The sequence below is a fragment of the Methanobrevibacter millerae genome (assembly GCF_900103415.1).
Taxonomy (GTDB): domain Archaea; phylum Methanobacteriota; class Methanobacteria; order Methanobacteriales; family Methanobacteriaceae; genus Methanocatella; species Methanocatella millerae.
The window spans coordinates 57,672-108,071 of sequence record NZ_FMXB01000010.1; the positions used below are offsets into that span (position 1 = coordinate 57,672).

The window sequence follows — 50,400 nt, forward strand, 5'->3', positions numbered from 1 at the left end:
AAAAATAATAAATTAATTAGACTTAATGTTGGAGTTAGTGGTGCTGGTGGAGGAGATATTCATGATAAGTTCTATGAAAATAATAAATGGTTGTTAACACATGGAAAAATATGTGAACATGCATTAGGTAAATTTAACGAAAATAAACCAATATTTTTTTGCGAAGATAGAATAATACTGTGCCACGACTGTTTTTACAAATCTAATTTCGATATTGCTGATCCAATATTAAAATTAAATGCAAATAAATTCATGTGGTTAATTCCATACACTTATGACCCTTACAATCTAAAATTTGATTTTACTTGCGACAATACTGGAATTAAAGGAAATTGTGTTAATTTGGATTTATCTATTGAAAATAATAGAAAATATCCAATAACGGACATATGTATTAAGATTGAAGCATTTGCACAAGATATTGAACATTACTGGGGAGAAGCAAATCCCACCAAATATTTAATTTTAAAAAAAATTCCTATTGAATCTATTAACCCTAAAGAAGAAATACATCTTCCGTTAGACTGTTATATTCCATTAGATGATGAAGTTAAAGAAAATGATTTTGTTGATTATCCATTTGAAGACGAATATTATGAATTTCAAGAACCTAATAAGAAATTAAAAGTACCAAATAATTTAAAAATATTTGTGCATTTTTCTTATAAATCATATTCTGGTTTCCAATATTATAGCTATGTTAAAAGTAAGGAAATTAAATTAAAATCCAAGAAAAGGTGAAATATTGAAAAGAACAAAACAACATAGAATTGATGCAACTGCAAAATCTATTCTCATGAAAATAAGTCCTAAAAATTGGTCTCTTTCAGAACTTAGCGAAGATTATGGTATTGATTATTTCGTACAAGTTTTTGATAGGGATACTGATGAGGCCACAAATATTTCATTTATAATTCAACTAAAAGGTACAGAAAAATATAAAAAACATGGAAATCATGTTAAGTTCCAAATAAGAACAGATTACTTGAAATATTACTATAACAAAGTGGACAAACCAGTGTTTTTAGTAGTTGTGGACGTTATTAATGAAGAATATTCTTGTTTATTTATTCAAAAATATATCAATGAAGAATTAAACATTAAAAGACCAAATTGGAAATCACAAGAAACTGTTACAGTAGACATACCAATTAAAAACACCTTTTCAAACTCTAAAATTATAGAGCAAGTTGCTGAAGAAGGTTCATCATATTGTAATTTATTAATAAATGGTATTCCAACTCAAGAACTTATGTGGAAAGTTAATAATATAACAAATGACCCTATAAAAAAATCTGAAGATTTGAAAAATAAATATTCTGAAATATATAGTGCTCAAACAAGGGTTGGTTTTGAATTTATACATAATCAAAATGATTCTATTAATGCTAAAAAATCTTTTCAATCTATTTATAATAAAACAAAAGATGATAAAGACAATATAATTCATCATTTAAATTCTATTGCTGCATTAATTTCATTTTGTGATTTGGAAAATAAAAAACAATTATTCCATTTTATCAATGAAGGATTAGAATTATCCATAGAAAATAATATTACATATTTTGAATACTATTTTAACGGTCTAAAACTAGAAAGCCAATCTTTAATTTTGCAAAATGAATTGCAAAAAAACTTATTAATACAGAAAATATCCGAAAATAACAACTCTTCTAATAAAATTAAGGAATACTTGAAAAAAAAGATATATATTGAAAATAACCAACTTTACACACTTTATGGAAATTTTATATTATATCTAATAAAAATTATGGATAATAAAGAATTATATATGTTTCTTGAATTAATGAGGATGTTGCTTGGTGTGTTAATTAATCATGTTTATATAACTTATGATTTTACAACAAAATATGTTTTAAATTTAATGTTGAACAGAATTGAACAATTAATAGTCATATTTTCTAAGATTATAGATGTTTCAACAGATTTTTCTCATTATAAATACGAATTTTATAAATACAAAATACTTTATCATTACCTTAAACAAGATTGTTATCCTACAAAATTACTGGAAGAATATGAAGAATTAGCCAAACAATATGATGTAAAGTACCATATTAACTTAATAAAAAGTTTAAAAGAACAAATATCCAAGCCAGTGCCAAATAAAGATTTTTCGGATATAACCTACAATGATTTACTTGAATTATATGAAAAATTATTATTAATTGAAGGAATTGATTTGAAGAACAATAATGATGAAACTATTAATTTAAAACAAGCAATCAAAGACCTTAATCCAAAAAGAATATTGGACAACTGCATACATTTAGAATTATGTTATGTTCCTAATGAGATTCCATCTAAGTTAAGATTATATTCTGAAGGACTAAAAATATTATATTGTAAATATGGAAAAATAAAATCAAATTGTAATTTAGATAAAGCTTTTGCTAGTTTCAATAATGAATTTTGTAGCAATTGCAAATACAAAACAACACAGGATATTGAGTGGAACCTTGAAAAGAAATCTTATGTGAAATCTAATGAATTTAAGAAAATTTTAAAAGATAAGTATTATTATGATTATCAAAAAGGAGAATATTAATGTTAAAATACTTCAAAAAAATTATAAATTTAGTTTTTGATAACCTTTTTGTATTCTTAATCTTTGTATATTTTTTCATGATTTTAGGAATATGCACAAAATATTATTTTAAATTGCCAAATTTTGATTATGGCATATTAATAGTATTATTCATTCCAGCAATATATAATCGAATTATTTATTCTTTAGAAACTCGAGATTTAAAGAGAATTGATAATGACAACAACTTAAATATTGAAGAAAAACAAAGGAAAAAATCAAAAATTGATTTAAAATATATGACTTCAAAATTTATAATATTAATAAGATTTTTTCTAATAATAATTGTTTCATTTAGTTTTGGGGTTTTAATTCATAGAAACTACAGTATAAGTATGATTCAATTTATTTCTACATTATTATATGGTTTTTTCATGTCCGTTTACTTAGGTTATACTTTTTTATATGAAGCTGATGATCGGAAAAGAGCAGAAAACTTCTTTAACATGAAAACATTACTGCCTCTTCTTGGGATTATACCAATTATATTTAATTTCATTTTTGAAGATATTATCAAAATTATTGCTAATTTATCAAAATACGATTATTCTATGTTTGCATTAACTTTCGCATTATTATGTGCAACATTATCTGTTTTATCATTTACATATGCAATGGCATTAAACTCAACTAACGAACAGGAAAAAGAAATTAAAAACAACATGCTAAAATCTGGCGAATATTATTTCATATCCACAATCTTCTGCCTGTTCTTTTTATCAAGTTTGTTTATCTTATCTTACATTTTGAATTCAGTGGATTTATCCTCATTAGACAATATAAATATATTTAACAGAGAATATTTCACAATTGCAAATTGTTGTGTATTAATGATTGTGTCTTTTTTTATTACATTTATTTATTCTATGAAATATTTATTAAAAGGCATTTACTTATCATTGAAAAATTTACCATTTGACTATGACTTGTTTAATAATTAAAATGATAAAAATAAGGTTATTTAAAAATAAAGAAGTTATTTTAGGCATTTATAATAATTTTTTCAAAGATAAACATATACTTTTTAAAGAGAAGAATATTTTTAGAACATTACTTTAGATAAATTCATTATAAAATTACTTAGAGAAAATATTTAATATTGAAAATAAAAATAAAACATGAAATATTGCTGGTTGAAACAATGTTAAATGAATATTCATCATAAAATTAATATTTCATTTTTTATTTTAAATGAAGATTCAATTAATTTTTCTAGTTTAAATATTTTTATTATATCTTCCATTTTAAATGTGGCCTTAATATTTAACATGAGGCCTAATCTATTATTAGTTCCATTATAAATTTTTAGAATTTCATTGAAATCAGAAATTAAATCATTTGTTAAAAAATAAGAATAATATCTATGGAAATTAGAAATATCTTCAAAAAAAAACTCATAGTTGTCTTGCAATTGTTTCTTTCCATAGTTGTGTGGTTACCATATTTCCGATATAACTCTCCTTATTAGTATCAATCAATTTAATTTTATTTACCATCATTGGCCATTTTCAAGATTGTATTCTAATCTTTTCATTTCATCATAAGTTACTGTAGATTTATACATCTCCTCCTATAAATTGATTTCTTTAGCTTTTAATGCATATTCTGAATAATTCATCTCCATTCTATATAACTTACAATTTTTTTCACAAGCAATATCTTTGAAATAATCAAGATATTCCTCATTAAATTTAACACCTAAATATATTTTAGAAGGTTTTAAAGGTAAAAACTTCTCATCAGATATTAATCTCCATTCTCTTTCATATCTCCAGTCTTTATATTTAATCAGCAAATTTAATTTTTTATCAGTTTTGTCAACCTTTATAAGTGGGAAAAATGTTTCATGATAGAAAACAGGAAATAACTGTTTTTTGATTTTTTCTTCAATTTCAGATGTGTCATATCCAATACAGAACCCTTGATGCTGATTTGCATAATGAGACCACATTAAAATTGAATCATGAATTTCACTTAAACAACTGACTTTAAATTTTATTCTATTTTTAACATAATAATCATAGAAAAATTGTTGATTTTCATCTAAAAAGCCATCCATTATACCCATATCAATATTTATGTCTTTATACATTATTTCTTTATTGGACACTATATTTGGGTCGATACCAGCTTTTCTAATTAGGGTGTCTGTGTATAGTTCAATAATTTTTTGTTCTAAACTTTTTTTGGTGTCCTCTTTGAATTTTTCAATATCTATGCTAAAAGCAGAATCATAAGGGTCGTTAAAGTTATAAGGGTTACTCAAATAAATTTTTTCATTTTTTAAGGCATCAACATGTTTATTGCATTTGATGTTTTCATTTTCATAGATGGAACGGTATTGATATAATTCTTTAGGGATATGTTTTTCCCTTTCATGTATGATTGAATAGATTTGATCTAACTGTAAATTAAGATTTTTTTTTAAAATAGTGTTCACTTCCTTTATTATCAATTTGTTTTGATGTCTTTTAAAATTTTAGCTTTTAAAATGTTGTCGTACTTTCATCTGACCTAACATAACCAAGGCTATCTTCATCAAAGCGATTTTAAAAATAACCCCAATAGTAAAATGTTATAATTCATATTTATCTCGTTTATAAATATCTTTACCATTCATAAGATATACTCCCAATTCACTTACATTACTCATGGAGTGTTTTGTATTAATTGGAGGTGGATTAAAGATTGTCATACCAATTATTTTATCCAATACCTTAAAAATATCTTTATCAAAAATGCTCCCATCCTTAGTTTCTTTATAATACTTGATGAGGTTTTTAAAAGCTTTTTTGTTAATTTGTATTTTGTTATTTTCAACAATATCTCCTAAACTTTTAAGTCCTTTCTTTTCACCATTTTGGGGGTGTTTATAAATATTTTTAATTTCTTCTAAGCTAAAATTAGTTTCACATACTTCATTTATGGCTTTTTGCAATTCTTCGGGAGTATAATTGTCTAATTCAAAATCATATTCCCAAACATGTGACCATTCCTTAATCATTTTTTCATATTTCTCTTTACCTGATTCTAGATGTTTTTTTTCAATTTCTTTAATGTTTCTTCCATCAAATTTTTCAAATAATTCTTTTAAATCAAAAACTCTCCCCTCAAGTACACGTTCCGTAAGTTTATTTTCTGCATCTCCTAGAAAATAGGGTAAAGCTTGCCATTTATGCAAATTATAATTAATCAAATGTTTATAACTAGTTACAATATTATCCATATATTTTCTGGTGTTTTCATCTTTAATTCGAATATTTTTTCCATAAAAGTTAGAAACACCTCCAATATTAATAATTTCAATTCCTAAATTATCACATGAGATTGCATAAAATTTTAAGAACATGGGAAGCATTATCTCTTCGGTTTTTCCTTCAACAAAAACAACAACTTTCGGATGATAATTAAGATCGAGATAATTTGCAAGATAAAATAATCTTTTTTGATGGTTGTTGAATTCATATTCTCCAGTGATTTCATTGGTAAAATCTTCATTTCTACATCCTCTGATGCTTCTTCCAGTTTCTTTTGAGGGAATATTATTTTTTATATCCTCAGGGGACATGTCTATTTCATCCACATCAAAAATTTCTCTTCCTAAATGATGCTGGATGCATTCTTTAAGCATTTCTCCCCATTGTAAGTATTCAATTCCTAATCTTGTTGGTCCTTTACAATCATCTTTTTTATCCCACGCAATATTTTTCCATAATTGTATTGCAAAACGGCTTCCTAACATGTATTCTAATTTATTGCAGATTTCAAAGTAAGTATTGTATAAATCATCTTCTTTAGCGCCAATAACATCTAATGCTTCGTTTAAATTATATTTTTTTATTTTTTCATGATAGGTATTTCCATAGTTTGGATAAAAATATATGCCATTTGATTTACCGTAGGGGGAGTAAATTTGAGTAGTAATTAATAAGTTGATGAATTTTTCGATATAAATTTGATAAGAGTCAAAAAAGATATTATTTTTATTTTTAGAATCATATTTTAATAATTCAATTACATGGCATATTTGAAAAGTTGAATAAAAGGATTCAAATTTTCTTTTCCTTGCTTTTTTATCAAAAAACTTAGAAAATTCCATAAAATCTTTTTCTTGAGGTAAAAAAATATATCCTTCATTAAGTAGCTTATTAAAATCATTGTGATGTTCGGGGTGGAAATCTAGAGATATGAAAATATTTCGAGGTTTGTTTTTGAAATCTTTAACTCTAAAAATTGGATAAAACCAACCATTTTTCTCAAATTTTTCTAATTTATCTTGTGTTAATTTAATCCCTCTTTTATCGCAGAATTCAATGAAATTTTTCATATTTAATGGAGGATTTTCTACATACAATTCTTTTTTAAAGTAGTATTTTAAAAATTCATAATTCATTTTTCATTTCCTTTTAAAGTCACTATTCGATTTTATGATAGTTTTTGTATATCATTATTTTTATTATTAAGTAATAATATAGATAATATAATTATTTATTATTTAAAGGAAAAAATAAGTTTTCTTAATTTGTAAGTTTTTATTCATAATTGTTAATGTGGGTTAATATGTGGTTAGATAATTTTTTTGAATTATTATATTCTAAAGGTGGTAAAAAAATTAAAGAAGCATATGAATTAAAAAATCAAAAAATGCCTGAATTTCTTTATAAATATAAGTCCATTGATGAACTGGGACATACTTTTGATTTATTGGAAAATGATTTGATATTTTTATCCAATGCTAATAATTTAAATGATTTGTATGAGGGTGAAATTTTTTATGATAACAAAGAACTACTTTATAATAGATTCAAATCTTATGTTTTACCTTATTTTATGACAATAACTAAATTTAACCATGATCAAAAGGAACAAATAAAAAACTCTGAAAATCCTTATTTAGAGACAATGAAGTTAATTTATGAAACAGATTCTACTATTAATCCAGAAATTTCATTTAATGAATTTAATGATAATCTATCTAATTTCTTTTTAGACATATCTGATGATACTTACAAAAAGAGAAATGATGCAAGTAAAGAAAACACTTATTTAACTTGTTTTTCTGAAAATCATGATATAAAATTAATGTGGGCTCATTATACTGATTATAACAAAGGAATTTGCATAAAATATAATATTAAAGATCATGAAAATTTAATGCATATCTGTTATCCAATTAAATATGAAGATGGATATGATTACACTGAAGAATTGTCTAATTTTAAAGAACATATGTTTAAACTTGCATTTGATCCATATTTAAAAAAGGAAACTGATTGGAGTTATGAAAAAGAGTGGAGAATATTATTCAATCATGAAATTTTTTTAAGAAGTGCATTAAAGATTGGTGAAAACTATTTTCTTAAATTACCAAAACCTTCTGCCATATATTTAGGTAAAAGAATAGACAGTGAAAATAAACGAAAAATCTTTGATATCTGTAAAAAAAGAGAAATCTCACTTTATCAAATGGAAAAAGATACATGTGAAGCTAAACTTTATGAAATTGAAATTTTAAAATATTCTGAAAAAAATTTCGAAGACAAAATGTTTATTGTGGAATCTATTAAAAATAAGGCATATAAATCACTGATTCATAATTATTTTTACTATCCAATTTTAAGAATGGAAGATATAGAAAAAAGGTTTTCAAAAATTATTGATTCCTTTAATAATTTAACAGATGATGAAATACAGTTCTTTTTAGATGAATTATTATTTAAAAATAACATTTTTCCAGTTTTATATCCCTATTACTCTAATGTATTATTATTTTTGATAAAATTATATGATAATAAATCATTTAATCATATAACAACAAGTGATGGATTATCTATTGAAAAAAACTTAGAAAAATGGATTGGATATTGTATTTCAAATTTTTATAATAAAAAAATTGTAAGATACATGATTTTCTTTGAAAAATTATTTATGAGATTTTATAATCGTTATGTAATTCTCTCTGATAAAGAAAAAGAGAGTTATGAACGAGAATTATTTAACTATAAGTTAAAAAATAAATACGTTAAAATGATTGAAGAAGACATTGCTGGTGAATCCAAATTAATCCATCCATTCACAAATAAAGATTACAAGGAACTAATTAGAAACAATATTTTAGATAATATTCAGAGAGTGCTTGATTTATTTTATATTAATGGCAAATTTGATGAAGAAAGTTGTTATGAAGAATATCTAAAATTAAAATTAATGGTAGCAAAAATAGAACATAATACTGAATTACATTATCAAGAAATTTTTTTAAATTCAGAAAGCCACTACATATTTGATTATGACAATTTATTCAATAAATCATATGATATTCAATTAGAAAAATCTGGACTTGCGCTAACAATAAACAAACATGATTTACAATTAGTGTCTAATGAAGATAAGGCATTATTTGAAAATTTAGGAAAAATTAATTATAAACAACAAATCTCAAATTTCATTTTTGAATGTTGTGATGAATTAAATTTAAATTATAAAAAAAATATCGAAATAAATGTGGATAAGAAGTATTTTAATCCTAAAACTAATCCATATACAATTTTAGATTAATAATAACATAAGTTAGCCTATGAAATTATAAATGTAAATATTATCGAAAACCCCCTATTTCACCAATATTTCATTATATTTCAAATATAATAGGCATATGGTCACTTAACTTAAGCCATTTTTCAGCATCACCAATTTCCAGGCTCTTTACCTTATCTTTTGCTGCAAAAACATGATCTAAATGAAACGGCTTATCCAAGTGCCTGTACATGTAAAATGTCGCCTGTGATTCCTCGCCTTCCTTTTCATTATTTATATGATGATATAAATCTGAAAGACCGCATTCAGCAAGCTTTTCAATCACTTCATTGACATTTTTGGCATGTAAACCCTTTATTCTTGCATCACAATTGAAATCACCGCATATAATCATGTCTTCATTAAAGAATTCTGAACCTTTGTGTTCTTCATAGTATTTTGTAATCTCTTTTGGATAATGAACCGTTTTTGTCCCATCCATATCCGGATTCGTCCAAACTCCTAAAAGGTTAAAGTCATCATTAACGTTAACGGGAATGAAATATCTAAGTCCCTTGGCGTCCAAATCAACCAATTCCAGTTTTACATCACTTTTAGCAAATATCCCAAGACCCTTAATCGGGTTTTCACCAACCCAGAAATAATTCGAAGCAAACTCCACATAATCATCCGAATCAATCGTTAATGGATTTTCGCATTCCTGAATTACATAAATATCAGCATCCTCTTCAAGGATTGCTGGAAACTTTTCTGAAAACCTGCCGTTGGCATTCCATGTAATTATTTTCATATATATCACTTATTCATAAAATGGCTGTGCTCCAATTTTCCAGACAGTAGTAAACTCATCTACCTCTTCAACAATTTCAAATTCTGTCAGAGGTGCAATAAAAGTATTAAATGAATCTTCACCCACAACACTTCCAACAAAAAGTATCCTTTTACCTTCAGGTATCAATAAAATATTAGTATATTTTAATTCCTTTTGAAAATCCGGATTTGTACTGGCTCTAAACGGAACATGAGGTACAAATATTCCGTTTACTGCCTGTTCTTTCATGAAGTTTTCGTCACTTCTAAAAACAAGTGAAATATTCTCTTCAAGTACAACGGAATGTTTTTCTAAAATAGCTAAAATATTTTTAATAACTTCCTCTTCCTCATCCGCACTTTCAAATAAATTCAAAAATGAATCAATTGGCATTCCGGCTTCAAGATTAGTTAATGGATTAATTGCAACAAGAGAATATTTATCTGTCTGCTTTAGCATATCAGCCAAATCCTCCATGTAAAATGCAATACAGGAACTTTGAAGACCTGTGCTTTCCATTAATTCAGTGCTTGTAAAAAGAGGAACCGCTCTTTTATCGCCTTCTAGTTTCAGGTAATTTATACTGAATCCTGCGTTTTCACCAACGGTTCTAGTTTCACCAGGTTTTGAATCTTCAATTCCTTTTAACCATTCATCACTTAATATAATCGGCATGAATAGCTGTGATTCTTTAAATAATTTCAAGAATTCTTCTTTTTTTGCAGGTTCTACCAATCCTGCATCCATTTCTTTTAGTAATTCTTCCAGTCTTGAATTATCGACTCCGCTTTCTTGTTTAATTTCATCTTTCATTTATATCACCATTCTTAAATAAAATCCCCTTTAGGCCGTGCTTCAATTCCAAGTTTCTTATACATTCTTCGAGTATTTGGATTGGATTCAATAGCTAAATACTTACTCATATCATCCCCATGCTTAGGAATAACCTCATTTTCCATCCAATACTTCTTAACTTGAGGAGGCTGAGCTCCAAAGTTCCAATAGGATTCATCTACACTAAAACCTGTCTTTTCCACAATGTCCCTTAAAATCTTATGAGAACGCTTATATGGACTTGCAGTAATCAAAATAACATAATTGTCCTTAATCAGTTCAATCAAATCCGTTTCATACCTTTGCGATTTGATTTTCTTCTCCAGAGGATAATTCCAAATCTCTTTAGAATTTGCAATTAAAGTATAGTTCAAATCCAAAAGGATAATCTTGTCCTTATCTATTTCCACCTTATCCTCATTAATAGGATCTTCTGAATCATCAGCTGAGAGTTTGATTCCGCAGTAATCACAGAATTCATTACCTCTTTTATTTAAAGCCCCACATACCCGACAATAGCTGATGTCCAAAACCAATGGCACATGATCAAATTCCGTTTGGTCCTTTATAATGTAGCAGTCATTGAGATTTTTTCCCAAAGCTTTTGAAACCAGAAAGTAATCAAGCCTTATGCCCCTATTCTCGGCTTTAAGCTTTTTATTCTTCCACCAAGTATAATTGTCACCTTCGGGATGGAACTTGCGAAATGCATCAATGTATTCTTTTAGGATTTCATTGAACCAATCCTGTTCTTCGGGCATGAATCCAGACTTGTTCTTCATAAGTTCCGGTCTTTTAGCATCAATTTCTGCTGCCATCCTGTTAAAGTCACCACAGACAATAACTGGCTTTTCAGAATTTCTGAAATATTCACTGAATTCATCATAGAATCTGTATTTGCGGTTTAATTTCTCTTTGGAACCTGCACCTGAAGGCGAATAAACATTAAAGAGGATGAAACCTTCAAACTCGAATCGGATAACTCTTCCTTCAGCGTCAAATTCCTCATCATCAAATCCCATTTTAACAGATAACGGCTCCGTTTTGCTATATATGGCGGTTCCATAAAAGTTTGAACTTTTAATGGCGGGATAACTGTAAAGGACATACCCGTCAAGATTTGGTACATTTTCAGTCTTAATTTCCTGAATGCATAATATATCAGGGTTTTCGCTTTTGATAAGTTCATTTAGGTTCCCGCTTTCATATACGGACTTTATTCCATTGACATTCCATGAGATAATTTTCATATGATACCTCCTAATTATCATTGATTATTTTTACAATATCGAATTCTATAGATGAGTATCGGCTTAAACAGAATAAATATTCACCCTGAATAACATTTGGAATTTTATCCTGCAGTTCGGATGCTGATGACGTCAATTCATGTTTCGTATAGTCATTGTTTGCCACATAACCAACTTTTTCATCACTGAGATATACGGCTATTGCATCATTATCATGTTCATTATCGGGTTCCTTAACAAGCTTTAACGGCATGCCTGGTTTAAGTTTTTTACTGTTTTCGTAAAATTTCGTTCCGGTGAGCGTAAATAATTCATTTTTATCGCTTGATTTTAAAATTTCAAGATTTTTCTGATATTCCTTTTCATAGCTGATATAATAGTTAATCTCATCCCTTTTATAAAGATACCTGTCAAGATTTTCCTTACTATTCTCGCCCGGAAGAGTATTAATTGCCTTTAAGATTTTATCCAGGGCTTTTCCTAACATATCCAATCCGTTCGGCAGTTTTTTTGATTCATCAAGCAGATCATTTGCCCATTTAAGAAGAGTTCTTGCCTTATTGTCATAAACGGCATTCTCCGGATGCAATTGCAGTGATTTATCATAACACCCCAGTGCTTCATCATATCTATTCAAATCCTCTAAAATAAGCCCTTTCAGGTTCCAGCTGCTTGAACTTCTGTCATACAAATCCAGAGATAAATCAATATAATGAAGAGCCTCTTCACTTTTAAAGTCATTATAATAATCCCATGCCATTTTTGAATATTCATCACTTCCGGAATTGCCTGATTCACTCTTTTCCTCTTCAACAACATGGTCTCCAGTCCAGTTTTGAGCATCCATCCACCCGTCACTGGTATAGTCAACCGGATCACCTATCTGCCATCTTCTACCCATATATTTATCCCCATTATTTTTTTAATTTAAAATTGGTTCCATCTGATGGTATCCATCATAAAACTCACCGTCACCGCCATAATGGTCTAATTTTCCCTGCAAAACGGACATTTCATATTTAAACACTCCTCAATACAAATCATATTCATCGCTCAGCTTCATGTTATCCACATCAAGGTCATATACCGCAAGCCCGCCGTCGCCGGTATCGAAACGCACATAAACTCTTATCTTGTCGGTGAATACAAAGTCATAGCGGTTGTCATCAAGGGCAATGTCGTATCCTCCGTCGGAGTTCCTGTATGTAAAGCCGGTTTTCATTTCGGTGTCTTTAACCAGTTTCTTGAAAGATTCTGCAGCATGAAGCTTTTCATGGTCATGGGTGACTTCAACGTCGTCAAAAATCCTGCCGCTTGCATACGGCGCATAGATGCATCTGTAAATCGTCTTGAAGTACTTATGTTCCTTTTCAAATATGAAATAGAGTTCCTCAAAGCCTCCTGAAATCTCTACAATCCTGGAGTCGTTTGATTTCATAAGATAAAGTGATCTTGAAGTCAGCTCTGCAATCTTTGCATCATCCAAAACGTATTTTCGAAGGATTGAGGGAATTTCCTCTGCAAGCTCTTCGGGGGATTTATTCGGTGTCTGATTAAGGTCCTTTCCGCATTCTGTGCAGTAGTCGTAATCTGAAGGATATGCCCGATTGCAATCCGCACATACTTTAATATTCATATTGAAGCGTTTGATTATTCCCAACGCATCATCAAAGTCATCGTCCAGCTGGTTCACTTTCCAGCAGCACAAATCAACCACAAAGTACTCATCGAAGCGATGTCTCGCCCAGGACCTTTCACGGCGATTCATTCTCGCATAATCCTTTAAAGCCAGCTTAAACGAATAGAATGCGTCGTCATAGTCTTCGTTTTTGTGTTTCCACATTGCCCGGTTCATGTCACCATTGAAATCGTCTATAACGTCATCTTCATCGTCTTCATCGTCATCCAGATAACGCATATATTTTAAATCCGGAACACCGATGTCGTTTCCGTCCCCTGCAGGGTCGCCTACTTGCCATTCTCTCATATTGAATATGTATATATTAACAAGTTAATAACAATTTCCATAATAAATTGCTTTTCAGATACATCACATTCCAAAATCAGATTAAATTTAGAAAAGCATTGAAGTTAACGTAAAAGTCAGATAATTAAAATCATGGTTATGAATCAAACTTTCCTTTAATCAAGGCTAAAGTCAAGCATCATACGAGAAATCAATTATCATTGCGGAGAGTTCACTCAGCATAAACATCTTCATTCCTGTTCTGGAAGAACTTAATGACTGCCGGCACAAGTAGAATCACGAAGAACGGAAACATGAAGAAATTCAAAAAGTTTGAAATCTGCGGTGTGAAAGCGCTTTTAATCAGTGGATATAAAATCTTCATAAGTATCAGATAGCCGATATAAGCTCCACCGACCCTTAAGATTCTGCGCCCAATCGGTCCTTCGCATGAAAAGTTAATAAATCTCCTCTCGATAACCCATGAAATCAGTATGCCCAAACAGAATCCGGCATCCTTATACCCCTCAACAGCCATTTTTACCGGATCAACTATCAGTTTACCTGCGGCATCATAATCCATCGGATATGACTTGAATGTGGCATAGACTATAAGCAAAACTGAAAATACTATTCCCCCAACCAGCAAAATCAAATCGAAATTTGGATTGTCCCCAAATCTGTCAAACAGCTTTGCGACAACAAGAAGTGCCACAAGGGCAACTATCAATCCAACAACTATATCCAATAAGGTGTGCACTCCAAGGTAGCAGCGGGAAAAACAAATCAGAAACAGACAGATTACTGATAAAACCTTAAACCATTTTGTGAAGTTTCCCTTCAGAGATATTCCAAGAAACAAAACTCCCGAAGAGGTTGCATGTCCGCTCGGCAACGAATATCCGGTCGCATCCTTTAAGGCTCCTTCGAAAGGATGAATTTTAGGATATTTCACCCACGGGCGATATACGCATGATGTAAGCTTGATGAAACTGTTTAAGATACGTGAAAATGCCAAGGATACCAGGAGGTATTCGCCGAATTTCTTGTCATAGACCCAGTAAATAATTCCTATTAAAAAGAGTATTATATGAATATTTCCAAATTCAGTACACTGCATGAAAAACTGGTCAAGAAAGCCTCCGGAGGCTTCACGCAATCCTTGAAGAAACAACAAAAAACCACTCGTAAACATCAAAACTCACCATCTTATACATATTATATGTCCATCATCTTTTAAAAAAGTTTGGCTTTGTATACTTGAACCTTCCCGACCTCTAAAAAGTAGGGGAGGTTCAACAATAGAATTATAAAAAAAGAGGCAATTTTTTGAAAAAATCAAGTATGATTATTCCATATTGTCCCTGACGCTTTCGCCCTTTTCGGTTAAGCGGTACAAACGGCCTTTTCTCATTTCCGGATTCATGCATTCAACCAGGTCATGCTTTTTCAATTGCTTTAGGGTTACGGATACGTGATTCGGTACGATATCCGCCTTTTTGGCAATCTCTGAAGGCATCCTGGGATATCCCTCAAGGGCCTCAAATACCTTCTTCCTGTACTTTGACTGATTCACGTATTTGATTTCGCTTTTCATTTCATTAAGTTCCATAATCAAAACACCTTATTTGAATTTCAAGTTGTCAACCGCATGGATAAGCTCCGCCATATGCAGGTCCTTGATTTTCTGGTCTATATAGCTGTTTTCCTCATAGTAAAATGCCGGAACCCCGTTCTGGTTCAGCGGGTCTGTCAGATAGGTTTCGCTTGTCGTGAAGTATGGATTGTAATAGGAAACGTTTTTAGTCATTGAAGACACGTTTCGCCCGTAGGACTCGCCAGGCATTCCGTCCAGCGCGCAGAAAACGAATGTATCATAAGCATACACTCCACCGTGGGCGTGAACGTCAACGCATAATTTATAGCTTCCGTTTACTACCTGAGGATAAACGTAGTTGTATGCAAGCTCCTGTCCTGCCTGCCTTCCCGGCTGGTCATCAGGTGATAATTGACCGTAGGCGCTGAAATCCTCGGAAACGTTGATGACGTAAATGTCATAGCAGTAGCTCAGGTTTTCCGTTTTCGGAAGCAGATTCAGCAGAGTCCGGTGCGTATCATTTTCCAGAGGATGCACTCCCACAACGTATGCTATCTTTTCGCCAGAGGTATTTCCTATGTTTTTGATAACCTCGACTGAGCCTGTGGAATCGTTTCCTACAAGCTCGCGCGTCACTGCCGTTGCGTTATCAACCGTTGCATCCTGGTGCACCACGACATTGAGATGGACAAAAAGCCCAACTCCAATGATAATCAATATGAAAACCAATTTATTTTTTCTTGAAAACATTAGTTTAATATTAATTCCTTTTAGTAAATAAACTTTTAATTATTTATCAGCTCCCCAAGACGGCAGACATTAAATATTACGATTGCACATATATTTACACGGAGGAGTTAAAGTGAACATCAAAACACCAATAATAATGGAAGCAGTATTTATTTTAATAGCTTTAGTAATCTATCTCGTCACTTCAAATACCTTTTTCATTTTCAATTTCCTCTATATAGGATCCGCCATTTCCATCGGACTCTATTTCATGGCCAAAAACAACAGATACGCAAGAAACATTATAATGCTGGCTGTCGGAAGCTATCTGTTTTTTTATCTCGGAATCTTAGGTCATGAAAACTTATCCATGAGCGGATTTTGGTATTATCTGTTTTTAGGTGTTTTTGAAGCGGCAGTAATTCACTTTTTAATTGCAAAGATTCTTGGACCGCTTCTCTTTGGCCGTGGATGGTGCGGATATGCGTGCTGGACGGCGATGGTGCTTGATCTGCTTCCATATAAGACCCCACAAAACCCGAGGAAAAACTGGGGATATATAAGATACGTGCTGTTTCTTGTGATATTGTGTGTTGTCTCTTCAATATTCATTTTAAAGATATCCAATCCGGATTTGATAATATACTATCTTTTCATTGCCGGAAATTTAGCCTATTATATCATCGGAATCATATTGGCATATAAGCTTAAGGATAACAGGGCATTCTGCAAATACGTCTGTCCGATAACCGTGTTTTTGAAGATTTTCAGCTATTTTGCACTTTTAAGGGTGAAAGTTGATGAAGACCTCTGCGTTGACTGCGGCAAATGCATCAAATCATGCCCGATGGACGTTGACATGCTAGACAATTCAAGAAAAAGAGAAAACGCAACTGAATGCATATTATGCCTTAACTGCGTTCACGCATGCTCAAAGGACGCATTGAAACTATAGTTCAAATCAGATATTGGCCGGTTGATGATTAGAATTTATCTTAACCGGTTTTAAAAAAAGTGAGCAACATTCAATTCAAACAGTATATTAGAATGTTGATTCAAAGATAATACCATGTACAGGGACATGATAATTCTTCGGGGAGCAAAGGTGCATAACCTTAAAAACATTGATTTGGACATTCCTTTGGGAAAGATTGTAGCGATAAGCGGGGTTTCGGGAAGCGGCAAATCCTCCCTTGCACTCGGCGTTTTATACAGTGAAGGATCAAGAAGATACCTTGACGCCCTCTCAACTTATACCCGAAGAAGGATTTCCCAGTCAAAAAAGGCACAGGTCGACTCGATACAGTACGTTCCGGCCTCCCTTGCGCTCCATCAGCGTCCCAGCATTCCTAATATCAGAAGCACTTTCGGAACCTCAACCGAGCTTTTAAATTCTTTAAGGCTTTTGTATTCAAGATGCGGTAACTATTTCTGTTCGAACGGCCACATGCAGGATGCAACGCTCAACGTTGCCCGTGAACTTCCTATCAAGTGCCATGAGTGCGGCGAGGAGTTCTACGGCCTTGGAGCAGAGGAATACGCATTCAACTCAGACGGGGCATGCCATTCATGCGGCGGAACAGGATACATCATGGACGTTGACACCTCAAAGCTTGTTCCGGATGAGACAAAAACGCTTGAGGAAGGGGCCGTTGCGGCATGGAACCAGTTCGGGATTTCATGGATGTATCATGTCGCAGGAGAGCTCGGAGTCAGGGTAAATGTTCCATTTAATAAATTAACCGATGCGGAAAAGGATATCGTCTACAATGGCCCTGAGGTCAAAAGGTACATCAACATACCGTCAAAAAACGGGAAGCTATTTGAGCTCAATGCGGCATACAGAAACGCCCACAGGGCAATCGAAGAGGCATTGAAAAACGCCAAAAGCGAAAAGGGACTGACCAAAATCAACAAGTTCCTTAAAACAAAGCAGTGCGATGACTGCAATGGAACAAGGCTTAATGAAAAGGCAAGGCAGACCCTTTTGGGCGGAATCAATATATCCGAAGCCTGCAAAATGACCTTAAAAGATTTGACATCATGGATTGAAGGGGTATTAAATGATTTGCCCGATGAAATGAAAAAGATGGCTGAAGATATCGCAGAGGAGTTCACAGACAACGCAGAAATACTTCTGGATTTGGGTCTTGGCTACATTTCACTTGACAGGCCTTCAAACACATTATCCACAGGCGAATTGCAGAGAGTCCAGCTTGCAAAGACATTAAGAAACCGCACAACAGGAGTCCTGTACGTTTTGGACGAACCGTCAATCGGCCTTCATCCGGACAACGTGGACGGATTGATTAAAGTAATCAGAAGGCTTGTTGATGACGGAAACTCAATCATCCTGGTTGACCATGACACAAGAATTCTTAAAATAGCCGACCATATGATTGAAATGGGTCCGAAAGCCGGAGCCGACGGAGGAAATGTAATAGCCCAGGGTTCACTGAAAGAAATCATGAAAAATGAATCATCACAGATTGCGCCGTTTTTAACAAATAAAGCAGACATCATAATAAGAGACAAATCAGGTGACGTTTTCGAAAACGGATTCATTAAAATAAAAACATCAGAAATCCATAACGTAAAGGCAATGGACGTTAAAATTCCTAAAGGCAAACTGACTGTTGTAAGCGGAGTTTCCGGAAGCGGAAAGACAACCTTGCTTTTGGAATCTCTTTATCCAGCGCTAAAGGCAGTCATTAACGAAGAGGAACTTCCCGATAATGTTACAGACATCGAATGCGACAACATCAATAAAATTGAACTGATTGACAGCGTGCCTATCGGAAAAAACGTGAGAAGCACAGTTGCAACATACTCAAAGGTACTGGATGACTTGAGAAGGGAATTTTCCAAACTCTCCGATGAGTATAAAACCGCAGACTTTTCATACAATACCGGTTGCTTAAGGTGTGAAACCTGCAACGGCACGGGAAGCGTTTCCATGGATGTTCAGTTCCTTCCGGACGTTGAGATGACTTGTCCGGACTGCGGGGGAACCAGATACAACAAGGACATCGAAAAGACACGATACAACAATCTCTCATTGGCGGATATCATGACGCTCACTATTGATGAAGCCCTGGAATTCATATCAGGATTGAATAAGGCAACATCAAAACTCCAGAAGCTATCTGATTTAGGTCTTGGATATCTTACATTGGGCGAAGCAACGCCAAGCCTTTCGGGAGGCGAAGCCCAGAGGCTCAAGCTGGCTTCAGAAATCGGAAAGTCACAGAAAAATTCTGTATTCATTTTCGACGAGCCTACAATTGGCCTTCACCCGCTCGACGTCAGAGTTCTCATTGACGTTTTTGACCACCTGATTGATAATGGAGCAACAATAATAGTTATAGAGCATGATCTTGACCTCATTTCTAATGCGGATTATATCATAGACATCGGAATCGATGAAAACTATCTTGCAGGCGAAATTCTTGCAGAGGGAAGCCTCAAAGACACCATTGCCTGCAAAAAGAGCCTCACCGGAAAGTACCTCAAAGAAAAAAATCTGAAGTAAACACCAGCTTAAAAAATTAAACAACTGTCACCATTCACATAAATTAAGGCAAATTTAGCAATATTTAAATATAAAATAATTATATATTAACTATTGTAATATCTTTTTTAAAAAATGTATTACCTAATTTAATAATAAAATTTAGAAAATTAATAACATAAATGGAGAATTATTAAATGGATAAAAAAATCTTAATCGGTGCAGTCGTGGCTGTTATCGCAATAGTCGCAATAGCTGCAATAGCTTTAGGAGGAACCGGCACATCCAAGCATGCACCTAACGAATTGGTTGCATGTGTAGCTGCTCACGGTGAAGAACCTGAATACGGTTTTGACCCAATGCACGGATGGGGATACCACGATTCAGGTACGGAACCTCTTATTCAGAGTACTCTTTTAAAAAGAGATGCAAATAACACTTTCGTAAACGATTTGGCAACGAACTACACTGCGAATGACAACTTCACTGAGTATGTAGTGGACATTCGCGGAGACGTAAAATTCACTGACGGTTCCAAACTGACCGCAGGCGACGTAGCATTCTCCTACAACAAAAGTAAAGAGCTGGGAGAAGGCGCTGACTTAAGTTCCCTAAAAGAAGTTAAGGCTGACGGAGACACCAAAGTCATTTTCACTTTGGAAAAACCGGATTCCACTTTCGTCAACAAACTCACTGACGTCGGAATCGTTCCTGAAAAAGGATATGACGCTGACAACTACGGTAAAAACCCAATCGGATCAGGACCTTATAAACTGGCTCAATGGGACAAAGGACAACAGTTCATCCTTGAAATCAACGATGACTACTACGGCGAAAAACCTTACTTCACTAAAATAACCAACCTCTTCCTAGACCCTGACGCAGCATTCGCAGCAGTCAAAAACGGAGACGTTGACATTGCTGAAGTGCCTGTTGCATACGCAAACGAAACCATTAACGGATTCCACATGGAATACTTCGACTCAATTGACGTACGTGGTATATCACTGCCTACTCAAATGAATACCGGTAACGTAAGCGAAGACAACGTAACCATAGGTAACAACGTAACCGGAGACCCTGCAATCAGGGAAGCACTTAACGTCGGTGTAAACAGAACCAAATTGCTCGAAGGAGCTTTAAACGGATTCGGTAACGTTTCATACACCGGTGTCGCTAACCAGCTCGCATGGTCCTTTGAAGCACCATTCACAGACGGTGACGTTGACAAAGCAAAACAAATCCTCGCTGAAGCAGGATGGAACGACACCAACGGTGACGGAATAGTCGAGAAAAACGGAACTCCTGCTAAATTCACAGTATACTACAACGCAAAAGCATCCGAAAGACAGGCAATTGCAGTTGCAGTAGCTGAACAGGCTAAAGAAATCGGTATCGACATCGAAGCTGTCGGAGGAAGCTGGGACGACATCGACCCTAACAAATACTCACAGGGTGTTGTATGGGGATTCGGTTCAGCTGACCCAATCGAACTCGAACACCAGTACGACTCAAGAGTAGCATGTACCGGTTACGACAACCCTGAAGCTTTAAACGACTCAGCAGTTGACGCAGGAATCGACGCAGCAAAGGCACAGGCCCTTGATGCATCATACTCAACCGGGTCAGGAGTTGCACAGTCCGCAACTTCACACTATCCATTCCTCTGGGTAGGAACTGTTGACTACACATACTTCGTTAACGATACGTTAGATATCTCCAACTCAACCCACCTCATCTATCCTCACGGTGGAGACATCTGGGGTAATATCTACGACTGGAAACGTATAGAAAAATAAATTCAAGTAAAATGATTTAAAATTAATCATTTTATTTTTTTTCTTTTTTTTAATTGAAATTATGCGAGATGATTAAAATTAACGGCAAAAGACTAGCTAAATTTTTAGGATTAAAAGCTATCAGATTGCTAATCTTGTTAATAGTCATTGCAGCAATAAGTTTTATCATGATTCAGCTGTCCCCGATTGACCCTGTAAAGGCATATCTCGGACAGAGGCTTGTCTCACAGGAACAGCTGGCCATCGTCGGCGAATACTGGGGAACTAACCTTTCACTTGGCGAAAGGGTAATGGGCTGGCTTCAGACACTTGCTTCCGGAAGCATGGGATTCTCATTAATTTACAGGGCTCCCGTAACCGAAGTAATCATTCAGAAGTTCACCGCATCATTTACCTTAATGCTTGTATCCTGGGTAATTTCAGCAGTTGTAGGATTCGGCCTGGGAGTGATTGCAGGAGCCAAGGAAGGAACAATTATCGACAAGGCAATCAAAACTTACTGCTACATTCTGCAGTCCTCACCGACCTTCTGGATCGGTTTAGTAATCCTGATGGTTTTTTCAGTATATCTGAGATGGTTCCCGATAGGACTTTCGGTTCCAATAGGACAGCTGTCCGATACGGTAACGTTCTGGCAGTGGCTTTACAGGCTCATACTTCCGGCATTTACCTTAAGTATCGTTGGAATAGCTTCCCTTACCATGTACACCAGAGATAAATTAATCAGCGTTAAAAAAAGCGATTACTTTTTATTCTCACAGGCAAGAGGGGAAAGCTTCTGGGGAATCATTAAAAATCACGGTATAAGAAACATTCTGATTCCGGCAATCACCGTTCAGTTCATGTCATTCAACGAACTTTTCGGAGGAACAATCCTCGTTGAACAGGTATTCGCATATCCGGGAATCGGACAGGCAACGGTTGCGGCCGGATTACGATCAGACGTTCCTTTGCTTTTAGGAATAGTTCTGATAAGCGCAACATTCGTATTTGTAGGTAACCTTCTTGCAGACGTCATATACGAGTACGTTGACCCAAGAATAAGGAGTGAGAACGATGAGTGAAATGCCATGGTACAACAGGGGAATTTTCAGTTCCCTAAACTTAAGGCAGAAGACCCTTCTGACAATCGCCCTTACGTCAATACTGCTTTTAGTGATTTTCATCTGCGGATACCTCATTGACGCAAACCTGCCTACGGACTTTTCAATCAAGATGCAGCCTCCTTCCTTTGAGCACATCTTCGGAACCGACTGGATGGGAAGGGACATGTTCATAAGAACCCTTAAGGGATTGAGCTTAAGTATCATGATAGGTCTTGGAGCTTCAATAATTTCAAGCATAATCGCAACCATTTTGGCATTCGTTGCAAGCTTCAACAAGTACTGCGACACCTTCGTCTCATGGCTTATCGATTTATTCGCTTCAATTCCGCATATCCTGTTAATCATGATGATTTCCATCGCTTTAGGAAAAGGCGCATTCGGTGTGACGATGGCAGTTGCGTTTTCACACTGGGTAAACCTCACAAGAGTTTTAAGAGCCGAAGTGCTTCAGATTAACACGTCCGAATACGTAATGCTTTCAAGAAAGTTCGGAAAAAGCAAGCTCTGGATAGCAAAAGAGCACATCTTGCCTCTGATACTTTCACAGATATTCGTCGGAACATTATTAGTATTCCCTCACGCAATCATGCACGAGTCAAGCGTAACTTTCTTAGGATTCGGTCTTTCACCACACGAGCCTGCAATCGGTATAATTCTTTCAGAGTCAATGAAATACCTTGCAATGGGCGCATGGTGGCTTGCATTCTTCCCTGGAATTTCACTGTTGATTGTAGTGTTATTATTCGATATCATCGGAGATAACCTTAAACGCCTGGTAGACCCATCAGAGGCGAACAAATAGGTGATTTAAATGGCTAAATTACTAGAAGTGGAAAACTTATCCATATCATTTACGCAATACGTCCAGGGTCTAAACAGGCACGACTCAAGGGTCATTTCCGATTTGACAATTGATGTGGATGAATCAGAAATCGTGGCGGTTCTGGGTTCAAGCGGATCCGGTAAAAGCCTTCTGGCACATTCAATACTTGGAATCCTTCCCTATAACTCCCACGTCACAGGCGAAATAAGATACAAGGGACAGACTTTGGACCAGGATTTGAAAGAGAAATTAAGGGGTGATGAAATATGTCTCATTCCCCAGTCAGTCAATTTCCTTGATCCATTGATGAAAGTATCCGAGCAGGCAATAGGCGAGTGCAAGGACGATGCAGAGCATAAGGAGCGCAAAGTCAGGCAAAGGGAAATATTTGCAAGATACGGCCTTGACGAAAGCGTGGATAACTTATATCCTTTTGAACTTTCCGGAGGAATGGCAAGAAAAGTATTATTGTCTACAGCTTTGATAGAAGACCCTGATTTGCTTATAGCTGATGAGCCTACTCCAGGCCTTGACAAGAAAAGCGTTGAGGAAACGATTTCAGATATCAAAAACCTTAAGGAGCACGGAAAAGGAGTATTATTGATTACCCACGAAATCGATGCGGCGCTTAAAACTGCCGATAGAATTGCAATATTCTATTCCGGTTACGTTATCGAAATCAATGACGTTAAAAACTTTTCAAGCTCAGAAACGGTTCTTCACCCGTATACGAAGGCATTAATCGATTCCCTTCCAAGAAACGGCTTCAAGCTCACAGAAGGAGTCCAGCCTTTAGGCGAAATACCTGGATGTCCGTACTATGAAAACTGTCCTATACGCACTGACAGATGCAACAAGGAAAGACCTGAGCTTGAGGAACATGACGGCGTAATGATAAGATGCTTTAATTTCAAGGAGGCTAACGATGGAGCTTAAGGCTGATAACATATCCTTTTCATACAACAAGAAAAGGGAGATACTCAAGGACATTTCACTGTCCGTTAAAAGCGACCAGATTATAGGCCTGATTGGAGACAGCGGAAGCGGAAAAAGCACACTGTGCAAAATCATGGCCGGATACATTACACACTACACGGGCAATGTTACTTTAGACGGCAATCAGATACCTGACAAGGACTACTATCCCGTACAGCTGATTTTCCAGCATCCGGAAAAGACCATGAATCCGAAGTGGAAAATGAACAAGGTTTTAAACGAATCATGGACCCCTACACAAGATTTGAAGGATACCTTCGGTTTAAAGGATGCATGGCTGACCCGTTGGCCGAACGAACTTTCAGGCGGAGAATTACAACGTTTCAGTATATTGAGAGCGCTTAATCCAAAAACGAAATTCATCATTGCAGACGAAATAAGTACGATGCTTGACGCTGTAACCCAGGTGCAAATCTGGGAAGCCCTAATCAACCACTGCAAGGCAAACAACATCGGAATACTGGCAGTAAGCCACGACGATGAATTGCTTGACGTAATCTGTGATGACATCATAAAGTTTAATGAGATTAATAATCTCTAATATACTTTTTTTATTTTTTTAATGTAGATGTTACCGTTCATCAATTCTATTTTTTATTTGATCTTTTATTAAATTAAATTTTCATTTGATTATTTTAGTAGTTTACATTATAACTGATTGAATTATAATAGCTAAAATTAATTAAAATGACAGTAATTTTTTGTCCGCTGGAAGCCAAAAAACAAAATATGAATAGTATTCACATATTCCATAACCATCACTCCGTCTGCGCAACAGGAATATTGTTGTTTTAACCAAAAAAAGTTATATACATATCATTTATAAAAATTATATTATTGATTTGGAGGAATTATAATGAAGTTTAAGAAAGTTTTAATAACTGTATTAATCCTTTTCATCATGATTACGATTTCATCCGTTAGTGCAGCCGACACATCTCAAAACGTTGATGAAGTTGATGGTGATGTAATCAGTCTTGACATAAACAACGAAAATATTTTAGCTGCAGAAAACAACAATGAAATTTCAAGTAATGAAAATATTTTGGCGGCGGAAAATAATAATAATGAAATTTTAGGTGATGGAAATTCAAATCCTGGAACTTTCACCGACTTATTTAATTTACTTTCAGGTAAAAGTGAAGTCACACTGGATAGAGATTATACTTATAATAAGGCAACAGATAAACAATTAATTAATGGATTGCAACAGGGTATAAAACTTACCGGTTCAATTGTAATCCACGGTAATGGTCATACCCTCGATGCGAATCATAAAATGGGAATCTTATATCTTAGCGATGGAAGCTATATTCAACGTCTTGTTTTGGATAATATAACTTTTATAGACGGTGAATCCCGAATGGGTGGTGCTGTTTACTTTAAAGGTGGAGAATTAGAAGTAAGAAATTGTATTTTTTTAAACAATAAAGCATTTACACAATCTGGAGGTGCTATTTATGTAGATAGCGCAGGTTATACAAAAATAGTTAATAGTACTTTTAAATATAATACAGCTACTTCAACAACTGCTATTGAAAGAATAGGTCGAGGAGGATTAGGCGGATCCATATTCATTAAGGGAAATAAAATAATAGATATAACTGATTGTAATTTTATTGATAACAAAGCTTCACACTATGGCGGTGCAATCCATATTCATAACAAAAATAAAGATGCCATTAATATAGTAAACTGTAACTTTACACACAATACCGCTGGAGAAAAAGGCGGAGCAATTAATATCTTTAACGAAAATCCAAATTCAAACTCAATAGTAAAATATGTCATCTTCGGCTCAAAATTCAATAAAAACCATGCAAAATTAGGTGGCGCAATATACTATAACGATGGTCCGGTAGAAATAATACTATCAGAATTCATTGAAAATTCCGCAAGTAAAGAAGCAGGAGCCATATTTAGAAATGGGGAATTAATACAAAAAGAAGTTCTATTTTTAAATAATACTCCTCAAAATTTTGAGTATACCGGTGGTGCTGACGATTATGATTATGATGAACCAACATCAAATCCAAATTATCAGGAATACAACACAAACTATGGAAGTATTGATAAAATAACAGTGCATAATAATCAAATACCAATAAAAGACAACAAATTGACACTGGATGTGCTAAACCATATATTCAACAAAGACTTCAGAAACGGACATCTTCTGGTATACATAGACGGTAAACTGGTATTCAATGCCACAACAACGGATAATCTTTTACAAATCATATTTGATTTGTTTAGCTTATTATCAGGAAATCATGAAATCAAAGTGGTATTCACTGATAACAATGGAAATACAAACACATACACTGAGAATATAACCATTTAATTATATTCTCCTTATTTTTTTCAATGCCATCATTTTAATTTATTAGTATTGATGATATCATATAATTATTTTAAAAATAGCGAGTTATTCTTTTGATTTAAAATACACACATCATTTTTCTTTAATTATCTCTTTCAGTTCACGGATTTCGTCTTTAAGCTCGTCGATTTTAGCCTCGTTTTTAGCGAGCTGCTCGTTCATCTCATCGATTTTGGCATCCTGTGAATCGATCTTTTCCTTTATCTCGATAATGTGATAGCTTCCTTCCTTCAAGAGATTATCCATGAAGTATGTGGAAATGGCTCCGGTGATTGCACTGAAGATAAATACGCCGATAATCAGAAGAACCAGGCTTACAATCTTTCCGTAAACGCTGTTCGGGGTGATGTCACCGTATCCAACGGTCGTTATGCTTACAACAACAAACCACAGGTCATCAAAAAGATTGCTCATTCCCGGATCAACAAGGTATAAGCTTAATGTGGAACCTATTACAATCAAAAGCAGAATGGCCAGTATCTCATCAAGGCGGGTATCCTTAAGAAAAGTGCCGACGATTTTGAAGTATTCTCCGATTAAAAAGAGTATCCTGAATATTCTAAGGAGCCTCAGGTATCTCAGATACATGAACTGGGAAAAGACAATGTCAAACGGTATGGATGCAATCAGCTCTATCCAGTTTGATTTGAAGTATTCCTTCTTGTCTTCTGCCTTGAAATAGCCCCAGAAGAAATCAAATAGCAGTATTATACATATTACAATGTCAAAAAGAAGTATTTTTTGATATAATGCCGGTGAAATGTCGGATACGAGAGAATAGGTTATGAGAATTACATCCAGAACAATCAGCAAGCTCAATATCATCCGGGTAATGTTTATGATTTTTTTCGTATCCATTTAGATTATCTCCCTAATATTTCATCATTATTTCTTTCATCTTTTCAAGCAGGAATTCATGTAAATTTGCATTTTCCGAATAGAAAAGATGATCATCATCAAAAGCGATGAATTTATCGTCATTAATGCCGTAGGTTATTTCATCGGATTTGATTTTGGCTCCAAAGTCAAAGCATTCCAGTTCGCTGTCATCGCCAACGGGAAGATTAATTTTTTCAAATGGAGTTCTTATGACATAATCCGTTGAATAATTGTAAAAGTCATTGCCAACAATATAAAAGTCGAATTCATCACAACCTGAACAATGCCCTTCTTCAATGCTTATCAAATTAACGTAAACGCCGTTATGGCTAATCTCATAATCAATCAGCGAATCATTATCTATTAACCAGTTATTCTCATCCAGACAATAGACATTAAAATCATTTAAAAGCATTTCAATATTCATTTATTATAACTTTGTATCTTTTAGTATAACATTATTTTGCAAACAAAAAAGGCATTACCGACTTTCCACATAAGAATTAACATGGACGGATGGCAATATAACATTGATGAGAAAACGTTAAGGGAAGCTTTGGATTTGGAAATTACAGAAATTGAAAACAATGGAGTAGAGATTATCGCTAAATTTAATGACAATACTGAAATCATGACTCCACTATTGTTTGACAGTCCAAGCCATCCTTTCTGCAACTGCAATTCAAAGCATTATTTCTGCAAGCATTACGCTGCTTTAATGTTTTACGTTGAAAAGCATCCTGAACTCCTTAAATCAGATGATGATATTGAGGATATCATAAGCGTTGCCAGTGAATCAAACATCAAGGGATTTTTAAAAAGGGAGCTTGAAGTCAATCCCGATTTGAAAAAGAGATTTTTGGATGAATTTTCTAAAAAGTCAAAAATCGATGAAACTCACTACTCAAAAAAGTTAAGAAAGATATTCAGGCAAGGCGAAGGCTATAATTTTGAAGATCATGGAATGTATGACTTGGATTCAATGGAATCCGACCTGTATGAATTTTTAAGGGAGGATATTACCAATATACTTAAAGCCGGCGAATATGATTTTGCCTTTGAACTCCTATTGAAAATCGGCAAAATCCTCAATGACGAGATTGCTTCAACCAGCGATTCATGGTACGATCTCTCAGAGGAATACATTCAAACAATTGACGCTTTAAGCCAGACCATACATCTTTCCAAAAGTCAAGTTGGTGAGTTATATTCAAATACAGACGTAATACACATGTGCCTGTGATTGATTGGAATTACCTTCTTTTTAAATATTACTCGCTTTTTGAAAAAATCTAAAATCACTTCAAATTACTCAATTAATATAATATTGCCTTTATTTTAGAATTAAAAAGATTTAAATACATTAAAATACAAAATAACTAATCAGTTCACCCAGATTGAATATTTTCAAGTTGTGATATATTTCTATTAAATTTGTTCTCGTCTCGGAGGAAAAACATCTTCTGGGTGGACGTTACCTCCTTACTTTATAGTTTATTAATTAAATCCACGCTTTCCTCCGAGAATTTCACCTAGAAAAAAATATGAATTTTTTAATCGAAATTACTTTCATTTTGAATATTACTCGCTTTTTGAAAAAATCTAAAATCATTGCAAATTACTCGTTTATTATAATATTGCCTTTATTTTAGAATTAAAAAGATTTAAATAGTTTAAAATACAAAATAAGTAATCAGTTCACCCAGACATTATTATTCAAAGACATGGCTATAGTTTCAAAAAATTTCTAATTTTCATTCTGGGTGAACCCATCTTCTATTGGTTTAAAAAAAGGATAGCTGGAGCGATAACGCTTCAGTTATCCAGAAATTCAACGTCAATCTCACTATCTGCATAGTGGAAAATCCATGGGGTTTTCTTGCAGGTTATGGAAATCGCCGGAAACTCCTCAAAGTAAATGAACGGCGTTACGAGTTCAGGCAGTCTCTGAGGCAGCTTGGTCGGTATCTTTCTCGGTTTTCTAAGCTTTTCAGGATATTCGTCGTTTAGAAGAAATCCCATGTTAATGTAGTATTCGTCAAGCATCATCAATTCCGGCTGGCTGGAATCGAAAATCAAATCGCAAAGGTTTGCAAGGTGCGTCATTGAAGAGTTGACGCATACTCTGTTATTGCAGTTCGGACAGTTATCCATTCAAATCCCTCCTAAAACAGTAAATTTCCAAATACAATGCAGGTCAACAAATATCCTATCATGAATATGAATTTCGCTAAATCTCTGATGATAAATCACTCCTTTTAAGTAAATAATAAAAAATGTGGATTTAATCGTAAAAGATCAAATCCTTAATCATGTCACGTGCAATCTCTTCAAGCAAGACATGTCCGGCGAGACTTTCGAAGTGCGGCCTTGGATTGTAGACCGTTGTGCCTAAAGTGACGTTATTGCCGTGAATCCTGATTCCGATGTCGGTGACTTCACCCAAATCGGGGTTTTCAAAAACGACTGCGCTTTTGGCTAAACCGCTTTCAACCTCAAAGGTTACGGTACTGCCGGCACAGCTTTTTTCTACAACGTGAATGAGCCTGACATAGATGCCGCTTTCATTCATTTTTCTTTCAACGAACTCGAAAAATTCGTCATCCATTCCGTCGAAGGTGTACTTTTCATCGGCAAGGCCAAGGAGGGTCGGCATTTCGCCTGATGCGTCAAGCTCTTCAACGTAGAACAGGAATTCGTCAGCTACAGTTACGGTGGTTTGGATTGTTTTTCTAATATTAATTTGCATATTTTCCTCTTTTTTTATGATAATGGTTTTTGGTCTTTTAACAACGGGTTGCTTTAAAATGCTCTTAAGAGCGGATTGTCAAATACGGATGGATACAACCTCCTCTTTTCAAAATAGTATTCAAAAAGCAAGCCTACAGTTGGAAAATATATTTTGGATTAGAACACTGAATACCCAGTGACTTCTACAAATGCTATCATATCTATCAACTCCCTTAAAGTTATATGATAATTCGTATACAGTCTGTTTACAAATGGTGCGGAAAATTTAAAGTACAGTACTAATTAATATATCACTAATAGTATATAAAGGTATCGGTTTTTTTCCGCTTTTTTGAAAAATTTATGAAATTAAAAAAATATACAATAGATTATTAACGAAAAAATACATAATTAAATACATGATTGGAAATGACTGGGATTCCTTTTTAGCCGAGGAATTCGAAAAGGAATACTTTAAACACATTATGGAATTTATTGATGAGGAATATGAAACGAAAACGGTTTATCCGCCACGGGATGAGGTTTTCAATGCATTTAAATTAACACCTTTAAAAGACGTTAAGGTTGTTATTTTAGGCCAGGATCCATATCATGAAGCCGGACAGGCTCACGGACTTTGCTTTTCAACACCTGAGGGAAGGCCTATACCAAGATCACTTAAAAACATATTCAAGGAAATCCAAAGCGAATACGGTTATGATATCCCCGAATCAGGATGCCTGGAATCCTGGGCAAGACAGGGAGTATTCCTTTTAAACACAGTATTGACCGTCCGTGAAGGCGAGGCAAACTCACACAGCGACTGCGGATGGCAGATTTTTACAGACAGAGTCATTGAAATATTAAATAATCAAGAACAACCAATTGTTTTCCTGTTATGGGGAAAGCAGGCCGAAAAGAAAAAGGATCTTTTAGACAATGAAAATCATCTTGTATTAATAACGTCACACCCATCGCCATTTTCTGCAAGAAGGGGCTTTCTTGGATGCAATCACTTCAAGTTATGCAACGAATTTTTAAGGGAAAATGAAATCGACTGGAAGCTAGTATAGCAAATCGGGAATTATCATGTTGTCGATATATATGGTATCGTCCCTTAACGACTCTATATGATGGATAACGTTAAGTTTTAAATCCTCAAGCTTTATTCTGCCTTCAAGATTTTTAAAGTCGATGAAAAAGTGACATTCGTAAATTATTTCATCATCGTGGTTTAAAACCTGCCACTTCTGGCCGGTGATTTTCAATAAGTGAGCCGACCATCTGCTCATTATGGAATTAATCTTTAAGCTCACTTCCTCCACATCAAAATCGATGTAGTAAACGTCGGGATTCATAAAAAAAGGGTAAATGATTCAGTTGTGAATCAGCAAAACGTCTCTTTCCGTGCTTTTAAGTACCTTTTCGGCTACGCTTCCAATGAAGAACCTGTGAAGGCCGGATTTACCTGAAGCGGAAATGATAATCAAATCAACGTCTTCCTTTTCTGCAACGTCGACGATAACATCTGAAGGGATTCCCTTAACGACCATTTTTTTTACGTTGACTCTTTCGTCAAAGCGTGCGGCCATGCGATCCACGTTATCCTGCGCTTCCTTTAAAAAACCCGCATTCATTTTAGCAATTGTTTTTTTGCTTTGAAATGGTGTTGTAGCTGACAGTTTACTTGCAACGGACAATATTATGATTTCCCCGTCGTCTGCAAGTGCTTTTATAGCTCTTTCAACTTCATGCTCTGAAAACTCAGAACCGTCTGTAGGTAATAGTATTTTATCAAACATCTTTGAAAACTCCTTGTACAATATAATATGTTTTTACTTACATTTATATTATTTCACTAAATTTCGATAATTCATTTAAAACACTTTGCAGGTCCGGAGAATTGAGAATGTTTTCATCATCGACGAAATCCAGCTGGGCCTTAAGTTCCCTGTGGCGATACTTGAATCTGAAAATGATATCCACCATCTCTGAAAAGAGCTCGATGTCATTAACCTTCAGCAACAGCTCTTCCAGCTCATTGAAGGTTTCTTTTAGATATTTATCGAATTCCTCATTGCCGTCAAACTCGATTTCAAGAGATATTATAGCATCAAAGATTCCCTGACAGTCTATTTCCATCCTGTCCGATTTAATGGGGTTGATTTCACTGCTTTTCATAGTTAAAGCACCATGATGTTGTTGTATGACTTGTAGGTTCTGTATTCATATGAAATGATGTAGTTTCCAGGCTCCAGGTTAATGTTGAGATGCGCTACGCCATCATTATCAGTAGTGCGGGTGTAGTTGACTCCGTTTACAAATAATGTCACGTTCTCGTTTGCTCCAATAGCTTCGCCGTCAGCCAGTACCTGAACTGCAAAGTCAGATCCGTTCCTGTAATCCTTTATCAAATCGGTTGAATTGAAAGTGTACTTATGGGGCTTTGTTACGTTAAATGATGAGTGGGCGGTCATGTTATCGTAACTAACTGTAACGTTGTACTCGCCGACCTTTAAGCCATCGATTTCAACCGGCATTAACAGTAAACCGTTTAGTCCGTAAATTCTTGATGAGTTAATGTCAAAGGAATGGATTTCATCATCAATCGTTACGTTGACGATTCCCCTTGCATCTCCAGGAAGCTTAACGTCAATGCGTGTGGCCTGGCCGTACAAGATGTCCTCGCAGTCCACATCCAATGAATTAAATGCATAACTGGCATTAACGCTTAAAATGAGAATTATTAACATTAACGTGACAGTCTTTAAGTTCATAATTATTAATTGATGTTCAAGGTAATTATAGTTTTTCAAACAATAAATTTAAATAAATTTCAAACGATATATTACCTTATGGTTTTTCAATTAATTTCAACACTTCTTATTGCGGTTGCTCTTGCAATGGATGCCTTCAGCGTTTCACTGACAAAGGGCTTTACGCAAAAGGACCTCACAAAAAGCCAGATTTTTTATTATGCGCTATTTTTCGGATTTTTCCAGTTCATGATGCCCATTTTAGGATATTATTTCGGCGAGGCAATATCAACATTCATCGCGTCAATAGCCTCATTCGTAGGATTCATTCTCCTTTTGGCAATAGGGCTTAATATGATTAGGGAAAGTTTAAGCGATGATGAGGACATTACAGACAATTTCAGCTTCAAGGAAGTAACTTTACTTGCCATAGCCACAAGCATAGACGCCTTTGCGGTCGGTTTAACTTATGCAATTCTCGGAAGCGAAATCCTTATACCGTCAGTAATCATCGGAATCGTTGCTTTTCTCTTTACCTTATTGGGAATTTTCATCGGAAAAAAGATCGGCGATTACTTCGGTGGCCGCTTCCAGATTTTGGGCGGCGTCATACTGATTCTAATCGGAATAAAGATTCTTTTAGGATTTTAATGTGAATCCCATATTCTCTGGTATTTCCTGACATAGAGCTTTGCCCAGACATAACCGAAAACTCCTCCCAAGAAACATCCCAATACCAGACCTGCATAGATTCCTATAACTCCCCAGCCGAAAACAAAGCAGAACACATATGAGCATATGCATTCAAAAATCAGTGAACGAAGCAATGTAATAATCAGTGAATATATGCCCTTTCCGACACCCTGAAACATCATTGCTGACATTATACCGTGCGGAATCGCCAAAACAAACAATGTCAATATGGATATTGCCGTTGCGATTTCAGGAGCCATGGATGCGCTTGCTGAAGTATAGGCAAAAAGCGTAGCAATCTGTGAAGAGAATACATACATCACTATTCCGATAGCTATTGAAAGAACGAAACCCAGTTTGATTGAATAGGAATGGGCAGTCTTGAGGTTTTCGGAATTGTGCGCACCGTATGCAACGCCTGCAACGGTCAATACAGCAGTTCCAATACCTAAAAGAGGAATCATAGCTAATTGAACGATTCTCATTGATGCGGTATACACCGCTACAGCTGTCGTTCCGGCCACGACCACAAGCATGCCGTTAATGATGATTGCAAGAATTGAAAAGACGATATTTTCAAGGGTTGAAGGGATAGCTACCTGAAGCTCATCAAGAACCATTTTTCCTTCAAAATGGAAGTTTTTAGGTGATAAATCAAGATACAGGTCTTTTTTACCCCATATCCAGTATGACATTACAATACATGATAACGTGGCTGAAAATACCGTTGCCCATGCCGCACCGACAATTCCCATGTTTAAAACATAAATGAAAACCGGATCGAGAATTATGTTCATGACAGCAGTTACTGCGATTGCAATTGTTGCCCTTCTCATGTCTCCTTCGGACCTGAATATCGCTGAGGCCACTCCGGAATATACAAAGATGAAAAGTGCTCCAAATACGATATTTCCATAGCTTACCGCATATTCTATAGTTTCGCCGGCACCCATCATTTCCAAAAGCTGGCGCATGAATATGAGCATTACGGCCGTTGATATTACAGAAATTATGATACATAGTAAAATTGCGTGCAGGGCAGCGTTATTTGCCTCGTCGTAGTTTTTGGCTCCGATATGACGAGCAATGAGTGAGTTTGCTCCCGCTCCGATACCGTTACCTAAACCGACCAGTACCATGAATAATGGCGTGATGAATCCTATTGCAGCCAATGCGTCCGCACCGAGTCCTGAAACCCATATGCTGTCTGCAATATTGTAGAGCATAATTAAAAGCATGGAAATCATCATCGGAATTGCCAGTTTGACAATTGCCTTTTTAGGGTCACCTGTAATCATCTGAATGTTTTCGTTACTGTCAGTCATTTAATAATACCTTGTAAATTGTTGAATAAAATGTTGCCAATATGATTTAATTAAAAAGTCTGAATTTGAATTGAGGTGGCATTAATATAAATTAAAAAAATTCAATTCGATAGGTTAATTTTAGTTTTTACTTATATATAAACTGTTGCATTAACAACAATAAATCAGTCCTGAAGCTTTAAAAACTCATCATAAGTATCTGATTTTATAACATCCAAGAAGAACTTGAGCTTTACCGGACCCAGTTCATTTAGATAATCGTCATAATAGATTGAATCCTTTATTTCAAGGTAATCTGCATGAATCAAATCATATAATGGCCTTTTGCATTTATCGACGATTTCGCCCAGCGCTATGCGGGGTCCGTTAATCTTGTAGGCAAGCAGATCATACTTGTAGTCTTCGTAGTAGCCGTTTTCAATGAATCTTCTCATGTTTTCCTGTCCTGCAGGAACGGTATCGAGGTAGGTGCAGTCAACGACATGGGTGATTGACTTTGAATGCTTTCGGCGGTAATAGAAATGCTTTCTGATGATGGAGATTCTTTTGGCCTTCAGATAGATTTCAAAGAAAAATGGCATGTCCTCAAAGAGCATGCCTTCTGGAAAGCGGACGTTGCTTTTCTGAAGAAAAGAGTTTTTGTAAATCTTTTGAGATCCGCTGACGGACAAATCAAATAAAAAATCACTGCATTCATCGGGAGCAAATACCCTGCCGTCAAATGACTTGTCAAAGCTATTCAGGTTGAACCAGTCGTTTTCATAGACCCTGCCGGTTTCGTCATCATAATTAAGCATCTGAAACATTGTAATGTCTGTATTTTTGCTTTTGGCTTCATTAAAACATTCCTCAAGGGCATCGGATGTAAACCAGTCATCGCCGTCGAGAAATGAAACGTATTCGCCACGGGCAATTTCAATCCCCTTGTTTCTTGATGCACCGGGACCAATGTTTTCCCCGTTATCAATTAAAATAATCCTTTCATCATCAAAGGAGTTAATAATATCTAATGTATCGTCCGTTGAGCCGTCATTGATTATGATAAGCTCCAGATCATGCAATGTCTGATTCAGAATGCTTTCAATGGCATTTGCAATATATCTCTCCTCGTTAAAAACCGTTAAAATCACTGATATTTTCATACGAATCCCCTTATCAGTTTCAATATTTCTTCGATATTTTGACCTATTAAAAGATTATGGCGAGTATTTTCAAATATTACCATTTCTGAATCATCAATGTTATCGTTTAAAATCCTCTGCAGTTCAACGGAGGTTATCTCATCGTCACGGCCTGATAAAATCAATGCCGGAGAATCAATCTCAGACAAGCGTGAAGTCACATTAAACTCCATTCCCATGTCAATCGCATTTTTAATAGCCTTTAAATTGGCAGTTTTGGCAGCTTCCATTTTTATGAATTCCAAATCGCCCTTATGTTTTTCAATCATTTCATCTGGAAGAACGTAGTTTATGATAACGTCATAGAACTCCTCAAAGGATACGTCAATGGCATCCCTGAACTCCAAAAACTTCTCATGAAGCTCGTCGTCGACTTCGCTGAAAGTGGACATGAGCACAAGCTTATCGGTAAAATCAGGATAATTAAGGGCAAAATTCAATGCAACGTTTCCCCCCAATGACAAACCGATTAATGACGCCTCATCAATTCCCAAATCATTTAAGAGATTATGCAAGTCATCTGAAAGCAGGTCCACCGTAAATTCATCAAAACCCAATTCGGACTCGCCGTGACCCCTTAAGTCATATGACAATACCATGTAATCACTTTTAAGAACTGACGTTAACGGAAGCCAGTATAGGAGGCTGTCACTTAGGCCGTGTATGAAAACGATAGTCTTATCGCCGTCGCCTTCAAGCAGATAATTGATTTTCATGATTATTAGTTTTGTAGCAATTGATTAAAAAATTTTAGCAAATGTATTTAAGGGCAATGCATTAATATAATCAATCATGAAACAAAAAATGAAAGTGGCTAAAACTATTTCAACTTTTACCAATCCGCCGATAATCAGCATACCTTTATTCTTTATAATCTGTCTGATACTTGCAAAGGACAATATCTGGGAGTTTCCAATGCTTGAGCTGGTCTCACTTGTCTTTACTTCAATCCTTCCGATGGCTATCATTTTATACTGGGCCAAAAGGACAGGAAGCGACAAGGACATATCAAACAGAGAGGACAGATTCACCCCGTTAATTATTGGCTCAGCGTCATACTTTATCGGTTTTTTAATCTCAATGTTTTTAGGATTAAACCAATTTCTCACAGTTACCCTTTTGTGCTATGCAATCAATACGTTTATCGTTATGCTAATTACAAGGCACTGGAAAATCAGCGTCCACACAACAGGCCTTGCAGGTCCGGTCTGCGCATTAATTATACTTGCAGGTCCTTTCGGAGCAATCTTTGCAGTGCTCTATCCGATACTGATATGGTCAAGGGTTACTCTTAAAAAGCATACCATGGCACAGGCAATTGCAGGAGGCGTTCAGGGATTCATACTGGCCTCATTTGAACTGTATCTATTCATATTCCTCTTTAACTTAAACGTTGTCAACATCTATCCCTTTGCATACGTATGCGCCTTTATACTAGCTATTGTCTTTACGCCTGTCGTTTTGGGAATATTCACTTATATGGGCATTAACAATCCATTAATATTCTATTTAACGGAAATTATAGGACTGTGCTTCTTTATGGCCGTGACTCCTATTGACGTCACGTTAATATATGTTATAATTTCAATAACGTCCATACTGATAAGCAATTATGCAGGTGAAAGCTTTGCATGGTATAATATCATAAAATTAAAATAAGTAAGGAAAGTGTTAATTAACGCAAATTAACACTTATCTGTCCAATATTCTTCCGGTGTCTATTTTTTTGGTATTGTAGTTAACGGCCTTGTGAACGTCGTTAAGGGAGCTTTTAAGGTTTCCGGCGATTACTTCACGAAGCTCATCGTCGAATGGAGCTGCCTTTTCACCGTAGAATTCACAGATTTTAGAGATTTTTTGATCTTCAAGGAAAATGAAGTATTCCTTCCAGTGGTCGGTCAGGTCCTTTAAAAGACTTTCAATGTGAATGAACTCTTTATTCAGTTTGTTTGCTCTTTCGTATGCTTCCTTTTCAAGAGCGGAAAATTCAGCAATTTCCTCTTTTGTGTAGTCTTTTAACAGTTTCTTATCAGCCATATTATCACCATTAAAAAAAATTCTAATTATTCATTAATATGTAATGCCTGAATATTTAAGTTTTGTTTAATGACTGGCTATAAGTTCCTATCCCTCGAGATTTTCCTTCCACTTTTCGTCTATTTCACGGTTCTCATACACGCAAAGGCTCAAATCTTTTACGCTGTCATACATGTTCTTGATGCCTTTTGGACTCTTTTTGTAGTTTGCAATACGTTCTCTTTTTATTCCGAGTTGGGTGGCTTCGGAATATGAGTCGATGTCTGATCCAAGGAAAACAAACTCCCAGTTGTGGTTTGAAATCATGTTTTTGATTTGAGGTTTCGTGAATTCCCTGGAGGAGTTTTCGTAACCGTCTGTTGTTATTACAAAAAGCACCTTTCCGCTGACTTCCTTCTGCATGGTGAGGATTGTCCTTCCGATTGCATCAAGAAGTGCAGTTGATCCCCTTACATGGTATTCGTTTTCGGTTAATTCTTCAACGTCCCAGATGCTTTTTCTCCTGTAGAGCACATTATATCCGTGGTCAAAAAGCACTGTGGTTACCCTGGCATTGATTTCATCCTTTTTGTACTGCCTGATTAGAGAGTTGAATCCTCCGATTGTGTCCTTTTCGGATCCGTACATTGAACCGCTTCTGTCAAGCAAAAATATTATATCCATTTCATTTTCAACCATCATAATATCACCGTTTATATGTTGTGTATAAGTTATTAGTAAATACTAGTATATATAAGTTGTGTTTATTGTTAAGGTGAAACTAAAAATAAGAAAAATATTTATATAGGACAAGTATATATTAATAAACAGTGATTGATATTTAGGAATACCTAAAAAAATATCACTATGAATTATTCTAAAATACAATCTCGATTTGAATTAGAATTTCGGTTCTAATTCAAAACCCCCAAGAAAAAACCTATCCACCAAAGATTATTGAAGGCGTTTAACTGCCAAAAACGCCTATTTTTTTAATTCAGCTTCTTTTGAACCTTTTCGCTTTCAAGTTCCCTTAAGGCATTTTTCGCAATCCATCTGGCAGATTTTGAATCGTACTCTAAAATCTCATTAGATAGTTCAATTGCTTTTTGATTTAAATGAATGTTCTTTTTTCCGATACTTCGAATTGCCCAATTCACTGACTTTTTAACGAAATTCCTCTCGTCAAAGGAGGCTTTTCCGATTAGCGAGAAGAACCCTTCAAAATAAGAATCATCCGAAGTCTTGTCATGAACCGCAATTACCGCAATCAGGCTGAAGGCAGTCCTTTTAACGAATTCCTTTTCTGATTCAGCCCAAATTGGAATCCTTTCAATTGCTGAAGGCATTTCAACAAGCAGGTTAATGCATGCCTGGTCGCACAAATCCCATGTATCGAAATCGTTTACCCAAGCTTCAAGCTGGGCTTTATCTACCTTATCGGATTCTTCAATCAATGTGGCAAGAAGCCTTGATTCGTGATAGCCATGATTCCATAATTTTAAGGCCAGCTCATGATCTTTGCCTATTTCTTTAGCAAATTTTCTTAAAACAGGCATTCTGATGCCGTATTTTTTATCGGAGCCTACCTTTAATCGATTCATAGTCTTGAGATTATCCTCATCGACATTTGATTCAAAGAATTCTATAATGTCAGCTAATTCCATAGTGTCATCTCTTGAAGTAATCCTGAGTTAACCTACAATTACTTAGGCATTTGCTGCATCCCAAGCCTGCCTTGAACTGATCAATTATATACTCACTGCATACGTCAATGTCTATAATGTCGCTTCTCTCAAGCCTTGAATTCCATTTCGTCGGGTTTATGGCATCAACGGGACAGGCTTTCTGGCATTCCTCGCAGTCATCGCAGAATGAATCCGTTATGGGGCTGTCCACTTCCAAAGGCATGTCGGTAAGTATTGCTGAAAGGGCAACGGCAGATCCGTACTCCTCGCATACAAATAGAGCCGACCTTCCAATCCATCCGAGACCTGATGATGTGGCCAGTGTCTTATAGGGAATTTTAGACAACAGCTTTTCCATATCGCACTCGTTTCTTTTCATGGTCATGGCAAAGGCGTTATGGCCGTTATCCTTAATCAGTTGCTCTGCCTCAAGTGCGATTCTGGTCAATTCATCAACCTCTGAGTGGAATATTTTCCAGTAGGCCCTGAATTCGTCTTCCATTAATAGCTCAATGGCCTTTCGGGGAAGCTTTCTTACCAGAGAAACAGCATAGGGAAGGCTTTCAAATTCGCTTACTTTTACTGCAGTATATCCGACTTTGGAAATTCCCTCTTTGATTAAATACTGCCTTAAAACATCTCCATCAAACATTATTTAATAGTTATATCACAGTTATATTTAAATACTTTGAAAGACTACCTTAATATAACAATAGTTATTTTTTCTTGTTCTCTTGAATGAAAATTTTTAGGTATTCCTAAAAAAAAACGAAACATTTATATACTACTTCTTACAACATTATTAAATAGTGATGTAAAGAAAGGTGCAAACCTAAAACACATTGCTTAAAACATTATTAGTCAAAAACTAATACAATCTCCAAAATTAAATTGTTTGAATTAGTTTTCTCACAATTTTCTAATTCAAACCAAAAATCTAGAAAAAATTTCTATCTGCCAAAAGAATTTTTTCCGCATAAGTCAATAAAGGCGTTTAAACTGCCATTAAGCGCCTTATATTATCTCTATTTTTAAAAAATTAAAAAAAAAAGTAAAAAAAAAGATCAAAATCTATTTATAGTTTTGAGCTCTTTCTTCGAAATGTGCTTTAGGGAATCCGCAGACAGGACATTTTTCAGGTGCGTTAGGACCTTTGAAAATGAATCCGCAGTTTTCACATTTCCATTCGATTGCTTCTTCTTTTGCAAATACAGTTTCGTTTTCTACGTTAGCGAGTAATGTTCTGTATCTTTCTTCATGTTCTTTTTCGATTGCGCCGACTTTTTCAAATAAGAAAGCGATTTTTGGGAATCCTTCTTCTTTGGCGGTTTCAGCGAATTCTTTGTACATTGAAGTCCATTCTTCGTTTTCACCGTCAGCAGCAGCGTTTAAGTTTTCGATAGTGTCAGGGATTTCTTCATCGTGCAAAATTTTATACCAGATTTTTGCATGTTCCCTTTCGTTTTTGGAAGTTTCCATGAAAATATCGTGGATTTGTACGTATCCTTCTTCTTTTGCCTTAGCGGCAAAGTATTGGTATTTTGTGTGAGCCTGGGACTCACCTGCAAAAGCAGCTTGTAAATTTTCTTCAGTTTTTGTACCTTTTAAATCAGTCATATATAACATCTCCAATTATTATATTTAAAAAATATTATATAAAAAAATAGTGTTTTTTAGCTGTACAAAAATAATATATAATTAAAAAACATACAGTTAAACAATTGACCATAATGGAGGTTAATTTATGACAATATATGACTTTGAAGTTAAAGATTCTGAAGGAAATATGAAATCCCTCAGTGAATATGAGGGAATGGTTATACTCATAGTCAATTCAGCCACAAAATGCGGTTTCACGCCGCAATACACTGAATTAAACGAAATCTATAACGAATTCCATGATGAAGGATTTACCATTCTGGATTTCCCATGCAACCAGTTCGGAAAACAGGCCCCTGGAACGACCGAGGAAATAAAAGAAGTATGCCGCAGCAAATGGCTGGTTCCATATGAAATATTCGACAAGATTGACGTCAATGGGGAAAATGCTGATCCCCTGTTTGAATATCTGAAAAAAGAACAGCCTTTCACAGACATTACCGGAAAGGGTGCAACCAAACTGAAACTGGTTTTGAAGGCCGTTGACAGGCACTACAAGGACAATGACGACATCAAATGGAACTTCACCAAGTTCCTGGTTGACCGTGAAGGCAACGTGGTTCAAAGGTTTGAGCCTACAGAAGATTTACAAGACGTAAAGGCAAAAATCAAGGAATTGCTATAGCGATTCCTTTACATTATTTTTTTGAAGAATATTATGACTCCCGAAAGCAAAATTGAAGCCGTCAAGGATATGCTGAAAGACAAAAAAGTAGCCATAGGATTTTCAGGCGGAGCCGATTCAACGCTAATGGCCTATTTATCTTCTGAAGTTGCAGCAGACACTTTAGCGGTTACCATAGACAATCATCTGATGCCGACAGGCTTCATTGAACATACAAGAAAGACTGCAGAATCATTCGGAATAAGGCATGAGGTAATTGACATCAACTTTTATGAGGATGAGTATTTCCTTTCAAACGATTCTAAAAGATGCTTTACCTGCAGGAAGCTCATGTATACTAAAATTAAGGAATTTGCCTTGAAAAACTGTTTTGACTTTATCTGCGACGGAAACAACATCAGCGACCTGGTTGCTGACCGTCCGGGAATTCTCATAACCTATGAAATGGGATTTAATACTCCTTTCATTGATGCAAGGCTCACTTCAAAAGAAATCCATCAGTACTTAAATGAAAATAACGTAAGCTATTCAAGGTCAACCACATGCCTTGCAACAAGGATTGCCACAAACACAAAAACGACTAAAGAAAAAATCGATAAAATCAGCTCATGCGAAGACTACATTCTGGCAAACACATCATGTGAAATAGTGAAAGTGAGGGATTTGGGAGAGCTTGCCCTACTTGAAGTGGATGATGTTAATGAAATTATTAGAAACGATAAATTTAATGACATTAACGATGCATTAAAAGGCCAAGGGTTTAAAAAAGTCGCACTAAATTTAACGTCAATTGACGATGACGAATACATTAAACTGGATTATAATGACGGGTCATTTTCATACCAGCTGCCTTTCGGCATAAACCTTGAAAACACCAAAAAACAATTAACTGACATCATTAATGAAAATGAAGAAAAAATCGAACTTGAAAACATCAAAATACATAAAGGCGGACTGATTGAAGGACATGATTTAAAAAGCTATGACGAAGCTTTAAACAGATTCATGGACGCATTATCCAAATTAAGAAGGGAAGTCTAGTCCTGCTTAAAGTCATCAATCACAATCGTCATCAGCTCATCATCACTTATATCGATATCGCAGGACAATCTGTTGGCCTGTGCGGTCAATACCCTTTCAAAGATGTTTCTTATTTCACGGGCGTTTGCGAAATTGTCGCCTCTCGTTTCGTAGAGGTCCTCGCACAATCCTTTCAGATACTTATCGGCCGTATCGTCAAGCTTAAGGCTTGAATTTTCGCACATGCTTAAAAATATTCCGTGAAGCTCTTCGGGGTTGTAGTCCTCAAAGAAGATGTACTTGTTGAATCTGGATTCAAGGCCAGGATTTGAGTGTATGAAATTATCCATAAGCCCCGGATAGCCGGCAACGATAACGATCAAATCGTCCCTGTGGTCTTCCATCGCCTTAAGGATGGTGTCAATGGCTTCCTGACCGTATGCGTCATCCTGGCGCTTTGGAGCCAATGCATAAGCCTCATCAATGAATAGTATTCCGCCCATTGCGCTTTGAATGACTTCCTGGGTCTTTATGGCAGTCTGTCCGAGATATCCTCCCACAAGACCGCTTCTGTCGGTTTCAATGAGGTGGCCTTTAGACAATATCCCGAGTTCCGCATAGATTTTTGAAAGAAGCCTTGCAACGGTTGTCTTTCCCGTTCCGGGATTACCTGAAAAGACAAGATGCAGTGACATTGGAGGCTGGCTGATTCCGCGCTCCTCACGAATCTTTCTGATTTTAACAAGGTTAATTAATGAATTCACTTCCTTTTTGACGGCTTCAAGGCCTACCAATCCGTTTAATTCATCAAGCAGATCATCAAGGCTTTCCTTTTCCGGTGGCTCTTCTGATTTTTGAAAAACGCCGTCTGAAATCTGAACGACATTGTTCTGGTCCATCAGAATGGCTGCAACAACATCGGGCCTTTTCTGTGAGAGCTCCTTGTAGAAATCCACATATTTCTCATCGCCGTCAATGGCATATCCAATCCACTGCTTTGCGGAAGCTATGAGGTTTTCATGCAAATCACTGATGCTTTTGCAGTTAATGAGCATATCAAGCACCTTTTCGATTTCATCGTCGTCTGCATCAACCTTATAATTGCCGCTTGGAAAATCACGCTTGAATGTGATGATGTTTTCAGAGAGGTTATCCATATATGCGCTTAAAATCCTTTCGCAGTCATAATCCGTGTCATTGTCGCATTTGAAATATTCGTTGCCCGTATTCCTGTAAATTTCAAAGAGTTTGGATGTGTAGCCTTTAAGGTTCTTCTTTTCAAGAAATTCCTTGTGAAAGAGGTCATTTTCAATAAATATCTTAAACGGAATCGGAAACTCCTTGATGTAGTCAATATAATATAATTTATAGAGATTAAAATTCAGGACTTCCAAATCCTCATCAAGCTCGAGAACGTCATCGATGAAAATCAGCTTGTTTTCTGTAAATACGTTTGCCTGAACCGCAATATAATAGAGAAATTCGGACATGTTTGATTTAAGCAGACTCTTCAGGCATCCTCCCCTTTCCTTGAAATCGGCAAGAATGGGGGTGACTTCCTTATCGTACTCGCCACGGTTATCTATGAGGTCGCAGTATTCAAACAGTTCCTTAAGGTCTTGCCTTAGGCTGATCAATGATTCTGATTCTTCGATTTCCTCAAAGGAATCGCATGAACAGAAGGGGCATTTTTGAGCGTCAGCTTCAACCTTGCGCTGACAGTTTTTACAGAGTTTCCATTTTGCGGGCAAATTAACACATCTCCTACGTACTGTTAATATGTTACTAAAACATTGTTAAAATAATTATCTGAAATAACAAAAATATAAGAAAATTAAAAAAATAGATTTATATCTGAACAATGACATAACTTTCAATATGGAAAGGCAAAGCAAGATTATCAAAACTAGCGTTATAGGCATTATTGTAAACCTGATACTGGTTGCATTCAAGGCTACAGTCGGAATTCTTGTAAACTCAATAGCTATTACCCTGGATGCCGTAAACAACCTTACCGATGCCCTGTCTTCAATAATAACAATTATCGGTACAAAATTAGCGGGCAAGGCACCGGACAAGGAGCACCCTTACGGCTACGGAAGGATAGAGTATTTCTCATCTGTAATCATTGCAGTTATCGTACTGTGGGCGGGAATCACCGCTTTGCAGGAATCCTGGCCGAAGATATTTACACCAGACGTAACCAGCTATACGACGGTCTCATTAATAATAATTGCCGTGGCAGTTGCCGTCAAGTTCGTATTGGGCAGATACGTTAAAGGCGTCGGCGAGGAAATCAATTCACAGGCACTTGTCGCATCGGGAAGCGACGCTTTTTTTGACGCGATACTTTCGCTTTCAACGCTTATTGCAGCAATCGTCTCCATTTTTTATAACATTCATCTGGAGGGGATTTTAGGAGTCATCATATCCTTTGTTATCATCAAGGCAAGTATCGACATGCTTAAAGAGACTCTGGACAGCATGATCGGTGCAAGGGTTGACTCTGAACTTTCACAAAAGATTAAAAAGTCAATAGAAGAGGTTGACGGAGTTTACGGAGCGTATGACTTGAGCCTGCACAATTACGGGCCTGAAGACATGCAGGGATCTGTTCACGTTGAAGTGGATGACGACCTGACCGCCCGTGAAATACACAAATTAACCCGTGAAATCACATTTAAAATCTACAAAGAGTTTTCAATAGCTTTAACCGTTGGAATATATGCTAGAAATGATAAGTATGATTATATCAGAAAGGATCTGGACGAAATAGTTTCTCAATACGAAGAGGTCCTGCAGATTCACGGCTTCTACGTATATGAGGACGAAAAGCTTGTAAGCTTTGACATTATCGTTGACTTTGACGCTGACAGAAAGAGAGTGAAGGATGAAATCCTTGAAAAAATCAGACAAATGCATCCCGAATTTAATTACATCATTATCGATGACTATGACGTAAGCGACTAAAAAAATATTTTACATTAGAAACGTACGTTTAATTTAACATTTATATGCTTTATAAGTAAACTTCCTTAAAACTCTTTAAATAGAAAATAAAGGATTTTTAAAAGAATAAGTTATAAGTGATTAGTTGCGTTTCAAGTGTAAAATTCAAGATTGAAAAAATGTATTAAATATGCCTTATAAATACTAATAACATAGAAAGATTTAAGGAAAAATTATCATGAATATTTTAATAATAGGTTCCGGTTCGGTGGGAATCGGACTTGGAACGTCACTTCTATCACAAAACGCAAACGTATCATTTCTTGCAAGCGAAAAAACCGCAGAGGCAATGAGAAAAAACGGAGTTGAAAGAACAGGACTTTTCAAGCACTACTCTTTCAAACCTGAAGACTTTACCGTATATGACTCATACACACAGATTAAAGAAAATAGCTTTGACTTTGTTCTTGTTTCAAGCAAAACGACCGCAAACGATGACATCAGCCGAAAGCTTGACGAAAACAGGCATATCCTGAAGGATAACTTCACCATATTAATATGCCAGAACGGATTCGGAAACGACGAGCCGTTTTTAAGATTTTTCAAGACCTCCGAAGTCTACTGCGCAAGAATCATAACGGGCTTTACCCGCCCCAAAAGAAACGTAAGCGAAGTTACGGTATACACCGAACCGATTCTTCTGGGAACGCTTCAAAACGAGGACATTAATCATTTACAGCCGATAGCAGACATGATAACCGCATCCGGAATCAACTGTGAATTGACGCAAGATCTGGATAAATACCTGTGGGCAAAGATGCTTTACAACTGCACGTTAAACCCCCTGGGAGCTATATTGGACGTCACCTACGGCAAGCTAACCGAAAACGAATACTCAAAGGCATTAATGGACAGTATTATCGAAGAGATATTCAGCGTCATCGAGGCCTCTCCGTACACCACGTTATGGGACTCAGCCGATGACTATAAAAAAGTTTTCTACTCAAAACTGGTTCCCGATACCTACAATCACTATTCATCAACCCATCAGGACATAAAAAGAAAAATAAGAACCGAAATCGACACCTTGAACGGAAAGGTAATCGATTTGGCTGAAAAGTATGATGTTGATGTTGAAACCAACAGAATCATATACAAACTGATTAAAGCCATTGAAAGCGAGTTCTAGCTGGAAATCTTTTCCAGCAACTCTATGATTCGCTTGTTCTGCTTTATCAGATGCTTGTTTTGAACTATCAATACATCAAGCTTGTTGTCGTTTGGAGGAATATACTGATTTTCCCTAACGGGCCTTTCGACCCTGCTTTTATTAGAGCTTTTCACGCGTGAGGAAAAGCGCTCCATAGGATTTTCAAATAAATCATCGACAAGACGTGTTCCGCATTCAATGCAGAAGACATTTTCATCACCGTAAACCTTTTTGCAACTTGGACAAATCATTTAATTCACCTCCAGTGTGTTAGAAGATACCATTTAACAATCTGATCGTCATTTGAATTGCTGGCTGAATCCCTGGTTGAGGCTATGCCTGAATAATCCGCAGCCAGATCGTCAAGATACTTCCTGTAATCATGTTCCTTTTTGGCTTCGGATAAAATGCCGTAGAAAGCTTCAGAAGTCATTTCGGATGGAGGAGCAGTCTCAACAATGTTAGAAATATCTGAAGTTACATTGTTTCCCCTGAAATAAATGCAGTACACCGATTCTCCCACAGGGAAATACAGCTGAGACACATTATCCTTGATATAAGTATTATAGTATGTCAGAAGCATTGCGGGGCGCTCACCGACACTAATCTTTTCCTTAAAGTCAGCGATCTTGTACATGCCTCCGTAATTGCTTACGATATAATCGTCAACGTGCAGAATGGCAAATGTCCTCAAGTCTTCGAAAACATATTTGCCCTTATCCAAGGTGCCTTGGGAGTATTGCGGAGGAATCTGAAAATCGGCTCCGTCAATACTGACGTTCGAATAATCAACAGCACAAACACTTCCAATCAAAAGAAATGTCAATAACAATAGAAATATCCTTTTCATGATTTTCATTATGGTAATAACTTGTATATAAGTTTAGTGTAAATTAGTTAAAAAAACTAAAGACTTATATACTTTGAAGTAGTAATATAGTAGTGTTCATATTTTACATACTTTTTTTTATAATATGAACAATGGTGATGGTTAATGATAAGCATTCGTTTGTATTCCTTTAGTGGTGTTTAGGAAGAGAATGCTTATTAGTTTATAAAAATACTTATTTTAAAAAATTTATCAAAAATATTTATGGTGATAATTATGGAAAATACCGCTGAAAATTTAAAAGAATTAACTGAACAGTACATTGAACTTGAAGACAATCAAAGCTCAGAAGAAGAATTGCATGAACTTGCACATGAAATAGACCACCTGGTTTTCAGAAGCGAACTCATCATGCTTTTAAACAAGGTTGATGAAGAAACAGAAATCGTCGCACTTCTAATCGGTGAAGATGAAGATGACGAAAGCTTTTTCCTGCCTGTTTACACCAGCGAAGAGGAAGCCAAAAAGGCCATTGAGTTTTTCATGAACGAAGAAGGAAGCGGCGAGTTTGAAATGGATAAGGCAACCGGCCAGGACATCATTGCAGCCTACGAGGAAGACGATGACTTTTTAGGTCTTGCAATCAACGCTCCGGAAAACGGCTTTGTAGTATTTGCAGAAACCATCCACGACTGCTGTGATGAGTAGACATGCAAGAAAAGGACTATAAATACTATAAAAAATCCGGTGAAGGCGGATGCAAAAGCCAGATGAAGGATTTCATTGACCTTTACATCAAGATATTGGATAAAGTCAAGAAGGAATCCGCAACGGAGCTTGACGGCGTAAAAATAAATATAAAAAGAGCTTACCCTCAGGAAGTCTATCTGACAATAGTTGATGAAAAGGACTTCCCGGTCAAGTTCACGCTAACCGAAAAGACCAGTGAATATATCATTCCAGTTTTTACGGATGTCTGTGAATATAAGGATGGAAGCGAAAAGATATCAAAGCTGTTTTTGGACAAACTGACGCCTAAGGTACTGTCCGCCGACGACATTAAAAAAATAGCTGAAAGCGACGAAAACCTGAAAGGAATCGTCATCAATCCCCATTCCCAGAATTTCAGAATGAATCCGGAGGGAGAGATATGAAATTCATCTGTCCCACATTAGGTGAAGATCATGAAAGGGACTTTCTCGTAATGGGTTCTCTAGAAGACTTTAAGATAATAGTCTTTTCCGATATGGAAAACTATGAGAAAGGCTTTGAATACTTAGAAATTGCCGATTACAAGCCCTGCGAGGTTTCAATTAATTTATCATAATATTGCAAGAATACCCCAACCGTGCGACAAGCTAGGATCAGTAATTTGTTATATGCTTATTAAAGCATATGTTAGTGCAGTTCTATAAACTGATAATGTTGTTGTGTGCATTATTCTCCCTTGAAACTGCGTCACCGGCAACGGTGAGGTGGGTTGCAAGATAGGTAAAGCATAATCGATGCCATAACTTCCAATGGCACGAATGCGAGAGAAAGATTAGTATTGGTTAACGACAGTGAACTCCTAAAAAAAAAGCATCGTTATATTCAGCAGTGGGTAGGAAGTTTCGAAGAGCTACTGTATTACTGGATTTACAGGACATACATGAGTGATTGGTCATGTATATAAATCACAACCCTTATAATGCCAGTCGGTGTAATTGGAGAACCTAACCTAATCGTTTCTAACAACTGATTAACTTGGTAAGTCCGGAATCGTCCACATGTAATATGTGGTAGGGTGACCGTAAGGAAGTCTGATGTTCTTTTCCGGATATGGGATGCTAAAGAAAGCAAATGCCCACTCAATCGAAAGATTAACAGGAAACTGACAAATACAATAAC

53 protein-coding genes (1 of these 53 cut by a window edge) are annotated in these 50,400 nt (G+C 35.7%); 23 read left to right on the forward strand and 30 right to left on the reverse strand.

Annotated features, from left to right (window positions below; all coding sequences use genetic code 11):
- The 3 genes in view from F3G70_RS06860 to F3G70_RS06870 are tightly spaced (at most 4 nt apart) and all read left to right on the forward strand, a layout consistent with a single transcriptional unit that may run on beyond the window.
- Positions 1-741 carry the 3' portion of a hypothetical protein gene (locus F3G70_RS06860; protein WP_149731962.1) on the forward strand. The gene continues 126 nt to the left of window position 1, outside the view, so 741 of the gene's 867 nt are visible here — the last part of the coding sequence; its start codon lies off the left edge, out of view; its stop codon occupies positions 739-741.
- A gap of 4 nt (positions 742-745) precedes the next feature.
- Positions 746-2,569 carry a DUF4365 domain-containing protein gene (locus F3G70_RS06865; protein WP_149731963.1) on the forward strand — a complete coding sequence of 608 codons (1,824 nt, stop codon included), beginning with the start codon at positions 746-748 and terminating at the stop codon, positions 2,567-2,569.
- The gene (locus F3G70_RS06870; protein ID WP_149731964.1) at positions 2,569-3,549 is read left to right on the forward strand and encodes a hypothetical protein; all 981 of its coding nucleotides are present in this window, start codon (positions 2,569-2,571) and stop codon (positions 3,547-3,549) included. The genes F3G70_RS06865 and F3G70_RS06870 overlap by 1 nt, the downstream gene beginning before the upstream one ends.
- 218 nt (positions 3,550-3,767) lie before the next feature.
- Here F3G70_RS06870 and F3G70_RS06875 read toward each other — a convergent pair whose 3' ends face one another.
- The 3 genes from F3G70_RS06875 to F3G70_RS06885 all read right to left on the reverse strand — a co-directional run bounded on the left by F3G70_RS06875 (position 3,768) and on the right by F3G70_RS06885 (position 7,001).
- The gene (locus F3G70_RS06875) at positions 3,768-4,019 is read right to left on the reverse strand and encodes a hypothetical protein (protein ID WP_149731965.1); all 252 of its coding nucleotides are present in this window, start codon (positions 4,017-4,019) and stop codon (positions 3,768-3,770) included.
- 159 nt (positions 4,020-4,178) lie between these two features.
- Positions 4,179-5,063, reverse strand: coding sequence for a DUF2971 domain-containing protein (locus tag F3G70_RS06880; RefSeq protein ID WP_149731966.1), 885 nt, complete (start codon positions 5,061-5,063; stop codon positions 4,179-4,181).
- 120 nt (positions 5,064-5,183) lie between these two features.
- Complete coding sequence (locus F3G70_RS06885; RefSeq protein ID WP_149731967.1) at positions 5,184-7,001, reverse strand: TOPRIM nucleotidyl transferase/hydrolase domain-containing protein; 1,818 nt, start codon at positions 6,999-7,001, stop codon at positions 5,184-5,186.
- A gap of 167 nt (positions 7,002-7,168) precedes the next feature.
- On the opposite strand from F3G70_RS06885, the gene F3G70_RS06890 reads away from it, so the two are divergent.
- Entirely contained in the window at positions 7,169-9,166 is a 1,998-nt protein-coding gene (locus tag F3G70_RS06890) for a DUF2971 domain-containing protein (protein ID WP_188118107.1), read from the forward strand.
- A gap of 73 nt (positions 9,167-9,239) precedes the next feature.
- Here the strand turns inward: F3G70_RS06890 and F3G70_RS06895 are convergent, their stop codons facing one another.
- From F3G70_RS06895 to F3G70_RS06930, 8 genes are all read right to left on the reverse strand, one after another.
- A complete protein-coding gene (locus F3G70_RS06895) occupies positions 9,240-9,935 on the reverse strand; it encodes an endonuclease/exonuclease/phosphatase family protein (RefSeq protein ID WP_149731969.1) in 696 nt (231 codons plus the stop codon).
- Positions 9,936-9,944: 9 nt separating this feature from the next.
- Complete coding sequence (locus F3G70_RS06900; protein WP_149731970.1) at positions 9,945-10,769, reverse strand: SseB family protein; 825 nt, start codon at positions 10,767-10,769, stop codon at positions 9,945-9,947.
- A gap of 14 nt (positions 10,770-10,783) precedes the next feature.
- Positions 10,784-12,040: an exodeoxyribonuclease III gene (locus F3G70_RS06905; RefSeq protein WP_188118108.1), complete on the reverse strand. Its 1,257-nt coding sequence runs from the start codon at positions 12,038-12,040 to the stop codon at positions 10,784-10,786.
- A gap of 10 nt (positions 12,041-12,050) precedes the next feature.
- Entirely contained in the window at positions 12,051-12,941 is an 891-nt protein-coding gene (locus F3G70_RS06910; protein ID WP_149731972.1) for an HIRAN domain-containing protein, read from the reverse strand.
- Positions 12,942-13,070: 129 nt separating this feature from the next.
- Positions 13,071-14,027: a hypothetical protein gene (locus tag F3G70_RS06915; RefSeq protein WP_149731973.1), complete on the reverse strand. Its 957-nt coding sequence runs from the start codon at positions 14,025-14,027 to the stop codon at positions 13,071-13,073.
- Between the two features lie 211 nt (positions 14,028-14,238).
- Positions 14,239-15,201 carry a phosphatase PAP2 family protein gene (locus F3G70_RS06920; protein WP_149731974.1) on the reverse strand — a complete coding sequence of 321 codons (963 nt, stop codon included), beginning with the start codon at positions 15,199-15,201 and terminating at the stop codon, positions 14,239-14,241.
- 153 nt (positions 15,202-15,354) lie between these two features.
- On the reverse strand, positions 15,355-15,618 hold the full coding sequence (locus F3G70_RS06925) for a helix-turn-helix domain-containing protein (RefSeq protein ID WP_149731975.1): 264 nt from the start codon (positions 15,616-15,618) through the stop codon (positions 15,355-15,357).
- Between the two features lie 12 nt (positions 15,619-15,630).
- Positions 15,631-16,353 (reverse strand): hypothetical protein, encoded by a 723-nt coding sequence (locus F3G70_RS06930; protein WP_149731976.1) that lies wholly within the window; start codon positions 16,351-16,353, stop codon positions 15,631-15,633.
- 112 nt (positions 16,354-16,465) lie between these two features.
- On the opposite strand from F3G70_RS06930, the gene F3G70_RS06935 reads away from it, so the two are divergent.
- The 8 genes from F3G70_RS06935 to F3G70_RS06970 all read left to right on the forward strand — a co-directional run bounded on the left by F3G70_RS06935 (position 16,466) and on the right by F3G70_RS06970 (position 26,911).
- Complete coding sequence (locus F3G70_RS06935) at positions 16,466-17,287, forward strand: 4Fe-4S binding protein (protein WP_223166037.1); 822 nt, start codon at positions 16,466-16,468, stop codon at positions 17,285-17,287.
- 114 nt (positions 17,288-17,401) lie between these two features.
- The gene (locus tag F3G70_RS06940) at positions 17,402-19,864 is read left to right on the forward strand and encodes an ATP-binding cassette domain-containing protein (RefSeq protein ID WP_149731977.1); all 2,463 of its coding nucleotides are present in this window, start codon (positions 17,402-17,404) and stop codon (positions 19,862-19,864) included.
- A gap of 176 nt (positions 19,865-20,040) precedes the next feature.
- Positions 20,041-21,642 carry an ABC transporter substrate-binding protein gene (locus tag F3G70_RS06945; RefSeq protein WP_149731978.1) on the forward strand — a complete coding sequence of 534 codons (1,602 nt, stop codon included), beginning with the start codon at positions 20,041-20,043 and terminating at the stop codon, positions 21,640-21,642.
- Positions 21,643-21,710: 68 nt separating this feature from the next.
- Positions 21,711-22,706, forward strand: coding sequence for an ABC transporter permease (locus F3G70_RS06950; protein WP_149732012.1), 996 nt, complete (start codon positions 21,711-21,713; stop codon positions 22,704-22,706).
- Positions 22,699-23,550: an ABC transporter permease gene (locus F3G70_RS06955; protein ID WP_149731979.1), complete on the forward strand. Its 852-nt coding sequence runs from the start codon at positions 22,699-22,701 to the stop codon at positions 23,548-23,550. Before F3G70_RS06950 ends, F3G70_RS06955 begins: the two co-directional genes overlap by 8 nt.
- Before the next feature lie 9 nt (positions 23,551-23,559).
- Entirely contained in the window at positions 23,560-24,507 is a 948-nt protein-coding gene (locus tag F3G70_RS06960; RefSeq protein ID WP_149731980.1) for an oligopeptide/dipeptide ABC transporter ATP-binding protein, read from the forward strand.
- Positions 24,497-25,108, forward strand: a complete 612-nt coding sequence (locus F3G70_RS06965) for an ABC transporter ATP-binding protein (RefSeq protein WP_149731981.1) — start codon at positions 24,497-24,499, stop codon at positions 25,106-25,108. The genes F3G70_RS06960 and F3G70_RS06965 overlap by 11 nt, the downstream gene beginning before the upstream one ends.
- Positions 25,109-25,423: 315 nt before the next feature.
- Complete coding sequence (locus F3G70_RS06970; protein WP_149731982.1) at positions 25,424-26,911, forward strand: hypothetical protein; 1,488 nt, start codon at positions 25,424-25,426, stop codon at positions 26,909-26,911.
- A gap of 111 nt (positions 26,912-27,022) precedes the next feature.
- Here F3G70_RS06970 and F3G70_RS06975 read toward each other — a convergent pair whose 3' ends face one another.
- On the reverse strand, positions 27,023-27,808 hold the full coding sequence (locus F3G70_RS06975) for a potassium channel family protein (RefSeq protein WP_149731983.1): 786 nt from the start codon (positions 27,806-27,808) through the stop codon (positions 27,023-27,025).
- A gap of 13 nt (positions 27,809-27,821) precedes the next feature.
- Positions 27,822-28,256, reverse strand: a complete 435-nt coding sequence (locus tag F3G70_RS06980) for a hypothetical protein (protein WP_149731984.1) — start codon at positions 28,254-28,256, stop codon at positions 27,822-27,824.
- Between the two features lie 36 nt (positions 28,257-28,292).
- Here F3G70_RS06980 and F3G70_RS06985 point away from each other — a divergent pair, with 36 nt between their 5' ends.
- Positions 28,293-29,072, forward strand: coding sequence for a hypothetical protein (locus tag F3G70_RS06985; protein ID WP_149731985.1), 780 nt, complete (start codon positions 28,293-28,295; stop codon positions 29,070-29,072).
- 572 nt (positions 29,073-29,644) lie between these two features.
- Here F3G70_RS06985 and F3G70_RS06990 read toward each other — a convergent pair.
- Both F3G70_RS06990 and F3G70_RS06995 read right to left on the reverse strand, forming a co-directional pair.
- On the reverse strand, positions 29,645-29,983 hold the full coding sequence (locus tag F3G70_RS06990) for a hypothetical protein (RefSeq protein ID WP_149731986.1): 339 nt from the start codon (positions 29,981-29,983) through the stop codon (positions 29,645-29,647).
- 130 nt (positions 29,984-30,113) lie between these two features.
- Positions 30,114-30,578: a hypothetical protein gene (locus F3G70_RS06995; protein WP_149731987.1), complete on the reverse strand. Its 465-nt coding sequence runs from the start codon at positions 30,576-30,578 to the stop codon at positions 30,114-30,116.
- Positions 30,579-30,978: 400 nt separating this feature from the next.
- Between F3G70_RS06995 and ung the strand changes: the two genes are divergently transcribed.
- On the forward strand, positions 30,979-31,632 hold the full coding sequence (gene ung / locus F3G70_RS07000) for a uracil-DNA glycosylase (RefSeq protein ID WP_149731988.1): 654 nt from the start codon (positions 30,979-30,981) through the stop codon (positions 31,630-31,632).
- On the opposite strand, the gene F3G70_RS07005 is transcribed toward ung, so the two are convergent.
- Genes F3G70_RS07005 through F3G70_RS07020 form a run of 4 tightly spaced genes read right to left on the reverse strand, consistent with a single transcriptional unit; the run spans position 31,624 to position 33,336 of the window.
- The gene (locus F3G70_RS07005) at positions 31,624-31,917 is read right to left on the reverse strand and encodes a hypothetical protein (RefSeq protein WP_149731989.1); all 294 of its coding nucleotides are present in this window, start codon (positions 31,915-31,917) and stop codon (positions 31,624-31,626) included. The two genes, ung and F3G70_RS07005, sit on opposite strands and share 9 nt — an antisense overlap.
- A gap of 18 nt (positions 31,918-31,935) precedes the next feature.
- On the reverse strand, positions 31,936-32,361 hold the full coding sequence (locus tag F3G70_RS07010; RefSeq protein WP_149731990.1) for a universal stress protein: 426 nt from the start codon (positions 32,359-32,361) through the stop codon (positions 31,936-31,938).
- Positions 32,362-32,404: 43 nt separating this feature from the next.
- Positions 32,405-32,740 carry a hypothetical protein gene (locus F3G70_RS07015; protein ID WP_149731991.1) on the reverse strand — a complete coding sequence of 112 codons (336 nt, stop codon included), beginning with the start codon at positions 32,738-32,740 and terminating at the stop codon, positions 32,405-32,407.
- 2 nt (positions 32,741-32,742) lie between these two features.
- On the reverse strand, positions 32,743-33,336 hold the full coding sequence (locus F3G70_RS07020; RefSeq protein WP_149731992.1) for a hypothetical protein: 594 nt from the start codon (positions 33,334-33,336) through the stop codon (positions 32,743-32,745).
- Between the two features lie 78 nt (positions 33,337-33,414).
- On the opposite strand from F3G70_RS07020, the gene F3G70_RS07025 reads away from it, so the two are divergent.
- On the forward strand, positions 33,415-33,966 hold the full coding sequence (locus F3G70_RS07025) for a manganese efflux pump MntP (protein WP_149731993.1): 552 nt from the start codon (positions 33,415-33,417) through the stop codon (positions 33,964-33,966).
- Here the strand turns inward: F3G70_RS07025 and F3G70_RS07030 are convergent.
- The 3 genes from F3G70_RS07030 to F3G70_RS07040 all read right to left on the reverse strand — a co-directional run bounded on the left by F3G70_RS07030 (position 33,963) and on the right by F3G70_RS07040 (position 37,230).
- Positions 33,963-35,333: an MATE family efflux transporter gene (locus tag F3G70_RS07030; protein ID WP_149731994.1), complete on the reverse strand. Its 1,371-nt coding sequence runs from the start codon at positions 35,331-35,333 to the stop codon at positions 33,963-33,965. The genes F3G70_RS07025 and F3G70_RS07030 overlap by 4 nt on opposite strands.
- Positions 35,334-35,497: 164 nt before the next feature.
- Positions 35,498-36,475: a glycosyltransferase family 2 protein gene (locus tag F3G70_RS07035; RefSeq protein WP_149731995.1), complete on the reverse strand. Its 978-nt coding sequence runs from the start codon at positions 36,473-36,475 to the stop codon at positions 35,498-35,500.
- Positions 36,472-37,230 (reverse strand): alpha/beta fold hydrolase, encoded by a 759-nt coding sequence (locus F3G70_RS07040; protein WP_149731996.1) that lies wholly within the window; start codon positions 37,228-37,230, stop codon positions 36,472-36,474. Before F3G70_RS07040 ends, F3G70_RS07035 begins: the two co-directional genes overlap by 4 nt.
- 76 nt (positions 37,231-37,306) lie before the next feature.
- Here F3G70_RS07040 and F3G70_RS07045 point away from each other — a divergent pair, with 76 nt between their 5' ends.
- A complete protein-coding gene (locus F3G70_RS07045) occupies positions 37,307-38,173 on the forward strand; it encodes a hypothetical protein (protein ID WP_149731997.1) in 867 nt (288 codons plus the stop codon).
- Between the two features lie 33 nt (positions 38,174-38,206).
- Here the strand turns inward: F3G70_RS07045 and F3G70_RS07050 are convergent, their stop codons facing one another.
- The 5 genes from F3G70_RS07050 to rbr all read right to left on the reverse strand — a co-directional run bounded on the left by F3G70_RS07050 (position 38,207) and on the right by rbr (position 41,835).
- Positions 38,207-38,551, reverse strand: a complete 345-nt coding sequence (locus F3G70_RS07050) for a hypothetical protein (RefSeq protein WP_149731998.1) — start codon at positions 38,549-38,551, stop codon at positions 38,207-38,209.
- Between the two features lie 87 nt (positions 38,552-38,638).
- On the reverse strand, positions 38,639-39,232 hold the full coding sequence (locus tag F3G70_RS07055; protein WP_149731999.1) for a vWA domain-containing protein: 594 nt from the start codon (positions 39,230-39,232) through the stop codon (positions 38,639-38,641).
- A 290-nt stretch (positions 39,233-39,522) separates the two neighbouring features.
- The gene (locus F3G70_RS07060) at positions 39,523-40,197 is read right to left on the reverse strand and encodes a DNA alkylation repair protein (RefSeq protein ID WP_149732000.1); all 675 of its coding nucleotides are present in this window, start codon (positions 40,195-40,197) and stop codon (positions 39,523-39,525) included.
- Between the two features lie 4 nt (positions 40,198-40,201).
- Positions 40,202-40,870 carry an epoxyqueuosine reductase gene (locus tag F3G70_RS07065; protein ID WP_149732001.1) on the reverse strand — a complete coding sequence of 223 codons (669 nt, stop codon included), beginning with the start codon at positions 40,868-40,870 and terminating at the stop codon, positions 40,202-40,204.
- Between the two features lie 419 nt (positions 40,871-41,289).
- Entirely contained in the window at positions 41,290-41,835 is a 546-nt protein-coding gene (gene rbr / locus F3G70_RS07070) for a rubrerythrin (RefSeq protein ID WP_149732002.1), read from the reverse strand.
- A gap of 127 nt (positions 41,836-41,962) precedes the next feature.
- Between rbr and F3G70_RS07075 the strand changes: the two genes are divergently transcribed.
- Both F3G70_RS07075 and F3G70_RS07080 read left to right on the forward strand, forming a co-directional pair.
- Complete coding sequence (locus tag F3G70_RS07075) at positions 41,963-42,502, forward strand: glutathione peroxidase (protein WP_149732003.1); 540 nt, start codon at positions 41,963-41,965, stop codon at positions 42,500-42,502.
- A gap of 33 nt (positions 42,503-42,535) precedes the next feature.
- Positions 42,536-43,543: a TIGR00268 family protein gene (locus F3G70_RS07080; RefSeq protein ID WP_149732004.1), complete on the forward strand. Its 1,008-nt coding sequence runs from the start codon at positions 42,536-42,538 to the stop codon at positions 43,541-43,543.
- Here F3G70_RS07080 and F3G70_RS07085 read toward each other — a convergent pair.
- The gene (locus tag F3G70_RS07085) at positions 43,540-45,273 is read right to left on the reverse strand and encodes an AAA family ATPase (RefSeq protein WP_223166038.1); all 1,734 of its coding nucleotides are present in this window, start codon (positions 45,271-45,273) and stop codon (positions 43,540-43,542) included. The genes F3G70_RS07080 and F3G70_RS07085 overlap by 4 nt on opposite strands.
- A 127-nt stretch (positions 45,274-45,400) precedes the next feature.
- On the opposite strand from F3G70_RS07085, the gene F3G70_RS07090 reads away from it, so the two are divergent.
- Together F3G70_RS07090 and F3G70_RS07095 are read left to right on the forward strand one after the other, a co-directional pair.
- Positions 45,401-46,492, forward strand: coding sequence for a cation diffusion facilitator family transporter (locus tag F3G70_RS07090; protein ID WP_149732005.1), 1,092 nt, complete (start codon positions 45,401-45,403; stop codon positions 46,490-46,492).
- Positions 46,493-46,709: 217 nt separating this feature from the next.
- Positions 46,710-47,660 (forward strand): ketopantoate reductase family protein, encoded by a 951-nt coding sequence (locus F3G70_RS07095; RefSeq protein ID WP_149732006.1) that lies wholly within the window; start codon positions 46,710-46,712, stop codon positions 47,658-47,660.
- Here the strand turns inward: F3G70_RS07095 and F3G70_RS07100 are convergent.
- Together F3G70_RS07100 and F3G70_RS07105 are read right to left on the reverse strand one after the other, a co-directional pair.
- Positions 47,657-47,932, reverse strand: a complete 276-nt coding sequence (locus tag F3G70_RS07100) for a hypothetical protein (RefSeq protein WP_149732007.1) — start codon at positions 47,930-47,932, stop codon at positions 47,657-47,659. The two genes, F3G70_RS07095 and F3G70_RS07100, sit on opposite strands and share 4 nt — an antisense overlap.
- Positions 47,933-47,937: 5 nt before the next feature.
- Complete coding sequence (locus F3G70_RS07105) at positions 47,938-48,531, reverse strand: hypothetical protein (RefSeq protein ID WP_149732008.1); 594 nt, start codon at positions 48,529-48,531, stop codon at positions 47,938-47,940.
- A gap of 255 nt (positions 48,532-48,786) precedes the next feature.
- Between F3G70_RS07105 and F3G70_RS07110 the strand changes: the two genes are divergently transcribed.
- From F3G70_RS07110 to F3G70_RS12075, 3 genes are read left to right on the forward strand one after another with little or no spacing between them, the layout of a single operon-like run.
- Entirely contained in the window at positions 48,787-49,218 is a 432-nt protein-coding gene (locus F3G70_RS07110) for an SseB family protein (RefSeq protein WP_188118112.1), read from the forward strand.
- 2 nt (positions 49,219-49,220) lie between these two features.
- Positions 49,221-49,664 (forward strand): SseB family protein, encoded by a 444-nt coding sequence (locus F3G70_RS07115; RefSeq protein WP_149732010.1) that lies wholly within the window; start codon positions 49,221-49,223, stop codon positions 49,662-49,664.
- The gene (locus tag F3G70_RS12075; protein ID WP_188118113.1) at positions 49,661-49,837 is read left to right on the forward strand and encodes a hypothetical protein; all 177 of its coding nucleotides are present in this window, start codon (positions 49,661-49,663) and stop codon (positions 49,835-49,837) included. Before F3G70_RS07115 ends, F3G70_RS12075 begins: the two co-directional genes overlap by 4 nt.
- Positions 49,838-50,400: the final 563 nt, after the last annotated feature.

Excerpts from the sequence above, each read along its gene's own strand:
- F3G70_RS06870 (WP_149731964.1), top strand. The coding sequence starts at position 2,569 with ATGTTAAAATACTTCAAAAAAATTATAAATTTAGTTTTTGATAACCTT.
- F3G70_RS06885 (WP_149731967.1), bottom strand. The coding sequence starts at position 7,001 with ATGAATTATGAATTTTTAAAATACTACTTTAAAAAAGAATTGTATGTA.
- F3G70_RS06890 (WP_188118107.1), top strand. The coding sequence starts at position 7,169 with ATGTGGTTAGATAATTTTTTTGAATTATTATATTCTAAAGGTGGTAAA.
- F3G70_RS06895 (WP_149731969.1), bottom strand. The coding sequence starts at position 9,935 with ATGAAAATAATTACATGGAATGCCAACGGCAGGTTTTCAGAAAAGTTT.
- F3G70_RS06900 (WP_149731970.1), bottom strand. The coding sequence starts at position 10,769 with ATGAAAGATGAAATTAAACAAGAAAGCGGAGTCGATAATTCAAGACTG.
- F3G70_RS06905 (WP_188118108.1), bottom strand. The coding sequence starts at position 12,040 with ATGAAAATTATCTCATGGAATGTCAATGGAATAAAGTCCGTATATGAA.
- F3G70_RS06910 (WP_149731972.1), bottom strand. The coding sequence starts at position 12,941 with ATGGGTAGAAGATGGCAGATAGGTGATCCGGTTGACTATACCAGTGAC.
- F3G70_RS06915 (WP_149731973.1), bottom strand. The coding sequence starts at position 14,027 with ATGAGAGAATGGCAAGTAGGCGACCCTGCAGGGGACGGAAACGACATC.
- F3G70_RS06920 (WP_149731974.1), bottom strand. The coding sequence starts at position 15,201 with ATGTTTACGAGTGGTTTTTTGTTGTTTCTTCAAGGATTGCGTGAAGCC.
- F3G70_RS06925 (WP_149731975.1), bottom strand. The coding sequence starts at position 15,618 with ATGGAACTTAATGAAATGAAAAGCGAAATCAAATACGTGAATCAGTCA.
- F3G70_RS06930 (WP_149731976.1), bottom strand. The coding sequence starts at position 16,353 with ATGTTTTCAAGAAAAAATAAATTGGTTTTCATATTGATTATCATTGGA.
- F3G70_RS06940 (WP_149731977.1), top strand. The coding sequence starts at position 17,402 with ATGTACAGGGACATGATAATTCTTCGGGGAGCAAAGGTGCATAACCTT.
- F3G70_RS06945 (WP_149731978.1), top strand. The coding sequence starts at position 20,041 with ATGGATAAAAAAATCTTAATCGGTGCAGTCGTGGCTGTTATCGCAATA.
- F3G70_RS06950 (WP_149732012.1), top strand. The coding sequence starts at position 21,711 with ATGATTAAAATTAACGGCAAAAGACTAGCTAAATTTTTAGGATTAAAA.
- F3G70_RS06955 (WP_149731979.1), top strand. The coding sequence starts at position 22,699 with ATGAGTGAAATGCCATGGTACAACAGGGGAATTTTCAGTTCCCTAAAC.
- F3G70_RS06960 (WP_149731980.1), top strand. The coding sequence starts at position 23,560 with ATGGCTAAATTACTAGAAGTGGAAAACTTATCCATATCATTTACGCAA.
- F3G70_RS06965 (WP_149731981.1), top strand. The coding sequence starts at position 24,497 with ATGGAGCTTAAGGCTGATAACATATCCTTTTCATACAACAAGAAAAGG.
- F3G70_RS06970 (WP_149731982.1), top strand. The coding sequence starts at position 25,424 with ATGAAGTTTAAGAAAGTTTTAATAACTGTATTAATCCTTTTCATCATG.
- F3G70_RS06975 (WP_149731983.1), bottom strand. The coding sequence starts at position 27,808 with ATGGATACGAAAAAAATCATAAACATTACCCGGATGATATTGAGCTTG.
- F3G70_RS06980 (WP_149731984.1), bottom strand. The coding sequence starts at position 28,256 with ATGAATATTGAAATGCTTTTAAATGATTTTAATGTCTATTGTCTGGAT.
- F3G70_RS06990 (WP_149731986.1), bottom strand. The coding sequence starts at position 29,983 with ATGGATAACTGTCCGAACTGCAATAACAGAGTATGCGTCAACTCTTCA.
- F3G70_RS06995 (WP_149731987.1), bottom strand. The coding sequence starts at position 30,578 with ATGCAAATTAATATTAGAAAAACAATCCAAACCACCGTAACTGTAGCT.
- ung (WP_149731988.1), top strand. The coding sequence starts at position 30,979 with ATGATTGGAAATGACTGGGATTCCTTTTTAGCCGAGGAATTCGAAAAG.
- F3G70_RS07005 (WP_149731989.1), bottom strand. The coding sequence starts at position 31,917 with ATGAATCCCGACGTTTACTACATCGATTTTGATGTGGAGGAAGTGAGC.
- F3G70_RS07010 (WP_149731990.1), bottom strand. The coding sequence starts at position 32,361 with ATGTTTGATAAAATACTATTACCTACAGACGGTTCTGAGTTTTCAGAG.
- F3G70_RS07015 (WP_149731991.1), bottom strand. The coding sequence starts at position 32,740 with ATGAAAAGCAGTGAAATCAACCCCATTAAATCGGACAGGATGGAAATA.
- F3G70_RS07020 (WP_149731992.1), bottom strand. The coding sequence starts at position 33,336 with ATGAACTTAAAGACTGTCACGTTAATGTTAATAATTCTCATTTTAAGC.
- F3G70_RS07025 (WP_149731993.1), top strand. The coding sequence starts at position 33,415 with ATGGTTTTTCAATTAATTTCAACACTTCTTATTGCGGTTGCTCTTGCA.
- F3G70_RS07030 (WP_149731994.1), bottom strand. The coding sequence starts at position 35,333 with ATGACTGACAGTAACGAAAACATTCAGATGATTACAGGTGACCCTAAA.
- F3G70_RS07035 (WP_149731995.1), bottom strand. The coding sequence starts at position 36,475 with ATGAAAATATCAGTGATTTTAACGGTTTTTAACGAGGAGAGATATATT.
- F3G70_RS07040 (WP_149731996.1), bottom strand. The coding sequence starts at position 37,230 with ATGAAAATCAATTATCTGCTTGAAGGCGACGGCGATAAGACTATCGTT.
- F3G70_RS07045 (WP_149731997.1), top strand. The coding sequence starts at position 37,307 with ATGAAACAAAAAATGAAAGTGGCTAAAACTATTTCAACTTTTACCAAT.
- F3G70_RS07050 (WP_149731998.1), bottom strand. The coding sequence starts at position 38,551 with ATGGCTGATAAGAAACTGTTAAAAGACTACACAAAAGAGGAAATTGCT.
- F3G70_RS07055 (WP_149731999.1), bottom strand. The coding sequence starts at position 39,232 with ATGATGGTTGAAAATGAAATGGATATAATATTTTTGCTTGACAGAAGC.
- F3G70_RS07060 (WP_149732000.1), bottom strand. The coding sequence starts at position 40,197 with ATGGAATTAGCTGACATTATAGAATTCTTTGAATCAAATGTCGATGAG.
- F3G70_RS07065 (WP_149732001.1), bottom strand. The coding sequence starts at position 40,870 with ATGTTTGATGGAGATGTTTTAAGGCAGTATTTAATCAAAGAGGGAATT.
- rbr (WP_149732002.1), bottom strand. The coding sequence starts at position 41,835 with ATGACTGATTTAAAAGGTACAAAAACTGAAGAAAATTTACAAGCTGCT.
- F3G70_RS07075 (WP_149732003.1), top strand. The coding sequence starts at position 41,963 with ATGACAATATATGACTTTGAAGTTAAAGATTCTGAAGGAAATATGAAA.
- F3G70_RS07080 (WP_149732004.1), top strand. The coding sequence starts at position 42,536 with ATGACTCCCGAAAGCAAAATTGAAGCCGTCAAGGATATGCTGAAAGAC.
- F3G70_RS07090 (WP_149732005.1), top strand. The coding sequence starts at position 45,401 with ATGGAAAGGCAAAGCAAGATTATCAAAACTAGCGTTATAGGCATTATT.
- F3G70_RS07095 (WP_149732006.1), top strand. The coding sequence starts at position 46,710 with ATGAATATTTTAATAATAGGTTCCGGTTCGGTGGGAATCGGACTTGGA.
- F3G70_RS07100 (WP_149732007.1), bottom strand. The coding sequence starts at position 47,932 with ATGATTTGTCCAAGTTGCAAAAAGGTTTACGGTGATGAAAATGTCTTC.
- F3G70_RS07105 (WP_149732008.1), bottom strand. The coding sequence starts at position 48,531 with ATGAAAAGGATATTTCTATTGTTATTGACATTTCTTTTGATTGGAAGT.
- F3G70_RS07110 (WP_188118112.1), top strand. The coding sequence starts at position 48,787 with ATGGAAAATACCGCTGAAAATTTAAAAGAATTAACTGAACAGTACATT.
- F3G70_RS07115 (WP_149732010.1), top strand. The coding sequence starts at position 49,221 with ATGCAAGAAAAGGACTATAAATACTATAAAAAATCCGGTGAAGGCGGA.
- F3G70_RS12075 (WP_188118113.1), top strand. The coding sequence starts at position 49,661 with ATGAAATTCATCTGTCCCACATTAGGTGAAGATCATGAAAGGGACTTT.